The sequence below is a fragment of the Streptomyces mangrovi genome, from assembly GCF_900114215.1.
Taxonomy (GTDB): Bacteria; Actinomycetota; Actinomycetes; order Streptomycetales; family Streptomycetaceae; genus Streptomyces; species Streptomyces barkulensis.
Genome location: NZ_FOSG01000008.1, coordinates 170330 through 220757 on the forward strand (window position 1 = coordinate 170330; position 50428 = coordinate 220757).

The following is a 50428-nucleotide window of genomic DNA, read 5'->3' on the forward strand; positions in this document are numbered from 1 at the left end:
AAACCCGGACAAACTAACCCGATCGGATCAGCCTCAGTCACGCTGAGCCATCCCCAGCCAGCCTCAGACGGTGCTGCTGTTCCCATGGGAACACCCTCGGGAACACCTCCCCAGCAGCCCCACCGGGTGAGTAGGAAAACCCCCAACCGCAGCACTACGCCCCGGCTGATCAGGCCGGGGCGCTAGTGAGGCCGCTCGCGGTTGTCTGAGGGGCCGTGCCGCCGCGAGAGGATGGTGCGTGGGGGGTGGCGCAGCGGCACGGGTACCCCAGATGCCTTGCTGTATGACAACTTTCCCGAGAAAACTTCGAGCACCTACGAGAACGGCCCGACGATCAGGACGTGTGGCCGCAGTTGGGGCACACGAACACGCCGCCCCGCAGGTTCATCATCACGCCGCAGTTCGGGCAGGACAGCCCTACTGGCTGGACGGGCTCGGGCACCGGCCGGCGCAGACAGCCGCGACCTTGATGGTGCCGTCCTTCTCCTCCGTGGCCTCCGCCGTGGTGGGCCCTCCGCATTCCGGGCATCGCCGCTCGACCCGCTCGCGGTCGATCTGCTGCGCGATGCGCCGCAGCGCGCTCTCCGGCATGGGCATGTGTTGCCACCTCCGCACCTCCTGTGTGATCTGAGTCACTTGATGATTGTGCCCGCCCAGTACGGCGTCGTTCACCATGCCGGGCGGGCGCCCACCGCCGACCCTCGACCTGTCCAGGGCTGACCGGCCGGTAGTGGAGTCTCATGCGGGCGTGTCGAGCCGGTACCGGTCATCGACGTACCGGGCCGCCCGCGCCTCGATCCGCGCTATGCACTCCGCACAGCCATACAGCGGCGCGATAGCGGCCGCGGTGTGCACCGGCCCCAGCCACAGCACCGGCACCCCCTCCCGCTCGCAGCCCAACCAGCAGCCGCCGACCGTCCACTGAGCCCCGCTCACCGCGCCACCGCCGCCACCCCGGGCACGCGCCCGGCGCCGTCGGCGACCCGGCACGACCCGACCCGTATCCGCCCGGCCCTCGCCGCGGCGTCGACGTACCGATCGACTGCGGCATGGTGGGCGCGCGGCGGCAGCGGGTCGAGGCCTACCGCGAGCAGGACCCGCCCGAGCGCACCGATCGTGTGAGCCCAGTGCCCGCTGAACGGCAGCCGCAGCGCCGTCTCGCACCCGTCCAGGTGCAGCAGCACCCGGGCCCGGTCATGGACGGTCAGCCGCTCCCCGACGTCCGGCACGCGGGCCGCCGGGGTATCGAGGGCGAGGGCGGCCGCGGTGGCGAGCATCCGCTGCTCGACCGCCTGCGGGTCGCCGTTCCGTGTGGGCGGGTGGGTGAGCAGCAGCACCGAGTAGACGCGGCTGTCGGGGGTGTGGTCGAGCCAGGTGTGCGCCGCCAGCGACGCGAGCAGTCCCGGGGTGAGCACGGACGGGGCGGGGAGGCGGGCCGTCACGGCTGCCTCCCGGGGGCGAGGACCCGCAGCAGCCACCGGCAGTCGAGGGCCAGCAGCAGCACGTGTCGGCGGGCGGACCGCAGGGTGTCGCCGAGCCCGTAGGCGAGTTGCCCAGCTGCGGTGTTGAGGCGGGCGTAGGCGACGGTTCCGGCGCGGGCACGGGCGGGGGGCAGCATCAGGTTGATGTGTCCGCGCAGCAGCGCTTCGAGTTCCGCGAGGTCGCTGTATCGGGTGGTGTGGTCGGCGGCGAGGGCGCGGTCAATGGTGCGCTGGATGGTGTCGGTGTCCAGCGGGCAGGGGCGGCGCGGTAAGGCGCGGCGGGGTGGCTCTTTCATGGCAGCGGCGCTCACGTCGCGTTGTCACCTCTCTACGGCGCGTTGTGTGCTAGCTCACGGTAGAGATTGAGCTAGTTCACCGCAAGAGGTTGAGTGAGCTAGCTCACCGATGGGACGCTATGGCCCATGACCCGCCCCACACTGCCCAGCACCCGCATCGCCGAGCTGTACCGACAGCGCATCAGAGACGGCGAACTCGCCCCCGGCGACCGCCTCCCGACGATCCGTGAACTCGTCGACGAACACGGCGTCGCATCCGCCACCGTCCGCAGCGCCCTGTCGTGGCTACGCGTCGAGGGCTACATCGTCACCACCCAACGCGGCAGCTTCGTCGCCGACACCGCCACGAACACCGCCACCCCACGCGACCGCCTCGACCGCATACAGCGCAGCGGCAGCGTCCTCGCCACCGGCGAGACGAAACAGGTCACCGCCGCCGAACTGATCGTGCCCCCGCTGTACGTCGCCGAGCTGTTCGACGTCGACCCCGGCTCGCAGGTCGTGCGCCGCGAGTACGTCGTCGGCGCCGGCGCGCAGCGGTTGATGCTCGCGGTCGACTGGTACCCCGCCTCGTTCGCGGACTCGGTGCCGGATCTGCTGTCGACCGTGCCGGGGCAGCGGACCGCCACGCACCCGGGCGGCGGGAACGACCTGATGCAGCAGATCGAGCGGACGACCGGCCGCCGGGTGCTGTACGGGCGGGACAGCATGCACGCCCGGGTCGCTGACCACCGTGAGGCGGGGCATCTGGGGGTGCCGGTCGGCGCGTCGATCCTCGCGGGCGCGCACGAGTGGTCGGACGATGAGGGCGTGATCTGTTATGGCGAGTGGTGCCTGCCGCAGCGGATCACGATCGGGTACGAGTATCGCGTCTGACCTGCCTGTAGGCATGACGAAAGCGCCCCCGCCCGGCCCGAAGGCCAGACGGGGGCGCACTCACGTTCGAGAGTGAATCAGCGGGCGGCGGGCACCTGAGACGACAGTCCGGGCCGGCCCTCTATCCCAGGGCCGGGCCGGACGCCTACAAGCCCACGTCGTGCAGGTACGGCCGCACCTCATCCGGCACCGGCTCAGGCGGCGCAGGCGGCTCTATCCGCGCCTGCCGCATACACGTCACCAGCGACCGCAGCCAGCCACGCAGATACCGGATCGCCACATCCTGCGCAGCAACCCGCTCCCGCTGCCGCGCAGCCTCCGTTTTCTGCTCCGCGAGCTCGTCCTTCACCTCTTTCAAGCTGGTGCGCAGCTCTCCCACGATGGTGGTGAAGTCGTCGCGGCGCTGCTGCCCGCGGGGCTGTCTGCGGCCGATGACGGCGGTGGCGATGCCGCCCCCGGCGGTGACCACGGCCACCGCCAGGGCCGACAACGCGGTCAGCATTTCAGTGCTCACGCGGTGGCTCCGATCGTGCACGGGGTGGCTCGTCCCAGCCGATAGCCACCAGGCACACGGCTCCGAACGCGCCGAATATCAAGGCAGGCGCCCAGCCGCGCGGATGGTCACCCAGCGGCCACCACGCGGCGAGGTACCCCAGCGCCCACGGGGCGGTCACCGCCCACACCGCCACGAACCCGGGCCAGTCACGCGGCTGCGGCAGCCACGCGCACACCAGCGCGCACACTCCGGCCGTGATCCACGCCCACGCCCACACGTCCAGCGGCAGCCACCGCAGCAGCAGCGTCGGGCCGGACTGTGCGTCGAGCGGCGCAACGAGCTGGCTGTAGCCGTACAAGGCGGCGATCGTTCCCTTGAGGGTGAGGAACGCGCCGCGGCGGCCCAGCGCGCGCATCGGCCGCCGGACCGCCGCGCACGGCATCAGACCGCCCCGGGGCCCGGGGTGACCGTCGACCCGTGCGACGGGCCCGCCTTGACCGTCGTCTCGGTCAGCCCCGGCCCCTCCGGACCGCCGGACGTGGCGACCGCGGTGAGCACCGCCAGGACGGCAGCGAGTCCACCGACCGACAGAGCGCCGCCCCAGTCGACATCGACGATCCCGAGCCCGTCCGCGGACGCGACGCCGAGCGTGCCCTGCGCGAAGGTGCGCACGGCCCGCTCGAACGCGGCCTTCCAGAATGCTCCGGTGAACATGTGGGTTCCCTTCCGTTGTGCGAGCAACTGCTCGCGGGGGTCACTTGGCCGGGATCTTGAGCTTCTGCCCCGGCGACAGCTCGTCGGCGTCCTTGACGCCCGACAGCGTCGCGATCTCCCGGTACCGGCGGCCGTCCCCGAGCCGGTCCGCCGCGATGCTCCAGAGGGTGTCGCCGCGCTTCACCTCGTACGAGGTCGTCGCCGCAGCCGGCGTCTTGAGCTTCTGGCCCGGCTCGATGTGGCTGGGGTCGGCGAGGCTGTTGAGGTCGACGAGGACCGGCACGGTCGTGCCGTGCGCGAGGGCGATCGCCCACAGGGTGTCCCCGCGCTGCACGGTGTACGTGCCCGTCGCCGACTTCGAGTCGCCGCCGGTGTCGGGCTTGATGCCGAGCCGCTTCGCGACCCGCCCCCGCATGCTCGCCATCGTGAAGCCGCGCGGGTCGACCTTGCCGGGCTGCCACTCCAGATGCCCGATCACCGACTTCTCGTTCCAGCGGTGCGCCCGGCAGATCGCCGCGCTCACACGCTCGATCGCGTCGAGCTGCGCCGCCGGCCACGGGTCGCGGCCGTCGCCGAGGTTCTCGCACTCGAAGCCGTAGAAGTGCCGGTTGCCGTCGGTGTTCGCCTCGTTGTCCGCCGGCAGCGACCGCTCGGCGATGACCGCGCGCAGCACGTCGTCGTCACCGGCGCCGGCGTGGTTGGCGCGGCCGTAGCCGACGATGTACACGACGCCGTTCTTCCCGATCACTCCGTGGCACAGCGGCCCGGGCAGGGTCATGTAGCCGCGGCGGCACAGGTCGACGGTCCGCTGCGTGCCGGTGGTGACGGTGTGGTGGATCATCACGCCGTGCACCGGGCCCCAGGGGCCTTTGTGGTTGCGGTTGTGGCGCGGCGGGTTGCCGACGACCTCGACCTTCAGGCCCTCGTCGCGCAACGCGCGGATGAACTTCTCGTAGGACAGTGGATCGGCCATGGGCGAGCCCTCCCTTGGGGCATGAGAAAACGCCCCGGCCCGAGCGGCAGCGGGGCGTGATGGTGTGAGGCCGGGTCAGGGGGTGCCGGCGTCGTACGGGGACAGGACGGGGCTGGTGGATCCGTCGCTGATCTCCCCGGCCGTGCCGGAGTTGAGCATGTCGTTGCCGTAGCGGCGGATGCCGGTGCACGTCGAGGTGATGGACAGGCCGTAGGCGGCCTCGTTGCCGGAGCCCCGCAGGCGGCACCGGTTCCCGGTGATCATGACGCTGGCGGCGCTGCTGCTGATGCGGATGCCGTAGTTCCCGGCCGCCGCGCTGGAGACCGCGCGGATCTCGTTGCCGTCGACCCTGACGTCGCTGCCGCCGACGACGTGCACGCCGTTGTTGCCGGTCTCTGTGATGCTGTTGGAGGCGATGACGATGTCGTCGCCCGCGTCCGCGGAGATCCCGTTGTAGCCGATGGCGTGCAGCCGGTTGTGCGCGACGACCGCCCCGGTCGGGTTGGCCTGGCTGACGCCGCTGCCGCCGGTGAGGTTGGCGATCACGTTGCCGGTGGCGGTGTAGTGGTCGGCGTACTCGGTGCGGATCGCGGACTCGCTGCCGGCCATGCCGTCGATGGTGTTGCCGGTGATGGTGGTGTGCAGGATGTGGCCGGTGTCCTCGCCGTGCAGCCGGATCGCGTCGTCGAACCCGGTGAGGTCCCGGAACGTGTTGCCGACGATGGTGAAGCCGCTGCAATCCTGACTGGCGTTGGTCTGCGTCCCGTCGGGCAACTTGGTGGCCTCCGGGTTGCCGGTGTACGGGACCTGGGCGCGGAACCCGGCGCCGCACCCCGTGATGGTGTTTCCGGAGAACACGCAGTCCTTGTAGCTGTAGGCGGTCATCGCGTACTGCGCGCAGTCCTCGAAATGGTTCCCGATCACGCGGACGTTGGTGTGCCAGCAGGTGATCGTCGCGCTGTGGGAGCCGACACCGCGCGGCCACGAGGTGGTGCCCGCTGTGCCCGACGGCCCGAAGGTGCACCCCTCGATGAGGATGTCGTCGCACACGGTGTGGTCGTAGGGCCCGAAAGCCCCATAGACCGACGCGCTCTTGGCGAGGTCGAGCTGCACGGCCTCGGAGAACTCCCTGCCACCCGGGTCAACGAACCCCAAGAACCGGCAGTTCAGCACCCGTCCGGTCTTGGTGCTGTTCAGCTCGATCGCGTGGAACCCGGGCACGTCCCGCACCTCGATATCCCGGATCGTGACCCGCTCGGCATGCGCCAGCGAGATACACATCCGCGAGGCGGTCAGACCGGGCACGGTGCCCTGCATCTCCCACACGCCGCCCTCGATGAGCAGATCCCCATGGCCGGTGTAGCCGCCGAGGTCCTGCTCGGTGTCGCCGTTGACCATCACCGTGGCATCCGCGCCCCGGATGAACCGCGCGCCCGGCAGCAGCGTCAACCGGGTGCGGCGGCGGATCCGCAGCGGCAGCGTCGCCAGCAGATAGTCCCCGGGCGGCACGATCACCCAGCCGCCGCCCGCCGACCACGCGGCCGTCAGCGCGGCCTGGATCGCCGGAGCATCGTCGGTGACACCGTCGCCGGCCGTGCCGTAGCCGGTGACGTCGATCATGCGAGAGGGGGTGACCGGCTCCCCGCCGACGGTGAGGGCGTCGGCGGCCAGGTCGTCGACGGTCACCCCGCCGGAGAGCGCGGCCCCGCCGGACGCGGTGAGCGTCCCGGTGACCGTCAGCGGCGCGGTGACGGTGCCACCGGCCGACCGCGACAGCGCCCCGGCCGCCGCAGCCGCCGCTTCCTGCGCGAGCTCCCGGGCAGCCTGGTACCAGCGCACCGGCTGCCCGGAGGACCCCGTATAGGAGAAATCGATCGCCGTGACGCCGTCGACGCGGAACTCCCGGATCGCGCCCGGCTGATCGTGCCCGGCCGGATTGGACCGCAGCTCAGCGATCGGCGTGACCCCGTCCAGCTCATACAGGGCAGTGATCTGCTCGCTCGTGCCCGCCCGGTACACCACCACCGGGTAGTCGGGCACCACATCCCCGGTGGAAGTGGTCAGGACATCGGCGGCCGTACCGCCGAAGGTGTACATCGGCATCCGTGCGCCGCCCCTCAGTCGATCCAGTACGAGAAATCGAGGCCCACCCAGGAGCTGCCACTGCCGTCCTGCGAGTACCACATGATCGAGCCCCAGGTGCCGTCGTTGACCTCCCAGCCCTCCCCGAGGACCTCGATACGGCCGACGCCGACAATCGGGTCACCGGAGATGGTCTGCCCGCCCGCGCCGCGGCCGGTGTAGCGCGGCCGGCAGTCCTCCGGCACGTCGCCCAACTTGATGGCCGGGCTGCCGACGATGAGCGCCCCGTCGGTCTTCTCCACTGCCCCGCGCACATGCACCCGATTGCCGATGCGGCGGATCCCGGGCGGCACCGTCCCGGACGACAGGCCGGCCACCAGCGACAGCGGCCGCCAGGCCGGGTCGGGCTCGTAGACCGTGGCCCACGTGTTCGACGTCGCGCTCGTCTTGAGCCACAGTGAGCCGTCCTCGGCGGACACCGCGGTGTGCAGCGGTGCGTCGCCGAAGTCGGCGTCGCGCTGCGCCTGGTCGGCCACATGCTGGATCAGGTGCGGGTCGATACCGCTCGCCAGGGCGGCGAATGCCGCCGGGCCGACTGGTGCGTCACCGCCTGCGGGGACCGGGAGTTGGGCATAGCCGATCTCGGCCACAAGGGGCCTCCTTACGAAAATTCGATCTTGAGAGTGCCGCCGGACACGGCCATGTAGTCGGTAGAGCCACGGGCGTAGATCGCCAGGCCACGGGCGGCACCAGTGGCGAGGGCCGTGCGCCAGGCGGCGGGCAGGGTCGCGGTGCCGGTACCGCCGACCGACAGCCGCAGCAGATCCTCCGGCCCGTCCCCCAGGGACAGCTGCCCCGACGGCGGCGAGGTGTAGGAGTGCAGGTACAGATGCAGCGGCCGTTTCGCGTTCACGCCGGAGCCGCGCCGCCGGGTGAAGCCGACAGTCATCTTCGCGACAGTCTTGCCCGAGCAGGCGTCGGCGATGGCCGTGCCGTAGAACCAGCCGCCGCGGCGGTCGCCGCCGCCGGTCCAATCCCCCTGCATGGGGAAATCCGCGTAGCTGTCCGGCCGGCCGCCCCGCCACGACCCCGAGTCGGTCGGCGAGAGCGACACCGGCCGCGCGACCGCACCAGTCGGCTCATCCGGCGGATCAGTCGGCTCGGTGGCGACCTGCGCGTACAGCTCGGCCTTGCCGTCCGCCGCTTTCCGCACGTACAGGGCCGTGGGCTGCATCCACCCGTCCCCGGACGGTGTGCCGGTGCCCCACGTCATCGCCCGCACCGCCTGCGCGCCCAAGGCGATCTCACGCACCGCGTCCTCATCCAGCGCCCCCGGATCCTCACCGAGCCGCCACATCACCACCGGCCGTGCTCCGGGCCGCACCGCGACCCAGTCGCCGGCCTGGCGGCCGCGGTAGGAGTCGGCGCACGGCACGTCGAGGATGAGCGCCCCGCCCAGGTCGAGGTTCACGGTCCCGGCGTCGGTGACGTCGACGACCTGCGCGCTGACGACTGTGCCGCCGCCGGTGCCGGATGCGGCGCGGGCGAGGTCCTCGCCGAGCTGTCGTGCTGCCCCGCTCATCCTGTGGTCCTCCGGGTCGTCGTCCGTGTCGTGCAGGTCATGGACGCGCCGCCCAGCTCGTACGGGCAGGAGTCGATGATGTGCCGCTGCCACTCGCCGGGCCGTATCTCGACGTCGACGACGTCGCCGGGCTCCAGCCCGGGATGGCACACGCTCGTGAAGCTGAGGCTGCTCTGCACGCCAAGGGAGTCGGCGAGCCGCGCCCGGCCGACCTCGTGAGCCTGCCCCACTGAGGCGATCAGCGGCGAGGTGTACCGCTCGACCCGCAGCCGGACCGGCAGCCCGAGACGCTGCGGCGCGAGCGGGTCCTCGACCGGGTCCGGCCCCGCGTAGGTCAGCGACTGTGGGTCGTCGTCCCACACGAACACCGGCCCCACGGATGGGCTGCCGTCCCCGCCGTCGCCGGAGACGGCCCACAGGTTCACCAGCCCTTCGGCCGACTGCTCCTCCGCCGGTTCACCGACCACCGCCACACCGCGCGGGATACGCCACACCACCGGGTCCGACAGCGTCGGCACCGGCGCCATCGTGAACACCCCCCGAGCGTCCACAAACGCCTCTGCGCCGAGCGCCGCAGCGATCCCCGTCGCCGTGCCCGAACTGTCGGTGCCGGACGACAGGGCCGCCCACCGGTCCTCGTCGCCGACGAACTGCGGGATCGGCGTGCCCGGGTCGGCTCCGTCGCGCCACGACACCGGCACCCCCGGCAGCGCCTCACCCACCAGCACCCCGACGAGGGCCTCAGCGGTGTCCGGCCCGATGGTGCGCGGTGTCGGAAAGCTCGCGGACCGGATGGCGTCCTCCAGCCCGAGCAGCTCCAGCTCGACCCCCAGCCGAGTACGGCGGGTACGGTCGACGACGTACACCCCGGCCGGGATCCACACCGGGTCCATCCGCGGCCCGGCAACGCCCTGCCACAGCCGCACGCGGGTGGCCTCGGTGTTGATGCCGCCCCGGCCCACCGGCACGTCCAACAGCTCGACGGACGCGGTGTACCGGCACTCCGCGGTACGGTCCGGCGTCACCGACCCGCCCCCGACCCTGGCCGACACCCAGGTGCGGCCGCCGTCGTTGGACCACTCCGCCCGCACCGGCCTGCGTGCCGCCCCGTGCAGCGCAGCGACCGCCTGAGCGGACACGCGCTGCATCAGACGACCCCGTTCGTCGACAGCGCAGCCCACGAGCTGTACGCGGCGGCGACCTCGTCCCACGTCGCGAACTGTGCCGCCACGTGGTCCCACGACCACCCCGGCAGCCGCAGCGGCTGCCCGGCGGTGTCCGGCCGCGCGATCGGCTCGATCGTGAACCCGAACTGATAGCCCTCGGATGAGCCGAGCTTGCCCGTCGGAGTCGGGCCGGTGATCTCACCCGGCACGAAAAACCGGTCCGGGGTGAGGTACCCGGGCCGGACCTGCGCCAGCAGCACCCCACTGCGCAGCAGCTCCCGCACCTGTTCGACCCGCTCCGGCGGCACATCGACGACGACCTGCGCCGTCTCCGCACCGTGCTCGTCGTACGCGAGAGCCCGATACGGCGACCCGGCCACGTCGACCGCGTCCTGCCGGGCCGCCGACGTCGGCGACTGCCACGACACGACCATGCACCGCGCCGACAAGCCGGGCTCGTCGAGGCTCTTGAGCCACAGGTCGTCGTCCGCGCCGGCCTCTGGCGCCGGAACCGTCACCGCCAGAGACGACGACGGCCCTTCACTGCCGTCCGCGTACACCGGTACGGCCGTGTACACCACGGCGACACCGAGCGGCGCCTCATGGTCGTACGCCGTCCCCACGCCCTCGACCGCCCACGCCGGGTCCGCGGACCGCACCGGTACCGGCCCGGCCGCCCCCGGGTCGAGGCGAGTGATCCGCACCTGCCGCACGCTGGCGGCGTCGGCGAGTGGGACGCTCGCGGTGTAGTCGACCGCGAGCGTCACCCCCGCCCACGCCTCGTCCACCACCGCGGCTAGCCACCCATCCGGCGACGTGGTGCGCTCCGGCGGCGTCACCTGCGGCGCCGACAGGTCCACGATCATCGGCATCCGCCGTCACCCTCTCCTTGCTCCGGCGCGGCTGCGCTGCCGCACCGCTGACAGTCCGGCGTCGACCCGCTCGTCGACGACCGCCTCGAACTCTCGCTCACCGACACGCAGGATCAGCGTGTCGCCGCGGCGCAGCGCCCCCTCATCGACCGGCGGCCGCTGCCCGCCCACCGGAACCGGAGCACCGCCCCGCGCCAGTGCCTCAGTCGCCACCCGCGGCAGCACCCCGACCATGCCCGTCACCACCGCCGCGCCGAGCTGCTCGGCCTCACGGCGCGCCATCCGCAGCGACGTGCGATGGTCGTAGATCGTCTGCCCGCCACCGAACCGCAGCAGCTCCGGCCCGCGCTCGCCGACCCACGCGACCTCACCGGGCCGCGGCCGGCCGCCGCTCGCGTAGCCCTTCGGGGCGGCGTTGGCGTTGGCCTGCTGGACGCGGGTGATGTTGCCGTAGCGGGCGACGATGTACCGGATCGCCGCGGCTACGTTGCTGACCGGGTCGAGGATGCCCCGTGCCCGCAGCGAGTTCGGCACGTACGCGGACCACGTCGGCGGGATCGTCTGCGCCAACCCCTGCGACGGCACGCCGTTCTTGGCGTTGATGTCCCAGTTGTTGATCGCCCGCGGGTTCCAGCCCGACTCGCGCGTGATCAACGTGTTGAGGCCGGCGAGCCACTGCGCCAGCACACCCGGCGGCGGCACCCCGGCCGCGGCGAGCGCCTGCATCAGGATCGCCCGCCGACGCCCCGACGGGATGCTCCCGCCGATCGCGCCGTCACCGCCGCCGGTGTCCCGGAACCAGTCCATCACCATCGTCTTGATGCCGCCGACCGCCATGCGCGGGACCTGCGCGATCGCCTTGCCCCACTTCCCGCCACCGATCGTCTTGAGCGGCTCCAGCACGCTGTTGAAGATGCGCCGCATGGCGGCGGACGGGTCCGACAGGAAGTCCGCAGCGGTCCGGATCCCGCCGAGCACGGCCCCGCCGACCTTCTTCAGAACACCCGTCACACGACCGATCACACCGCCCTCTTCGAGGAGCTGCGTCCCGGCCGCCGCATGCAGAGAGAGCGCCCGCTGCCGGTATCGCGGATCGGTCGGGATCACGTACTCCGGGTACTGCGACCGGCCCTCACCGACGATCGCGGTCGGCCGGTTGTAGATGCCCGGCTCTGTCCCGACCGTGCCACCTCGTTCGAGGAGCTTGACCTTCTTCAGCTTGTGCTCGTCCAGCCCCACCCATCCGGCGATGGAATTCCACGCCTTGAGGAGACCGTCATTCCACACCGTGCCCAGCACGAAATTCACGGGCTTCTTCGTGGCGTCCTTGATGCCGTCCCACGCCTTCTTCACGGCCTTCTTCGCCGTCTCGAAGCTGTCGCCGATGGTGCCGACCGCGCCCTTGAGGCGGTCGAAAATCGGCTTGATGCCCTCACGCCACACCGTGGAAATCTTGCTGCGGATCGTGTCCCACACCGGCCGGATGACCTTGTCGCGCAGCCACCCGAACACCGGCCCAAGCGTGTCCCGCACGAACCCGCTGAGCCGGTCGAAAACGGGCTTGATGACGCTGTTCCACGCAAAGCTGATCGCCGTGCGGATACCCGACCACACGGGCTTGATCACGTTGTTGTACAGCCACTGGAACGCGATCCCCAAGCTCTTGCGGACCACCGCGACCGCGACCTCGAAGATCGGCTGAATAATCCCCCACGCGAAGCTGATCGCCGACCGGATGCCGTTCCACACGGGCTTGATCACCGAGTTGTACAGCCACATGAACGCTGAGCCGACCGCAGAGGCGACCGACCCGACCCACCGGCCGAAGGAGACGACCGCGCCGATCACACCGCTCACGATGTCGATCACGCGGCCGAACTGGTTGAAGATGAAGCTGACGACCGGTCCGGCCAGCCTCAAAAGGATCGGTACCACAAACCCGATGACCTTGCCCGCCAGCATCCCCAGGAACCCGGCAACCTTGCCGATCACCGCGAGGACCGGCTGAGCCTTCTCGAACAACGTCGACAGCTTCTCGCCGATCATCTGCACGCCGGGCACAACCCGCTCACGGATCAGATCCGACAGCGTCCGGAACACCGGCCCCAACCCCGATGCGAGCCCGCTGTAGACCTTGACCGCGGCCGGCCACACGGTGCCCACCAAGATGCTGCCGAGCTTGCTCATCCACCCGAAGGTGGTCTGAGCCGCCGCCCCGAAGTACTTCGACAGGGCCGGGCCCAGGTCCTCGCGGAACAGCTTCCCCAGCCTGCCCAGGGCAGGCAGCAGCGTCGTCCGGGTGACCTCGCCGAGCTTCTGGAACGCCGGACCGAACGCGGAGCGCGCACCGGCCCCGACCTTCTCCAGCGACGACGACAGCGGCGCGAGCGCCCCACTGCCACGTGCCGCACCGAACAGTCGCGACACCGCGCCGGTCGCCGTCTTCCACGCCGGGCCGAACGTGCGGTTCAAGAACCCGGATACACGCGACAGGGCAGGCAGCACGTACCCGCCGACCGCGTTCACGAGCCCCTGCTCAAGCGTCCGCTTGAACGTCTCGATCCGTGTCGAGGCGTTGTCGTGCAGGGTGTCGCCCATCCGGTCCGCTGCCCCACCGACCTTGCCGAGCGCGTCGGTCGCCTTGCTCGGGTCGAGCGCGAACAGCGACTGTTGCAGGTCTTCGGCCTTCGTGCCGAACAGCGCGATCGCGACCTCGGACCTCTTCGCCGGGTCCTCGATGGCCCGGATCTTGTCGAGGACCTTGTCGAGCGCCTTCCCCGCCTCCGGGCCGCCCTTCGCGAACGTCTGCGCCATCTCCGACGCAGACAGCTGGATCGCCTTGAAACCTTCCTTCGTCGTATCCGAGCCGTCCTTCGCGCGGATCGCGAACTCCTTCAGCGCATCCGCGACCGTGTCCGAGTCGCGCGCGCCGGCCTTGAGTCCCTGCGTCAGCAGCCCGAGCGCCTGCGAGCCGGTCAGCCCCAGGTCACGGAACTGAGTCGAATACTCGTTCAGGGTGTCGAGCAGGTCCTCGCTCTTGTCCGCGCCGCTCTGGAACCCGCGCGTGATCAGGTCGAACGCTTCCTTGCCGTCCTTCGCCAGCCCCGTCTTGATGAGCTGACCAGCCGCCCGCGCGGAGCCGCCGACGTCCGCGTCGAACGTCTCCGCCAAGTTCAGGGCGGCTTTCGACAACCCGGCCAGGTCCTTCTTCGGCGCGTTGACCGCGACGACACCGTTCTGCGCGAGCTGCCGCAGACTGTCGTTGACCTGCTCGACGCTCTCGCCGTACCCCTTCGCGTACACGCTGCCCGACACCTTGCCCAGCCGCGCCGACTCCTTCTCGCTGAGCCCGAGCTGCGCGGCGAGCTTGTCGCCCGCCTTCTCCTGCGCCATCGCATCCGTGACGCCCTTGACCAGCAGCGCCCCCGCCAAAGCACCGACCGCGAGCATCCCGCCCTTGACCTTGCCGCGGATCCCACCGACCACGCCCTGCCCCGCCTGGTCACCCGCAGCGGCGCCGGCGTCGGCCATCGGGTCGGCGACGGCGGCCTGCACGCTGCCGGAGTGGCGGGACATCTGCCGGTCGAGTTCGGATGCGAACCGGCGCATCTCGGGGACGATGCTGACGTACCCGACACCGACCTCGACCGGCATCCCTGTCACCCCTTCCCGGGTAGGACTTGCGCGGTGATCCGCTGGTACGCGGTCCGCGCCTGGTCGCGTTTGTGCTCGGCGTCCTCGGCCGTCTCCTCCGGCAGCGGATCGCCCGGCCGCCACCCCCGCTCGGGGTACGGCAATGCTGGCTTGTCCGGGTCGCGGTGCGCGTTTCGGAAGTCGGTGACGAACTGCGCGAGCAGATCGACCACGTTCTCGGCGGCGTAGTCGACGTGCCGCCAGTCGTGCCCGGCCTGCGCCCGCGCCGTCGCCCCGTCGGGCGGCAGGTTCTCGACCATGACCCGCAGCAGCCGCAGGCTGATTCGGCGCTGCCAGAACGCCGCCAGTGGCCCTCCGGGCCCGTAGCCGGGGTAGTGGCGCATCAGGTCCGCCTCGACGGCTTCCGGCTCGTCTCCGAGGACGTCGAGGACGTCGTACGTCACCGTCTCGACGGCGCCCTCACCGCCGCCGTCGGCTACGCCCTGGTAGGGCGGTGCCGGTTGAGGGTGTCCTGCATCTCGGAGCGGGCCGCGACGTACACCAGCATCAGGTCGTTCGCGGTACCGCCGCTCTTGACGAACTCGGTCCACTGGTCGCCGAGCAGAACGCGGGCCTTGCCCTCGTCGCCCTCGGCCGCGTCGATCCGGAGGGCGGTGTCGTCGTCGGTGAACAGCGGGTGCGGGAAGCTGTAGGTCTTCCCGTCGTCGGTCTCCACCTCGACACGGTCACCACCGACCGCGTCGGCGTACGACGCGCGCACCGCAGACAGCTTGTACCGGGCCTTGTTCGGCTTGGACATGATCGGAACTCTCTTCCTCGGGTGAGCAGTGGGTGAGCATTCAAGGCGCGGGGGCGGAGGGGCTCACCCAGAACCACCGCCCCCGCGCCGATCAAGAGGGGACAGGTCAGGCCCCGCCCGGCGTGGTGGTCGTCACCGTCACCGCCGGAGTCGTCCCGCCGGTCAGGCCCGTCCCATCACCGGTCATCTCGGCCACGTCGGTGCCCGCGTACTGGCCGACGAACGTCACCGTGACCGGCGTGCCCGGGTGCGGGCCGCCCGCGCACGTCACGTCGCCGGGGTCGATGTTCGACAGCGCCTCCAGCGCCGACTGCACCGCGGACGCGGTCGCGTCGAACGCGATCGCCCCGGTCGTCTGCGTGTCGAACGTGAGCGTGTAGGTGCCGCCGGTCGGGCTGCCGGTGATGGCGACGCTCTGCACCTCGTTCGACCCCGGCGACAGGGACCGCCAGCCCGGCCCGTCCACCCAGTTCCGGCACGACGTGCCGACCGCGCTGTCCCGGTACGCCGTGAACGTCACCGGCCGCTGCGTCTCCGTGCTGCGCGCCCACTGCTCGTCGTCCTTGCTGGTGAGCCGCGCCCGCGGCAGGAACTTCACGACGTAGATCTCACTGCCGTCGTCGGCGTAGTCCAGACCGATGAACAGCAGCCTGCGGAACGGGTTCTTCGGCGTGCTGGGGCGGTCCCACGACCACGCCGACCCGACCGCGGGCAGCGCGCCCGTGCCCGACAGCGGCAGCCCCTCGTACAGGGCGACTGCGGCCTGGTTGGTCTCCTGCGGCGTGTAGCTCGCCGTCAGCACGTCCGACTCGACGTCCGACCGGGTCGGCTCCACACTCTGCGACGACGTCACGTCCGCCATCGACAGGTCGGACGTGAACGTCAGCCCGTCGTCGGTGGTGTACCCCACGGCGACGTAGCCCGACGGCAGGGCCGCGAGCTCCCCGGTCGTCTCGTTGAACGGGTTCGTGATCGCCTCAGCGGACGCGTCGGCCGCGTACACGGCCTGCACCAGTTGCTTGCGGATCAGCTCGGTGCGGAGATCCGCCATCAGGTCCGGCGGGGTCGGGGTCGTCATGATGCCTCCCATGCAGAAACCCCCGGCCACGTGGCGCGGGGGCGAATACGGTCAAAGGGCCGGGTGAGCCAGGGTCAGGGGGCGAGCGTGCGGCCGCGCAGGGCCACCTCGACCGCGAACAGGTACCGGGGCACGCCGCTCTCGGGGTCCGGCGACAGGTTCGGGCCGCCCATCTCGACCACGTCGTACGCGGCCGCGCCACGCCACCCCGGGATCGCGTGCACCAGCGCCCGCACAACCTGCACGAGATCAGCCGCCGCACCCTCATCCGGCGCCCAGCACGCGATGTCCAGTCGCGGCCGGTCCGTGATCCGGTCCAACTGCGTACCGCCGACCCGCTCGACCCGCACGAACTGCGCTGGCCGGGGCGACGGCACACGCGAGACGACCGGCACCGGATCGCCGCGCTCGGCGAGCTGCTCGCGCAGGTACGCCGCGACGAGCTGCACCGCGTCCGGGAACCCTACGGGGGCGCCCATCAGTCGGCCCCGCGGGCGCCGTCCAGACCACGTAGCAGCGCCCGCCGCGAGACGTCCGGGTCGGCTGTGGAGTAGTCACCGAGCACCGCGCCACGCACACGCCGCTCGCCCGTCTCGATGTCCGTGCGGAACTGCCCGTCGGCCTCCGAAGCGGCGGCCGCGGCCCGCTCCGCCGCTCTGGTCTTCCGCTCGATCAGCGCCCGCGTCTGCGGCGCCGTGAGGAACTCGGCGATCTTCTGACGGTTCGGCCGGAACCGGGACCGGGCCACGGTCATCACCCCTCTACTACTCGCAGCCTGACCTCGTAGTGGTGCAGCTCCTCCGGCGACCACGCCGGACCGGCCGGCCCGGCCACCTCGAACGTGCTGCTGTTCCACTCGACCCGCGACGCCCCAGTCACAGCCAGCGGGTTGCCGTCGACGTCGACCGGGTTGCAGATCAGCGTCCACTCACCGATCTGCGCGTTCCGCTGATCGGTCTCCTCCGCGCTGGTCTGCTGCTGCATCCACGCCCGCGCCGACTGCCGGGACGGGCTCGCCCAGTCCTCGACCTCGTTGCCGTACCGATCGGTGCGCGTCCCCGCAGTGAGGACGTCGACGAGGTGCGGCAGCACCGCCTCGTCGATCACCACACCCACCCGCCCCGGCTGACCGGCGACCACCCGCCGTCGTCGACGAGCCCGATCGTGTACGCCGCGTCCGACCCCGGGTCCTCGACCGGTGTCGGCTGGAGCAGCGCGACCTCGTCGTCGGTCAGGTACAGCCCGCCGTCCTCGCCGAGCGTCTCGGAGTACTGGCCGATCGTCCGCTGTCGGTAGCCGCCCGGGTTCGCCATCACTCGGCGGGTCACCGCGACCGCGACCGTCCGCAGCACGTCCGGGTCGGGCTCGTGGCCGGCCGGGATGTGGCGGCGCATCAGCGCGGACGCGTCCGCGAGGTACGCCTCGACCTGCGCCCGCTTCGCGCCGGTGAGCGTGACGGCGGCGCGCGCCTCGTAGTCATCGACCGTCGCGTACGCCGCCACCCGCCTACTCCTCCCGCTCGGGCTCGATCACGCCGTTCCGTTCGAGCAGCGCGATCACGTCGTCGCGGCTCATCTCGTCGTCGGTGTCGTAGCCGTTGGCCTCGGCGAACCGCCGCCACGCCTCGACACCGCTCCCGCGGCCCGAACGGGGCGGCGCCTCGACGGTGCTGGGGGCGCCGGGGTCGGTGAACCCGACCGGGCCCGGGCCGCCGCCGTCACCGTCGCTGTCGTCCGCGCTGGTGCCCTCCCACGCGTGGTCGCCGATCCGCTTCGCGACCTCCGCCGGGACCTCGCTGTCGGGCCCGTACGCGGTGCCGTCGACGTGCACGTACGACCGCAGCCTCCGCGCCATCAGACCACCACCGCCTTGAACGTGAGGTTCGGCTCGCGGACGACCGGCATCCCGACCGCCGCCGCGTGCGTCCACAGCCTGACCGGGTTCTTCGTCTTCCACGTCGCCGCGACCACACCGGCACGCCCGTCAACGCCGGCGTACTCCGGCTCCAGCGACTCCGCCGTCGTCCCGAGCAGGAACCCGCCCAGGTCCGTCGGCGCGGCCGCGTCCGTCGGCCCCGGGTCCGGCACGAACACCAGCGCATCGACCGGCATGATCCGCGTCGGCGTCCCGTCCACGCTCACCCGCGCGTCGTTCAGCTCGATCGCCGGCAGGTCGAGGGACTCCAGCACCGTGTTCAGCTGCTCGACGCTCACCATCGGCGACGACCCCGACGGCGCCAGCGGATACACCTGCCGCACCACCTGGTCGCACTGCCGCAGATGCGACAGCACCGTGCGCGGCATCAGCATCCGCGCCGGCGGCCGCCCGTTGGTGTCGATGTAGGTCTGCACCCACGATTCGAGGTCGTCCAGCGGGACCGCGTTCGCGTGGTCCGACCACAGCACCGCCGCGGTGACGGAGTGCGCCGGATCCCGCCCGAAGTCCACCGGCGCGAGGGTCACGCCGTTCTCGTTGATCGTGAACTGCGCGTTCGCCAGCGCCTCACCCTTACCGACCTCGAACCTCGCGGCGATGTTCGTCGCCAGCCGGTACGCGTCCTGCGCGATCGCCCGCCGCACCGGGTCGGCGTCGTCGAGGCTCCGGATCCGCAGCCGGTCGTACTCGTTCAGCGGGATCGCCTCGCTGATCGGCGGCAGCTCACCCATCACCTGCGACACGCCCTCACGGCGCCCGATCCGCGACTCCGCATCCCACGACCGGTACACGGACGCCTCGGCGAGCCCGCCGGTGCCGCCCTTGGTGTACTGGAACGTGATGTCGTCGATCACGACGTTCGGCAGCCACCTGCCCAGCGTGAACGCGTTGACCTGCTGCTCGGCGAGCGCCCGACGGGTGACCGCGGTCAGCTCTTCGGGCTCGATGTACTCGGTGTCCAGCACCCATGCCATCTACGCCACCCCCTCTCAGATGAACCGGATCGAACCGGCGACGTCGGCCTGACCGGCGGCGTCCACCGCCACCGGCAGACGGCTGCTGCGGACCTTGCCGTGCGTGAGCATCGCCCCCGCCACGTCGACCGTGTTGTCGGTCGGCGCCGCGACGGCGGCGTACAGGAACCCGACGAGGGTCTCCGTGCCGTCCGTCGCGGCGCCGTTGTACAGCCCGTACTTGCCCGTCGCGGTGATCCTCCCGAGCGGCAGACCGCTCTTGAAATAGCCGTCCGGGTAGTGCGTGGCGGCGGTGAACGTCGAGGTGTCGAGGGTGACCGACTCGGTCGCCTGCGTGCCGTGCTCACTGCCCAGCCACGACTGATCGTCAGCCCCGAACGTCTCAGTCCTGAGACGGAGGTCCATTGCTCTCTCCTATGGTCGTCACGAACCCGCGGTGGTCTTCGGCTTCCGGCCGTACAGTTCCTCGAACAGCTCGTCGCCGCTGACTGCACCGCGCTTGCTCTTGCTGCGGCCGGACCCGTTCCGGGCCCCCTGATAGCCGCTCCCACGACGCCGGCGGCGCGTGTCGCGCCCGTCCTGGTCGTCGTCCTCGTCGTCCGTGTCGGACCTCGCCGGGGCGAGCTTGTCGACGAGCTTGGCGATCGCCTCGTCGTCGGCTTCGCCGTCCTCGTCGACGTACTTCTTCAGGTTGATGTCCTCGACGACTTCCTTCGGGTCCGGGATCCGGCCCTTGGCAGCCGCCAGGAACGCACTGCGGGCGACCCGCACGCCGGCCTTCACGCGTTCCTCCGCACGCGCAGCGGCGACCGCCTCGTCGATACGCTTCTCGACCTCGCTCATGCCCTCACGCTTGAGCTTCGCGAGCTCCTTCGCAGCGGCAGCGTTGGCCTTGGCGCGCTGCTCGTGCTTCCGCGCCTGCGCCTTCCACTTCTCGGCCTCCGCCTTGTGGTCCGGCTCGTCGTCGTCCTTCCCCTTGTCGGGGTCCACGTCGTCCGGGTCGTCCTCCGGGTCGCCCTCGTCGGGGTCGTCCTCCGGATCGCCGTCGTCACGGCCGTCCCCGCCCCGGACAGGCCAGATCGGGTACAGCTCGCCCGGGTCCTCCCCGGGCCGTGCCTTCCGCCAGCCGACAGCCGTGATCCCGGTGAGCGCGTGGCGGGGCAGAGTGCGTGTGGACATGGTCGTATCTCCCGTGTCGGGTCAAGGGTGAGCAAGGGTGTGCGCCGTGTCGGCGCAGATGGTCTACGAGCCGGGCACGTCCCGCGGCCCGGTGTGCTCGTGACGACGGACGGCCAGCAGCGGCCCGTACTCGCCGTGCTCGCGCGTGACGATGACGTCCCGGTAGTCCGGCGCCCGCCCCCCACGGTCGGACGCCCCGGTACCCGCCGCGATCGCCGCGTGTGCCTCTTCGAGCAGCCGCTCGTCGATGATCTGCCCCGGGTCACGGTCGCCCGGAATCGGCTCGGGCCGACAGTGGCAGCCCGGATGGATCGGCATCAGGTTCTCAACCCGGTACCGCTGCGTACTGGCGATCACGCACAGCCCGCAGTTCTTCCCGCCGCCCAACCGCCGACGGAAGAACCGCGCGCGCCCGCTGCGGGTCATCGTCTCCCGCGCCGCGTGCGTCCGCGCGAGCTGGAGATCCGTCTCGGTGATCGACAGCAACCGCGTACGGCCCTCGCTCCGCGACTCCGCGAACGATTTCCCCTGCGACAACGCCGTCCAGGTCGTGACGAACGGCCGCCGGTACACCTCCTCCGGCGGCGTCCCGCGCAGCGCCTCGTCGAGCTGCACACCCACCGGCGCCGCCGCCCCACCGAGCATGTCCGCGATCATCGCCGACAGGTACGCGTCCGTGACCGCACCCATCTGCTGCTGCGCGCCGAGCACCACCGGCAGCACTCGCTCGATGAACGCGGCCGCGTCCGCGTCCCGGTAGGACCCGAGCGAATCGAACGCCGCCAGCACGAACGAGATGACCCGGTCCCGCAGCGACGTCGTCAGCGCGTCGTACCGTTCGGTGAGCGCCGCCTGCAACGCCGGATCAGGCATCGACCACACCCCCGCCATCCGGCTCGGGCTGGTTGCCCGCCGTCGGCGCCGGGTTCGCCGGCAGCAGCGACGCCGCGAGCAGCTGCTGCGCGGCCGCACCCGAGTTGATCCGCCGCACCCGCTCCGGCGTCTCGTCGAGGTCCTCCGCGATGATGTCCAGCGGATACCCGATGCTCTTGAGCTTCGTCGCCGCGTCCGCCCGCACCGCCGGGCTGAGGTACTCCGGCCGCGCCCACCGCACCGTCGCCTCGGTGTAGTCCTCCTCGACCCCGGCCTGCGCCGCCGCCAGCGTCATCACGTCCTCCAGCGCCTCCCCGAACGCGGCGATGTGCTCCCTGCACTTCGCCACGTGCATCAGGTCCAGCGCGGCGACCGTGTCCGCGCTGATGTTGATCAGGTCACCGGCGTAGTAGTACGCCGGGGTCTGGCTGATGATCAGCATGTCGCGGACATCTGACGCGTGCTCGGCGAGGAACGGCCGGAGGTCCGTCGCGTCGAGCTGCCCGAACATCGCGTCCGTGCCCTCGGACACCCACACGCTGTTCGGGCCCGGAACGAACGGCTGCTCAACCGTGGTCAGCCCCGTCGTCGGGTCGATCTTCCGCTTGAACTCGTGCCCTTTCACCCACTTCTGCCGGAACCCGCTGTACCGGCTGGCGGCCATGCGGTTGAGCACGCCCATGTTCACCCGGTCCTGGATGTCCATGGCGACGGCGAACTCAGGCTCCGGGTCCTCCCCAAGATCCGGCATCCGCGCGAACTCCACCAACGGCAGCATCCCGAGATCGTGCTCGACACCGTCATCCAGCGGCACCCACGAATCCGGTCCCCACGGCAACCGCGCCGGACTGCACCGCTCCCGCGTCCGGTACGCGAACCGCATGTCGTCGTACAGCACGACCGCGTACCCGAACCCGTCGACGTCGCTGTGCATCGCCTTGAGCCCGACGTACGCCTCATCAGTCGCCGGATCCCGCTCGACGATGCACTCTCGCGGATGCTCGGCGGTGATCAGCGGCGACGGACGGCCGTTGTCCTCGACCCGGGTCGGGTGCTCACCGACGAGCATGTACCCGGCCGCCTGCGTCATCGCCACCCGCCACACGGCCTTCTGCCGCGAGTCCAGCCGGTTCAGCTGCCACCACCGCGACGCGTTCTCATCCGGCTCGCCGTCCCGCCCGGTCACCCCCAGCGCCCGCAACCGGTGCACCGTCGAGTTCGCGATCACACCGCAGAAGTTCGTGCGCGCTTTCCGCTGAAAGTCGATGAACGCTTGCTCAGCCCGCTTCGGCAGCTCCGGCAGCGGCGGCCGGCCCCGGTAGTACCGCCACCACTCGTCGAGTACGCTCGCGCGCTTCCGCAGCCTGCGGCCCAGCCGCAGCAGCGCGAAGTCGGGGTTGTCGAGCTCCGGTGTCTCGTCGAGCACGGCTTGCCCCTCCTGGTCAGAACGTTCCGCCGAACATCTCCGGCTTCTCGGATGCGATGCCCTTCGCGATGGCGTCGAGGCGGCACTGCCACGCCAGCACCGCGGCGCTCGCCGCGTCGATCTTGTCGGCGCTGTCCGGATGCGCCTTCGCGATCTGGATCCCCGACCGGGTCTTCCGCCGGCGGGCGTTGAGCAGGTGCCGCACCAGCGCCGACGACCCGTCGTGCGTCAGCTCGCCCTCGGTCAATGCGGTGTGGAACTTCTCCAGCGCCCGCACGATCAGGTTCGACCGGCCACCGGTCATCCACCACTCGATCGGATGGTTCCGCGTCGCCTGCACCTTCAGGCGCGGCCCATACGCCGCCTCCCAGTCCGCGACGTGGCTCTCCCACTTCGCGGGGTCGGCGTACATACCGACGACGTCGTACGTCTCGAACGCCTCATGCACCGCGGCGAGCACCTCGACGACCGGCACCCGCCACTCGACCGGCTGCCCGTCCGGCCCGATCTCCGGCCGGGCCGGCGACTCCCACACGCCGATCGTGAACACGTGCCCGTCCGACAGGCGGCAGCCGATCAGCGCCGTCGCGTCCGTCACCCCACGGGCCCGCTTCCGCGACCCGTCGAACCCGAGCACGATCCGCTCGCCCGGCTGCACCTGCCGGTTCAGGTCCGACGCGGCGCGCACCTCCGGCGCCGACAGCCACGCATCGCTGGCGTGGGTGATCTGGTTGAGCAGGTCCGCCCGCAGATCCTGCGGCTCGTTCGACGTGTCCCAGAACTCGGACGTCAGCCGCTCGATCGGCGACCACCCCGGCGGACACGGCGGATCGTGCAGCACACACCCGTCAGGATGGTCCGAGCTGTCGCCGTACGCCCACCGCAGCCCAGCCACGAGCGACCGCTCGTCGCTCATGTCCGTCTCCGGCGGCGCCTCCCGGTGATCCACCAGAATCCCGCGCGCCCGCGACCGGCCGTCGAGGATCGCCTGATAGTCCGCCGCGGACTGCTCAGCGACGCTGCCCTCGCCCGGAGTGAACGCGTTCGGCGTCTCGATCACCGACCCGCCCAGCTTCGCGGCATTGAACCGCATCACCCGCGCCAGCCGCTTCCCGCCGTTGGACTCCCGCCACTCCTCCGTCTGATCCATCGACGCGAAACACGCCGGGTCGCCCTTCGCCGACGTCGCACTCGACGTGATCGGGCTGATCTGCCCCCGCGGCAGATAGATCACCGTGTCCAGCACATCGAGCCCATAGTCAGCCGCCAGCGACCCGCCCCGCGCCATCTCCAGCAGCGGCAACCACGTGTTGTCGGTCTGATCCTCGGTCACCGCCGCGATACGCACCAGCGGCGTCCGCAGCGAGTGCCACGGCCGGCCGACCGGCTCGCCGTCCGCGTCGAACCCGTCGGCGACGACGTCGGCGCAGGCCTCCGCGAGCGCGATCGCCCCGACGAACGGGCTCTTGCCCCAGCCTCGCGGGCGGCTGAGTAGCGCGCGGTGGATGACGCGCTTCCCGGTGACCGGGTGTACCTCGTAGAACCGGCACAGGAACTCGGCCTGCTCGCGGGTCGGCACGAACGGCTCGCCGTCGTCCCGGCCGGGCTGCGCGAGGTTCTGCATCATCCAGTCGAGGACGTACCACCCCAGCGTTGGGCGCTCGCCCTCGTACTCAGGGCCGCGCCACGGCATGACCGCCCCCCGCTACGAGCCCTTGCCCTGGCCGGACTTCCCGCCCGGCATCATCCGCAGCTGCCCGTACCGCTCACGCGCCGACGGCCCACCCGAACGGCCCCGACCCTGATCCGCGTCGTCCGCCTCAGCGAACACCATCCGCAGCCGCGCCCGCGCCGACGGCGTCGCCCCGAACTCCGCCACCCGCAGCCGCAGCTCACCCGCGAGCGACAGGTTGCCCTGCCAGTACCGTGCATGGATCAGCGCCGTGTCGAGCAGGTACTGCCAGTCCGACGAACCGAAGTGCTCCGCCTGCGGGCTGTCGATCCACATCCGCCACCACTCGCGCGTACGCGCCGGCCACACGAACTCGCGCAGCTCGCCGTCGACCTCGACCTCGAAGTCGGGGAGCTCCGGCGGCTCGGCCCGCTCCCACCTGAGCACGGTCTGCGGAACGCTGTCCTTGTTGCGCCGGGCCCGCTTGCTCGGGTCCTTCGGCGCTGGCCCCATGCCTGCCATCGTGTGTACCTCCCGTGTCGGGGTGCGCCGCAGCCACCCCGTGCCGGGGAGCACTACAGCAGAACGTCGATCAACTCGGACAGATCACCGAGCCTGCGGGGCGTGTCGCCCCACGTCTCACCAGTCACCGCGATGAACCGCCCCGTCCCATACACCTCGATCGAGGTGCCATCCCGAGCGATCCGCCGACCGTGCCGCAGCGGGCCCCGGCCCCAGACGTGCAGCCCGCGCCCGCTCACACTGCGCTCGACCCAGCAGCCCGGCGCCGAGTCAAGGATGAGCGCGGCCCACGGCAGCACCTCGCCCTCGTCGTCGAGGCAGTGGTCGAGGTCGATGCACACGATCCCGTCGCCGTTCAGCACGAACCCCAGCCCGGTCCCGACCGTCGACGCCGCCGCCTCCCGGTACCGGGACCACGTCGACGGGTCCGTGCTCGACGCCGTCTCACCGCCGACCGTCAGCGGAACCTTCCGCGCCGTGCGCCGCACCCACCGCGGCCGGCTGGTCAGCTCAGTGGGGATCGTCCGGCGGGCGCGGTGCGCCGCGACCCGGCAGCGGCCCGAGCAGAAGCGGGCGTTGTGCGCGTGCCGGGCGGCGAGGTGTTCGCCGCAGTGCTCGCAGCGTCGGGTGTTCATGCCCCCATCATACCGCGTGTTGTAACGGCAAAACACGATCTGAGCTGCATGTTCGTGGTTCGTTGATTGGGGTGCGACGGACTGAGAGGCGCTCTGCGGAGCCCAACCGCCGCGCCATCAAATCAGCCCACCGCACCCCTGCCCGCCCCACCACGGGCCGCCCACATGCCCCCACAGGGCCGATTTCCCCAGACCCGTACAGACCGACAGCCCCAGCACCTCCCGGAGTCCCGACGGGGAGGGGAGGGGAGGCATAGGCCAGGGGGTAGGGTTCAGAATCTTCGAGTGGTCAACGGCCGGTCGCCCTTGACCGAGTTGCACAGCCGGTGCGCTGTCTTCACATTCGCCATCGAGTGCTTGCCGCCGGCCGCGAGTGCTACGACGTGGTCGATCGTCGGCGACAGCGGGTGCGGTGCGGCGGCGTCTCGGTCGACAGGCTTGCCGCAGATGTGGCACGTCCAGTTGTCCCGCTCGTAGACCTTGGCTCGGAACACAGGCTCGACGAAGGCGTTGTGCTGGATCGCTCTGCGTCGTTCTCTCTGGCTGCCTTTGCTGCATCGGCGTGAGCAGTACGCGCCGGGAACTCCAGTAATGAGGAGCACGAACCGTGTCCCGCAACGTTGGCACGGGCCTTCCACCCATCGCTGTCCCCGTGTCCCGTGTGCAGCTCGTTGCATCTTCAGCTCAGCGAGGTATCGCCGCCGTGATCTCTTCGGCTTCCGAGTGACGGTCGCCTGCGCCGCCCGGTCCTGTGCAGCGCACCGGGGGGTGCAGAAGCGGGTGGGGTGGTCCTTCCGGGTGGGGTAGGGGGTGCCACAGAACTGGCAGGGGCGTGTCTCTCGGCGGGTGGCGTGGTAGCGGCGCTGTGCTTCCTTGGCGGCCTGGCTGCTCTTGTACGCCTTGTGTCTGCCGTCGGCTTGCCGGGCTTTGCTGTAGGCGCGGCGGGCGCAGAGGTCCTGGCAGTACTTCGCTGTGGGGGCGCGTCCGGTGATGGGCTCGCCGCAGTGTGCGCAGGCGCGTGCCTGCGCAGTACCCTTGGGCACTGTCGATCTCCTACTTAGATCGGCCGGCCCCGGGAGTGTTGGTAGCACTCGCCGGGGCGTTTTCTGTTGTGGGGTCAGCCTATCGGCCGCCCGGTCTGGTCACAGCAGTCCGGGATGCTTCTCGGCCGGTCGTCGTTCGCGTACGGCCCATCGCGCGGTGTTGCCCTGGCGGCTGGTCTTGGCCGCGTGGCAGTCGGCGCAGAGGGCTTGGAGGTTCTCGGGCCTGTGGTCGTTGCGGTCGCCGATGTGGTCGACCTGGTTGGCCGGTCGTCCGCATGGCTTGCTGTCGATGCCGCGGCAGCTGTAGCGGTCGCGTTCGAGGACGTACGGCCGGATCTGTGTCTTCCAGTTGGGCGGGAGTTCGTGGCGGCGTCGGCTGCCTTTCCATCCGCCGCTCATTCCCAGTCTCCGTTGTCGTGGTCGAGCGGGTCGCGTGTGGGTTCGGCGCGTTCGTGGTTGCTGTCGAGGACGGTGCCGTCGAGCTGGGGGCTGAATCCGAAGGGTTGGCTGGTGTGCTGCGGGAGGGCGGCGAGGATGCGGAGGGCGGTGTGGGTGGCGTGGTCGAGGGGGGTGGGGGCGTCGTGCCTGGGGGGTGTGTCGGTTGGGGAGGGGGTGTTGCTCGGGTGGGGGGTGCGTATGTCGATGTGGTGGGGTCCGGTGGTGATGCGGAGCCGGGTCGTGGGGGGTGGCTCGTCGGCTGGCTGCTCGGGGTCGGCGGCGCGGTGGTGTCGGGTGGCGAGGGTGGCGGCCGCGCCGGCGAGTGCGGCGAGGGCGGCGGCGGTTCGGGGGTGCATGGTCAGACGCGGGCCGGCCATGCCCAGGTGCCGGGTTCGTCGGTGGTGCCGTGGTGTCGGGAGGGGGCCCACAGGTCGTCGGTGCCGTCGAGCCACACGCGGAGGTTCACGGAGTTGTCGTCCCAGACGCGGACGATGACGGCGGGGTAGGTGTCGCCTTCGGTGACGGGGTTGCCGACGGCGCGGTCGGGGTGGGTGTCGCGGCGGCGCTTGATGAGGTCGACGTCGTCGCGGGTGAGGGCGTAGTGCACGGTGCGGCCGATGGCGGGGCGCATTGTGGTCTCCCTCGTTGGTGGGGTGGTTGGTCCGCTCGGCACGGGTGTGCAGCCAGCACCCCGCGCTTGTGTCGGTGTCCGCGCCGAGCGGGGTGTGTGGGATGGCGAACGCCCCCGGGGCCTGTGGCCGCGCCGGGGGCGTTCGTTGGGGGGTTTGTGGCCCGGTCTGCTGTCTGGGCAGGGGGCGTCTGTGTGGCCATCTTGGGACAGCTGGGGGTGATCGTCAAGTCGTGGTGGGGGGTCGAGAGAGAGATCGCGGGTGTGCCTACTACCGGTAGTTCTCTCTCTACCTCCACCACTACGTCTCTTGGATTGGAGTGGAACACGCGCGCGCGAGTCCCCGGGGAGTCCCCTGGGGACAGAACGCTGTGACCTGCGGTGATGGGGTCTAGTCTGTCGGAGATTCGTCGCGTTTTCGTCGTCGATTCGCTCGCGTTTTTGCTTCAAAACGCGCGCGAAAAGTTCGCGGATTGTCTGCGGATCGCCCTCGCTGGGGTCCTCACAGGCTGCCGTACTGGCCGGTAGAAACCCGCTCAAAGATTTACCGAACCGTGACCTGATGGAGTGCCAGAAACGCGGCCACGGACCGCCGGAACACCATCCGGCGCCCCTGTCAACCGCCCTTGCAGTACCTGCAAACACGCCCGAGCACGACAACGGCCCCCGACCATGCCGGGGGCCGTGCGCGGCGGGGCGTTTCGTGCGCTTACGGGCACAGAGTGGCGCGCAACGCCTCGTTGATGCGGCGCGCCTCGTCTTCGCTGACCTCGTGCTCGGAGGTGCTGAACCGCTGTTGCGCCGTCCACACGGGCCGCTCGCTGCGGATGCCCGAGCACTGGTTCCGCGCGTTGTCGACCGCGTCGTCGGGGTCGGCGACGAGAGCGGGGTGTATCTCCCGCAGCGCGTCGAGCAGCTGCTCGCGGTCGGCGCCGGTCGGCTTCGGGGGCAGTCCGCCCGGCCGCGGGGTGCTGGCGGGCGGTGTGCTGGGCTCGGTGGTGGGGGTGGCCGGCGGTTCGCTGGGCTCTGGCGGGGCCGTGGTGGCGCTGGTGGTGGGTGCGGCGGTGTCCGGTTCGGTGTCTTCGCCTTCGCCGAGTACGAGGCCGAGGAACAGGCCGAGGGCGACGAGGGCGATGAATCCGCCGACGATGACGCCGGCGGCGATGGTGAGTGCTTTCTTCATGGTGCCTTCCGGTGGGTGAGCGTTGTGCTGATGGTGGCTCAGGTACCCGGGTGGCGTGGGGGTGTTGCGGGTCTGTGACCGGGCGGGTACGGCTGCGGCCCCCGCCGGGGGTGGCGGGGGCCGCAGTAGGGCGGGGTCGGTTACTCGTTGCGCCCCAGGTTCCCCAGGTCGGGATGGTGGCGGAACATGAGGATGGCCTGCGTGTCGAGAAGGGCGCGCGAGAAGCGAGTCGTATCGGCGGTGATCTCGACCTCGACGGGCGGCAGTTCGACGGCCTTGAAGCCGTGCGCGTGCTCGCAGTCCGCGTCCTGGCACGCGTGGTCGTTGCCCGCGGGCCAGTAGATCAGTGGGGTCTTGTGCACTGGGCAGCGGCATCGGTCGGTGCAGCGGTGCGGGTGCGGCTTCACGGGCGCCACTCGGGCCGGCGGTCCGGGTGATCGGCGTAGGGCAGGACGAGCAGGCGGAGCACGTCACGGTGCATCTCGTCCCACCCCATGAGCGCCGCGTGGTTCTGGACGCGGGCGAGGATGCCGCGCTTGGCCTTGACCTCACGCAGTACGCGGGCCGGGTCGTGGCGGGCGGCGTGTTCAAGGCACGGCAGCGGCCGGTCCGCGCCGGGCTCCTGGGAGAACGCAGGGTCGTCGGACACGATCGCACCCCACATGCCGCCCATCACGTCAGCGGGGCGAGGGAGCTGGGGGCGGAGCGCGACGAGCAGCTCGTCGACGTCGTCCGAGCGGTGGGCTTCCCACTCGTCACCGTCGGGTGAGGGTGCCCAGTTGCCCTGTTCGCCGATTACGGTATTGCCGCTGGCGGCTCGGGCGGCTCGTTCGTCTTCGTCGAGCCGGGCGTTCAGGAACGCGATCAGGTCGTTCATGCGCTCAGTCCTTGCTCAGCCGGTCGGCGCGCACGTCGACCTCGACGGTCACGGTCCGCAGCTTCCCGCCGAACGTGACGGTCGCGGCGACCGGCTCATGCCCGGCCGCGCCGGTACGCATGGCGTCCTGGACGAACGCGGCGAGTTCGTCGAGCGTCATGTGCTTGCCGCCCGCCGTGTGCTTGATCTCCTTGGCCATGGGTTCATCCTCTCGCGAAAGCGCCCCGCCCGGGAGTGGTCCGGGGCGGGGCGCATCATCGTGTGGCGGTGTGCGGCGGGGGGTGCCGCATCGTGCGGCTACCGACTGCTGCGCCCCTTCGGGGTGCCGGGCACCGGCTTCTTCTTCGGCGACGACAGCCAGCCGCCGCGCGACGGCACGTAGTCGGTCGCGGCCTGCTCGCGGTCGGCGTCGCTCATGCGGTCGCGCAGCTCGCGCATCGGGATCGTCTTACGGAATGCCATGATGGCGCTCCTGTCTCGTGAAGGCGGGATAGGGGACCGGGGCGGCCGGACGGCTTGGCGGCAGGTCGGCCGCCCCGGGGTCAGTCGTCGTACTGCTCGGCGCCGACCGGCGCGAGACGCGGCAGCGGGGCGCCCTCGCTGTAGGGCCAGATCTCGCAGCGCCGCGGCCCGTCGTAGTAGCTGTGCTCGATCCGGTTGCGGATGAGGAGCTGCTCGGCGAGGACCCGCGGCCCCTGGCCGCATGGGTCGGTCTCGACGCCGCGGCTCATCACGCGGCGGTCGCCCTCCCGGTCGGGGTCGGTTTCGGGTCGGGTGATCAGGTAGGCGTAGCGCCTCATAGGGCTCTCCTCTGGGGTCATGGCTTCTTCAGCGCGGTGTGCCGGCTGGCGGTCTCTGCGGGTTCGCGGATGATGGTCATCCCCTCTCCGCGCTCGACCACCAACCCGTTGTTGTCGTTGTTGTTGTTGGCCTGACCTGCGGCAACAACGCCGCCAGGGGCCGGGCCGGTGGGGGAGGGAAAGGGCGGGAAGTCGGGCCGGGCGACGCCGGCCGCGGTGCTGCGGCCCCGCATCCGCACTCCGTCGCGGGTGGGGATGCGGTGCTTCTCGCAGGCCTCGCGGACCCGCGCGGTCGTCGTCCCCAGGCGCTCGGCGAGGGGCACGAACTGCGCGTGCGGGGCCCCGACTTCGTGCAGGGCGGCGACGAGCCGGTCCCGGTCGAGCACCGGCGGCCCGGCGGGCTCGGCGCCCTGGCCGTCGACGGGCTCGACCTTCGGCTTCTGCTCGTCCTCGTCGACGGGCGGCCGCCAGTCCTCGTGCCCGACCCGGTACGCGGCCACCACCCACACCACGGCGGCCGGCCACATCAGCCACGACAGGGAGTCGACCCGGTCGGCGAGCGCCGGTGCCGCCGCGGCGAGGACCTTGCGGGCGAGTCCGGCGGCGAGCAGCAGCAGCCCGACGCGCAGGGCCCAGTCGACGAATCCGGATGCGGCGCCGACCCATCTGCGGATGCTGCCCCATGCGGCGCTGGCGTGTGCGGCTCCCCTGCGGCTGATGCGGCGGGCGAGTAGCAGGGTGAGGCGGCCGGTGCCGCGGTGTATGCGGCGTGCGGCCTCGCGGCACCACTCGATGGTGGTCGGTGTCTCGGTGCTCACAGCGGGCTGCTGTTCACGAGGCTGCCGATCGCCCACGCGCCGAGCTCGTTGACGCCGGGGACGACGGTGTTGCCGATGAGGGCGAACACGCCGGTGCCGATGGCGAGGAGGGTGCCGCACCACACGCCGCGCCAGAACCGGCCCTTGATGGCCTTCGCGAAGGTCTTCCGCAGGAGGAACAGGGCGATCACGAGGGCGGTGAGGACGATCGCGCCGTACCCGTCGATCGCGGGGGCGGAGGCCTGCGCGACGGCGGTCGCCTGCGCGCCGGTCGTCCAGTCCATGATGAGTCCGCCGATCCCGTTGCCGCCCCATCGCAGGAACCCGGCGGCGGTGCCGAGCAGTCCGGCGGGGCAGGCGACCATGAGGGTTCCGACGGCGATCCCGAACCACATCGGCACGAGTTCCTTCGGGTCCTTGGCCTTGCCGCCGGGGGCGCCTCCCCCGGCCGCCGCAGTACCGCCGCTGCCGCGGAACCAGCGGACGTGTTCGGTGATGAGGAGTCCGAGGCCGATGGCGAGTCCGGCCGTGGTGAGCGTGTTGGTGGTCAGCTCGGTGGGGATGGCGGCGAGGTGGTTCACGGCTGGACTCCGGTGAGGACGTAGACGACGGTGACGACGGGCAGGGTGAGGACGGTCGCGGTGAGCGCGGCGCACAGGGCGATGCGGGCGGCCGCGGCACGAACCTTCGGGGCCCACAGGCGGGGGTTCGCGCCCGCGGCGGCGGCCCGGTGGACGTTGTCGGCGAACGCGGCGATCGCGAGAGGTACGAGGGCGATGACCCACGCTCCGGCGATGCCGGCCTCGTCGCGGACGGTTTCGAGGACCCACGCCCACGGGCCCGCGAGGGGGAGGGACGCGAGCAGGCAGGCGGCGTTGTAGCCGGGCCGCAGGCCTTCGTACCAGCGGGGTGCGGGCTCGGGGTCGGGGTCGGTGGTGAGGGTGAGGTGCAGGTCGACGTGCACGTCCGGCAGCGGCGCCGGAGCGGGGGGCGGTCCGGCCGCCCACCACGGCGGCGGGGGCGGCGCGGCGGGCGGTGCCGGGGGCGACGGGGGCCTGCGGCGCGGTGGGGGCGGCGGCGCGGCCGCGGGGGCGGGCAGCGGGTCACCGTCGGGGGTGATGTACCGCGGGGCGGGCGGGTTCTTCACGACGGAGTCCTTACGAGATCAGGGACAGGACGTAGGCGGCGATCAGCAGCCCGACGGCGACGGCGCGCAGCAGGTGCCAGGTCCAGCGGCGGGCGAGCTGGGGGGCGAACACGACGATCGCGAGGACGGTCGCGGCGGCCAGGGCGACGAGGGCGAGGCGCACGTCGGGTCTCCGGTCCGGGCGGGGGTGGTCGGGGGGCATCAGGCGTAGCCGCCGGTTCCGGGCTCGGGGTCGGCGAGGGGCGGCTGCTCGATCAGGCGGGGTTCGGGCCGCTCGACGACCGGGCGCTTGGGCTTGGGCCGGCCGTCGACGCTGCGGACGTATCCGGCGGTGATCTGCACGCCGCGGCGGGTGAGGGCGTCGGCGATCTGCGTCGAGTTCCAGTCGGGGGCAACGTGCCTGACCCGGCGGACCATCTCGGCTTTCGAGGTGGCGCCGACGAGCTCGGCGTCGATGATGCGGGAGAGCTGCACCGGGTCCTCGACTGCTGCGGCGGGTGCGGCGCTGTGCGCGGCGGCGGGCGGCGCGGCCGGGGGCGGCGGCACGGTGTGACCTGTGGGAATCAGCTCCGCACCGGGTGCCGCATCATGCTGCGCCTCGTGTGCGGCGGGCACGGGAGCGAGCTGCGGCACCGGCCGCTGCTGACCGGCGGCCGGCAGGCCGTACGCGGCCCGGGTCATGGCGATCTTGTGCTGCGTGCGCAGCAGCTCCGTCTCGACGTCGGCGAGTCCGCGCTGCGCCTGCATCCGGGCCCGCTCGGCGTCGTACCACTGCTGCGTGAGCGGGTCCAGCGGCGTCGCGTGTTGCGTGAGGACCATCCACCACACCCCCTTGACGACAGCGGACGCGGCGGCGCTGATGATGCCGACGGCGAGGTCGTCGGAGAGGTGCCCGTCGGTGATGATCGCGGCCATGGCGAGGGCGAGGAACACCCACCCGGCGATCATGGGGCGACGGGCACGCTTCGGGTCGTGGCGGGCGTCCCACTCCAGGGCCATACAGATGATCCACGCGATGTCGAACACGCCGGCGGCGGTGTAGGCGGCCCATTCGGGGGCGCGGCGGTCGAGGAGTCCGCCGATTTTGACGGTTGACCAGACGACGGCGGCGGCGAGCATGAGGGCGCAGACGGCGGTGACGATGTTGCGGATGGTGTGGTCGAGGTCGCGGGGCATCTTCGGCGCCTCGACCTCGACCATGTGCGTGATGCCGTTGATCGAGTACGGGACGCGGGTGGTGCCGGGGCGGTGTCGGTTCTTCACGGTGTGCTCCGGTGCGGTGTGGTGGCCGGGCCCGCGGTGGGGTGCGGGCCCGGCCGGTCGCGGGGTGGGTCAGGCGGTGGGGCGGGGGATGGCGCGGCAGCGCTCGGCGTGGGACTGCGCCCAGCGGGTGACGGTGATCCCGGGTCCGGTCTCCAGCGGGCGCCCGCCCCAGGGGGCTTCGGTGTCGCCTCGCTCGGTGGTCTCCGCGCGGCAGCCCTCGCCGGTGCAGCGTGCGGTGACCGTGATCGTGACCATGAGCTTCGTCGCGGCCCATGCCTTGCCCTGGTGGACGGGGATGCCGGGGGCCTCCTCGTCGGTGTAGGTCAGGTCGACGGTGGCGCCGGCGACGGTGAGGTAGCGGGCGATGACGCCCTCCGGCCAGACGGCGGCGGGGGCGGTGACGGTCGTGGTGGTCATGGGTGGTTGGTGTCCTCTCGGGGTTGGGGTGGCCGGGCCCGCGTCACAGGCGAGCCCGGCCGGACAAGGGGCGGTCAGTCGTCGTCGCCGTACGGGCCGAACAGGGCGCGGTCGAGGTCGGACTCGTTGGCGGTGGGCCCGTCGAGCGGCGGGGTCTGGGGCTGGGGGTCGCTCACTTCGCTTCTCCGCTTCCGTTGCAGGTGCCGCAGGGGTGCCAGGTGTCGATGCGGGCACCGCTGGCGGTCCAGGTGGTCTCCACGTGGCCCTGGGCGCCGTGGCAGCGGGGGCACGGGGCCGGCGTCTGGGCGGTCACTGGTCCTCCCCGTCGAGCACGTCGAGGAGCGAGGCGATGGCGACTTCCAGGCGGCCGAGCATCCGGGCGACGGCCCTCTCGTCTCCCATGTCGAGCTGCTGGGAGGCGGCCAGGGTGGCGCGGGCGCGGGCGATGGTGGCGGCCTGGCGGTCGGCGGGCTGTTCGGCCATCGGTCACAGTCCCTTCGCGGCGTCGGCGAGGATCAGCGCGTACTCGCCGCGGGTGACGGTTCGCCCGTCGAGGCGGGGCATGTGGGCGAGGAGCTGCCGCTCCTGGGCGGGGTTGTCGGCGAGGTTGTGGGCGAGGGCCAGGCGGGCGCCGTCGTCGAACGGCCGGGTGGGCTGGTGGTTGGTGAGGTCCTCGGCGGCGAGGATGAGCTGGTGGTGCAGCAAGTCCGTGTTGGGGGCGGCGAGGGGGATACCCTGCGTCATGGTCAGCTCCTGGTCGGTTCAGGTGTCTGGCTGGCCCCCGCTCCGCCGCCGGCAAGCTCGCGGAGTGGGGGCCGTTCTGCGTCGGCAGCGCGGGCTGCCTTCCGTCACTGTATGGCATGCCATACAGTCAAGGGAAGTGGCCCGCCCAAAGAAGGGGACCGGGTGTGATTGAGGAGGTGCAAAGGGTGGCCGAAGCGGTGCAGGCCGTACGCGCGATCGAGAACCCCACGCGGCGGGCTCAAGCGATCAGCGAGCTGCTGAAGCAGCAGGCGGAGCAGGGCCCCCTGCTGCGCGAGGAGCGGAGCCGGATCGTGCACGCGATGCGGGATGAGGGAACGTCGCTGCGGAAAATCGCGGCGGCGATCGGGGTGTCGCTGGGGACGGTGCAGGACATCCTGCGGGGGCATTCGGGGCCGTGGGGGAATCGGCAGAAGCCGCCGTCGGCCGACGACGAGTAGCCGCAGGCATGCTGGAGGCCCCCACCCAACCGGGTGGGGGCCTCCAGCATGCCTGACGTCAGATCACCGGCCGTACCACGGCGACGTCTCGCAGCGCCGGTTGACGCAGACCGGCTCTTCGTCGGTGTCGGACTTCTTCGCCAGGGACCAACAGTGACAGGCGGAACAGGTGTTCTTCTGCATGGTCCGGCCGTCTCGGATGAGGAAGTCGCGGATGCTGATGTTCTGGTGGCTCATCGGCTCATGGTGCGCCTACCGCTGCGTGTACGGAAGGCCCCCGCCCGATGTAGGCCGGGGACCTCCCACGCGTCAGCGATCAGGCGACCCGCTTCTCCGCGCGCTGCCGCCGCTTCCGGTCCCGCTCCCGACGCCGCCGCTCCGCCTCGTCCAACGCCCGCCGCAACGCGGCCAGCTCGTGCGGCGCCGCCCACCTGCGGCACCCGTCCCGCACCGGCACCGGCGCCCCGCAATCCCACCCGTTCCGGCAGGTCACCACGGGTGCATCACTGCCGCCGCACGCCATGCGCAGCTCCCCGCCGCACCACGGGCACGGCCGGTCCTCCGGCATGGTCACGGTGCGCCGGTCGGCGCCTATGGTCCGCTCGATGCGCTCCCGGGCGCCGCGCGCCACACGGGCGATGCGGCGGCGCTGCGCCTCATCCAGCGGCGCGAACGGCCCGGCCTCGCCGTGCAGGCGGGCGCGGAGCCACTCGGCGGCCCGCACCGCGGTGCGCTCGCCCCGGCCGCCGGCGTTGGTGTACCGCCACCGCCGGGAGTCGGCGGCGTCCTGCTCGGCGAGCGTGTCGAGGTGGTCGAGGACGTCGTCGCCGACCGGTGCGGTCCGGGGTGGGGCGAGGGGGGAGCGCTGGATCTCGGCGGCGATCTCGTCGGCGAGGTGGCACAGGGCGGCCTCGATGGCGCGGGAGGCGTCGACGATGTGGAGTCGTACCGGGGCGGGGGTTTCGGCGAGGGTGGGGTGCTCGCGGTCGGCGGGCTGCTGCTCGCTGTGGTGCTGCTCGATGGTGCGCAGGTATCCGGCGCGGTCGGTGTCGGCGGGGGGCCACACGGCGGGGGTGGTGGTGTCGACGAGCGCGCGGAGGTGGGGCCAGTGGCGGACGATCGCGGCGAGGTCGTGGGCGGCGGCGGTGGTGGTGGGGTTGTGCATGGTGGGTGCTCCTGTGGTGCTGGTGTGGGCGTATGGTGATCAGCACCGCATGTGGGGGCGCCCCGGGCTGGCCGGCCGGAGGGGGCGCCCCTTCGTCGTGCTACAGCGCGGCGATGACCGCTGCTGCTGCGCTGTCGGTGGCGTGCCCTTGCTCGGCGGCCCACTCGGCGACGTCGAGCGGCCACCGCTTGTCGAAGTAGTCGATGACGACCTCGTTGCCGTCCTGGCGGACGGTGTTGCTCGGGCCTGCGCCGAAGTAGGCGTCGTGCTCGTCGACGACGGCGGCGGCGGACTCGGGGCTGAGGCAGGCGAGTCGGGTGGTGTGGTTCATCGGGGCCTCTCTCATCGGTTGGCCGCGCGCTTCGCGGCCCAGTCGGGATCGAACTGCGGCGCCGCCGCACGACGCGGCCCGGAACGGCGCCGCTCACGCACCTCGCGCCACTGCCGCAGCGTCCGCCGCGGCCGCACAGCGAGGATCACCGCGCACTCGACGGCGAACACCACCTGCGCAGCCCACCACCACACGCCGCGGCGCCCGGTGCGGCCTGCCTGGTACACCTGCTCCCACGCCCAGTCGTCGAGTCGGCTGAGCGGCCGGGTGCGGCCGGCGGCGTATCCGGTGAGGAACAGGGCGGCGCCGATGGCGACAGCGAGCGGGGTCACTTGATCACCTTCAGCGCGGTCTTGGGGATGCCCTGTTCGATGAGCAGGTCCCGCAGTTGCTCGGCGTGCTCAAGGTCGTCGCAGGCGACGTCCACGATGTCTCCGGGGATGGTGGCCTGGACGACGGTGAACCGGGAGGCGGGACCGCGGGCGCGATACAGCGCCCACCAGTTCGCCGTGTCGCGGGGGGTGTAGATGAGGGCAACCACCTCGTTCACGCGGAGGGCGGTCACTGCTGCGCCCCGCTCTCGGAGCTGCGGGGCATGTGGCTGGCGATGTGCCGTATCGCCCGCGCCTCGACCGTGTCCCACACCCGCGTCAGATCCGCGAACACCCGGCGCCGCTCACTCATCACCGCGTGGTGCCCCTCGACGGCCGCGGCCAGCGTGGCGGGCTCGGGCGCGGCGAGCTGCTGCTCGATGCGGGTGACGTCGTGCCGGTCGAGGATCGCGTCGAGGTGGTCGTATCGGGGTGCGGCGTGCTGCGCCTGTGCGCGGCGCCATGCGCGGACCGCTTCGAGCGCGGCCTCGGCCCGGACGGCGTGGTCGCGTTCCTCGGCGAGGGACTGGTGCACGGCGGTCAGCTCGTCGTCGGCCGGGGCGGGCCCGGTGCGGGGAGTGATGTGCAGCCGGTCGAGCAGGTACCGGGCGCGTGTGCGGTACGCCTCGTGGATGTGCTCGGGGTGGATCGGCCACTTGTCGGCGGGGAGGCCCCACGCGTCGCACTCGGCCTCGTAGATCAGGCGGGCGAGGGCGTCGACGTCCGTCCTCTCGGCGCGGTGCTGCTCACTGTTCCGGTGCCACGCCTTCGAGTCGCCGCAGTGGGCGCACAGGCCGGGCGCGCGGGGCTCGTCGGGCACGAATCCGGTGCACGGGCGCTGGTCGTTGCCCTCAGCCGGGGCGGGCGCCAGCTCGACCTTGCAGCATCCACAGTCGGGCGGGCACGGGCACTCACCGTCGTAGCCGTCGGGGTGGGCGCAGGCGGCCGGGGCCGCAGGGATCTGAGTGCAGCCGCCGCACATGCCGCCGATGGTCTGAGCGTGCGGGTGTTGGGCGCAGGAGTCGGTCATCGGTTCCTCACAGTGGTACGGGCAGGCGGGGTGTAGTCGTCCAGCGGCGGCAGCGACACCACCGGCCGCAACGGATCGACCTCGAACGGCGGCCGCGTCGCGGGCCGGGCGTACCCGGCCAGCGGGCACGGCTCGGGCTGCGGCCCGTACAGCGCCTCGATCAGCTCTTCGTCGTCCTCGAACTCGGCCAGGTCGACGAGCGCGAGCTGCCCCGCACCCTCGACGGCGGCACGACGGGTCGCAGCCGCGGTCTGCCGGTGGTGGTCACGGTCGTAGTGCAGGTGGCAGCCCTGGCACATGGCGCGCAGGTTCGTGTCGCGGCAGTCCTCCGGCGTGTGGTTGAGGTGCGCGACGGTGAGCACGACCATGCTGCCGGTGCCGTACGCCTCCCGCCCGTGACGGTTCGGGCAGCGTCCTCGGTGGGTGCCGCGCCGGCACTCGCCGTGGCATTCGCAGCGGCCCTGCGCGCGGCCGAAGCGGATACGGCGGCTGATCTGCGGCCAGTCGGCGGGGTAGCGGTCGCGGTTCTCGGGGCGTATGGGCATCAGCGGCTCCTCCGCTTCCGGGCGGCGCGGGCCAGGGCGCGGCGGGTAGCGCGGTTCGGCCGCGGGGGCTCGGAGTCGTTGTCGGGCAGCGCGGTCTCCCCGTCGACGAGCTGCTCGCCGGTCCATTCGACGGTGCTGTTCCAGGTGACGCCCGGGCGCGGGGTGTGCTCGCCGCGCGGGGCGGACGACGGGCCGCTCACCGCCGCGCCCCCTGCCGGGACTCGGCCTCGTCACGGCCGGTCAGGATCGCGACGAGCCGGTCACGGTCGACCGTGTCATCGAGACGCCGGACGTAATCGACCGCGCGCTGCACCCGATCGTCGGACCCGCGCAGCCACGGGGCGAGGGCGTCCACCACCACGACCGCGCGCTGCGCATCCCGGGACCGGCCACACTGGCACGGCCCACGACGCTCGCAGGACGGGCACGGCACCGGCTTGCCGAGCGCGTGCTCGACGACCCGCAGCAGCCGCAGCTCGTCGGGCCCGGCCGTGGCCGGTTCCTCGACCGGGGCGTCGGTGGCGGGCGGTTCGGGGCTGGTGAGGACGTCGGCGATGCGGGTGAGTTGCTGGCCGATGGTGGTCAGGGGGTCGGTCATCGTCCGGTCCTTTCTGGCGTGCTGATCTTGCGGGAGCCGGTCAGCGGATGGGCGCGGTGCAGCTCGGCCTCAAGTGCGGCGCGGTGCGCGGCCGCGCGCGGGTCCGGCCGACCGCGCACCGGCCGCTTGCGACGGGTGGGACGGCGGCCGCCGAACGTCCCGTCCGGGATCGTCTCGGCGAGCAGCCGGTCGACGGACACCCTCACCGGACCGCCCCCGACTCCTGCACGGCGGCCGGCCGCTCCCGGTTGCGGCGCCGCAACTCCGCCAGCGCCGCCCGGAACTCCGCCGTCGGCTCCGACCGCGGCGCCGGAGTCGGGGCCGACGCCGGGGGCAACGCAGGCTGCTGCTCGCCGTGGATGACCGCGCGGCGCCGCGCGGCGAGCGTCTGCCGCCACCCGATGTCCGGCAGGTCGTCGTTCACGTGCAGCTCGACGTGCCGCGAGATCCGGTCCCGGACCGTGGTGCGCCAGCGGGCGGCGATGTCCTTCGGCATGATCGGCCATGCGGACTCGGCGTAGTGCTCGCCGATCGCCTGCACCGCGAAGTCGTACGGCACGTCCCGCAGCGCGGTCGCCCACAACTCGACCTGCACCGCCTGCTCTGTCTCGTCGGTGCGCACCGCCCGGTCGTCGGCGAGGCTGACGACGCCGAGCAGCCTGATCGTCTCTGTCCTGTCCACCGGTTCAGACCTCCCGGGTCGTCTGGTCGAGCAGCCGGGCGAGCCCTTCGCGCTGCTGCTGTCCTCGTGTCTGCTGCTGGCGGGCGCCGGGGAACGGCACGATCTCCCCACCGGGTTCGGGCCGTTCGCGTTCGGCCCACGTCTGCCACTGGCCTCCGAACCCGGCGGCGCGGGTGCCCTTGTCGCGCATGTGGCGGACGAATTTCCTCGTGACCGCGTCGAGCTGCTCGCTCGTCAACGGCGGGCGGCCGGCGTCTGCGCGGGCGGCCTGCGCGACGGCGACGTCGTCGGGGGATGGCTGCCATCCGGCCGGGATCTGCTGCGGCTCAGGCTCGGGCTCGGGTGCTGGCGGGCGGGGTGGCGCCGGGGGCTCCTCCCGGCGGGGCGGGTCCTCGCCGCGGGCGTCCTGGTCGTCGAGGCGGGGCTGCTGCGGACGCCGCGGCCCGCCGCGCTGCCGCCGCTTCTTCTCGACCTCTTTCGCCCGGCGCTCCTCCACCTGCACCCGCGACGGGTTCCGGCTGTCGGCGTAGTCGTGCATGTAGTAGTCACCCTCGCGGGGCTGCGGGCAGCGGGGGCAGGTGTGGCCGTGCTCGTGCCACAACCCGACCTTGACCAACTTCGCCGCCTGAGCCGCCGAGCCGTACATCTTCACGACCTCGCACGGCACGTGCCCGTCGGTGAGGTGCTGCGCCACGTAGGACCCGACGCGCGTCCACAGCCCGAACGCGGCGTTCCCGGCGCGCATGACCTTCGGGTGGCTGTGCGCCCCGTCGTCGACGAGGAAGTACGGCATCGGTGTCTCCGATCAGAGGGTGAGCTGACCGTCAGGGACGGCCGGTGGCTTACGGGTGGTGCGGGGCCGCTCGGGCGGGGCGGCGGGGGCGGTGCACTGGTGGTCGATCACGTGCGGGTGCGGGCACGGCCCGCCGGTCCGGTGGCAGTCCGCCCACCGCAGATCCGGCCCGTCCGCCGTGGTGCGCAGGCACCAGTCGAGACGGTTCGGCTCCCGCAGCCGATACGCGGCAGCCGGGGCCAACGGCTCGACGTCCGCCGTCACATCAAGGGCGGCACGACGGCCGACGAGCTGCCGCAGCACCGGCCGACGGCAGCGGGGGCAGCGCACACGCTGCGCCCCGCTACCAGCGGCGGGCGGACGCGGTGTCATCCGCGCTGCTCGACCCGCACCCCGCCGCGACGGCTGCGGCGCTGCTGCTGCTCTTGGTGCGCCTCGAACTCGCCCTCGGTCGGGTGGTGCGCGAGCAGCTCGGCGACCGCCCGCTCGGCGTCATGGCTGCCGGGCCCGAGCTCGTCGAGGGTGTCCTGCATGCGGCGACGCCGCATCATCGCCCGCTGCACCTCGCGCAGCTGCTGGATCTGCTCGGCGTCGGTGGCGACCTCCGCGAGCGTCACCCGGAGCTTCACCTGCGGCGCCTTGTCCTCGCCTGCGGCGTGCCCGGTGTAGCTCGTCGACGCAAGCTCGACGACCGCGACGACCCGGCTCCCGGGGGCCTCGAACAGCCCGCGGCGCAGCTCGTCGGGTATGGCCTGGTGGAGCATCGCGGCCTCGGGGTCGAGCTTGACCTCGACGTCGGCGTCTTTGTCGAGCTTCGGCATGGTGTGGGTCCTTCCTGGCGGGCGGGTAGAGAGGGGTGGTGCGCCCGGGGCCGGGGGGCGTCGATGGCCGGCCCCGCCCCGGGGCGTTCAGGCGACGTGGTTGTCGAACACTTCCGCCGGCGTCGGCACGACCGGCGCGGCGGCCGGGCGGCGGTCGAGGTCGCTGATCCACGCCGCGCACACCGCAGCGACCTGAACCAGCTCAGCGCGCAGCGCGGCCGGATCCGTTTCGGCGAGCGCCTCGTACACCTCTTCCAGCAGCACCAGCGCCCACAGCGGCCCGTCCGGGCTGATCGCGTCGCGCTGGCACCGCTCCCGCGCGGCGCGGGCCTTGGCGATGTAGCCGGGGGTGCCGGTGCCGTCGGGGTGCCGCTGGTCACCCCAGCGAGCGAGCTGGAGCTGCCGTTCGGCGTCGACGGCGGCGGCGAACGTCTGCATGCCGCGGGTGGCGAACAGGGAGGGATACATCAGTCGGTGTCCTCTCGGGTGGTGGGTGCGGGGATCAGGTCGAGGGCGTCGCCGATGGACTCGGCGAGACGGCGGCGCTTCGCGGCCAGGGTCGGGGCGTGCTTCTCGCACGCGTCGGCGGCATCGAGCAGGCTGTCGACGACTTCGGAGAGGTCATCAGCGCTGGGCAGGCGCAGGGTGACGGCCATCGGTTCAGGTCCTTCGGGTGGGGTGGCGGCGGCGCCAGTCGCGTAGGGCAGCCGCCGCCCGGACTTCGGGGAGCGGGCAGTCGTCCCGCATGTGGCGTTCGGCGCGGATCACGAGCGACTGCACGGCGACCTCGCCCTCGGCGGACTCGGCGAACTGCCCGCATCGGCAGTCGGCGTCCGCGACCGGAAGGGTCTTCGGGCTGTCGAGGCGGACGCGGATCCCGAATCCGTGGTCGGGGTCGCAGATCGTCGGCGTGATCCGGCCGCTCACGACAGCACTGCCTTCACCCGCTCGCCGATCCAGCGGGCCGCGTTCACCGACACCGCGTTCCCGGCCTGAAGGATCCGCTCCTCCTGGTTGCCGTGAACGACGTACTCCGCCGGGAACCGCTGCGCCTGCATCAACTCCTGCGTGGTGAACATGCGGATCGTGCAGTCGTCCACCACCGGGGCCGGCCTCACGAGCGAGTGGTGCGGCTTCGTCGCCAGCGTGGTGATCGGCTCAGCCGTGGTCCGCACCGCAGCCTTCCGCCCGTTGGGCACCACCAGCGCGTGATGACGGCCCTGCGCGGACAGCGCCGGAACGGGGGCGGTCGTCGCCACCGCGGTGCCGTTACGGCGGAGCATCGCGATGTGCGGGGCATACCCGTACTTCGCCAAGCCCTGAGCGATCCGGGCCCGCGTCGCCTCGGCGTACGGGGTGAACTTCTTCCGGTTCGGCTTCCCGTCTCCGACCCGCTGCCCAGGCAGATCCCAGTCGATGATCGAGGCGACCGGCCGCGTGACCGGCTCCAGGATCAGATGACCGCACTCCCGGTTCGGGCACCGGTAGTCGTACTGCACCCCCCACTTCCCGATCCGGCGGCGACGCTGGTTGCGCCACACCTGCCGCGCCCGCACCGGCCCACACTCCGGGCACACCGCCGCCGGCCGCGGCTCCAGGTCCGGCAGCGGGATGCCCTTGCGGGTGAACACCACATACAGCCGGTCCCGGTACTGCGGAGCGAGAAGGTTCTCGTCGTCACCGAGATGCGCGGAGGACGCACACACGATCTGGTGCTGGTAGCCCAGGATGCCCATGCCGGACAGCCACCAGTCGAACAGCTCCCAGTCGGTAGCGAACTCGATGACGTTCTCGCACAGCACCGCGTCGTACCGGTGGACCTCGGTGGCGGCGATGATGTCCAGCGCGGTCGCGCGGGTCCGCTCGAACGTCTCCGCCTTCGCGATGCCGTCCTCGCCGGTGCCGTCCAGGTCGAGGGCGGCCTGCCCGCGGGTGCGGCGGCGTCCGCCGGACGGGCTGATCTCGGTACAGATCGGGGAGCCCCACAGGACGCGGGTGCGGGGCAGTCGCCGCTTGTCGAGGGCGTTGATGTCCTCGATCCAGTGCTCGGCACCGGGGTGGTTGGCCTCGTGGGTGCGGATGCTGACCGGGTCGTGGTTCGCTGCGAGACGGAGGGTGTACCCGGCCTCGACGAGCCCGGTCGAGGACCCGCCGGCGCCGCAGAACAGGTCGGTGAAGGTGATGTCACCGTCGTGTCGGAACGCGCTCATGCCGCTACCTCCGTTTTCCGCGCCCGTCGGTGGGCGTCTTGGCGTTCGTCGGCCGTCGCGCCGCCCCACACCCCGTGAAAGGTCCGGTAGCCGGGGCTGCTCTCCACCCGGTCGATGTACTCCCGGCACTCGGCCACCACCGGGCAGCGGGCGCAGATCGCCAGCGCCCGGGAGGTGCCGTTGTTGGGGCCGCCGGTCTCGGGGAAGAACAGATCGGTGTCGGCACCGAGGCACGCGGCGCGGTCGCGCCATGCTTCGTTGACGACCATCACGCCACCTCCGCCAGCGTCGGCCAGTCGACTTTGCGGAGCCGCTCGCGCTGCCCGGCCGGGAGGTCGAACAGCGGGTGGCCGTAGTGGTCGAGCCCAGCGACCCGCAGCCACCACGCGTCGCACATGTCCCCGCCCTCACCCCGCGCGTTGAGGTCGCCCGGGAACTTCACCCCGGCGGCGAGGTACGCGGCATCGGCCATCTCCCGCTTGTCAGCCCGGCCGTTGTCGCAGGCGTACGACTTGAGCGTCGCCGGGACCACCAGCGCGTACGGGATACGGTCATCGGCGAGCGCGGCCCGCACGACACCGTGGACCATGGCCGTGATCCCCGCGCCCATCGCGTGCTTCGGCAGGTCCTCGATCACCGCCACGTCCGGCCGCTCCTGCCCGAGTTCGTAGGCGATGCGGTCGCGGATGACGCACAGTCGGGCGTCGCCGTCCTTCTGCCGGGTCCGGATCCGGAACGTCGACCCGTCCGGCAGACACACCCCGGTCGAGGTGAGGGACAGGTCCAGCCCGAGCACCCGCAGCCCGACCGGGACCGCCGGGGCGTCGTCGAGCGGGACGCCGGCGGGCAGCAGCCCAGGGATCGTCGCGGTCACTGGGCACCGCCCTTCGCGTCGCGGCGGGCTTGCCACTCCTCTTCGGTGAGGTAGCCCGTCCGGCCGTGACGCTGCTTGGTCTTGCGCTCGGCCTGGTAGGCGCGCTCCGCGTCCCGGCACTCCTCACACAGTGGCTCGCGGCGGTAGTAGTGCTGCCGGGCGCCGCGGTAGGTGCCGTGAGCGATCGGCTTGCGCTTGCTGCCGCCTCGATTCTTCGGCGGGGTGAGGCCGATGGCCTCCATCAACTCGTCGAGCTGGGCGTCGGTCAGCTCAGCCACGGCGACCACCCCGCCCCGGGAACAGCCGAACCGCCCACACGACCGCCGGGACCGCGACGGTCGCCACCGCACCCCCGTACAGGGCCAGCGCGCTCACCGACGCTCACCCCGCATCGGACCCCACATCATGTGCACCTGATCCAGCGGGCACGTCCCCAGCGCGTCGTTCGACTGCATCAGCGGCACCCCACTGGCCTGGTCGTACAGCCCGGCCCACCACCACTCGGACCCGCCGCTGTCGACCCACGTCAGCGCGAGGTCCCACGGGTCGCCGTTGTGGTCGCGCCACACCGGCGCCGACGCCTCGACGACGGGCGGGTGCGCGGCCAGCGGCGCGCTGTCGGCCGGGTGCTGCGGGCGGCAGCACGCGTGCCCGGCCTGCTCGACCCGGTCGGCCAGGTCCCGCAGCATCTGCGCCTGCACCGCCGGGCACGGCGACGTCGAGGTGACCTGCGGCCGGCCGTGCCGGTCGATGGTGGCGACGAGCGGGTACTCGCGCAGGTCGAGCACGCGGATCTGCGGCTCACAGTGGTTGTGCATCATCAGCGGTCCCCCCACGGGATCAGCGGCCACGAACGGTCGACGACGGCGTTCGGGTCCTTCTTGCGGAAGTGCTTTTCGAGCCCGGCCGCCTGCTCAGCGGCCCACATGACCTGTCGGGCGTGCAGCTCGGCGAGCGTGAGGTCACGCAGCCGGTAGAACCGCGGCCGGCGGGCGGTACGGATCGGCTCGGGCCAGTCGCTCGGGCGGGTGTGCGCGAGCGTCCCGATCCGGTGCACGACCCGGGCGGCGACGACCGCGTCGTACGACGCGCCGTGCGCTCCGTCCTCGTCCCACGGCAGGCCGTACACCCCGGCGAGGGTGACGAGCTGCCGGGCACCCTGCTTCTCCGACACGCGACTGCGGTAGGGCAGGCAGTAGGTGTCCAGCACGCGGGAGTCGATGCAGTGCAGCGGCGCACCGTCCAGCCGCGCGTCGAGCGGGGCGAGGCCGTAGCGGCGCAGCTCCCGGTCGAGGATCGTCAGGTCATAGGGCACGTTGTGCCCCACCACGGCGGCCCCGGCGCGGGCGTATCCGGCGAGTACATCGGCGATGTAGTCGACCGCGCCCGGGGCGGGTTCGCCCTTCGTGCGGGCCTCTTCGGTGGTGATGCCGTGCACGTCGGTCGCTTCGGCGGGGATCTCGACGCCGGGGTTCACGAACCAGTCGTGCGGCTCGACCGGCTCGCCACCGCCGAGCCCGTACACCGCGGCGGTGACGATGCGGTCCGCCTCGACGTCGACGCCGGTCGTCTCGGTGTCGAACGCCGCCAGCCTGCCCAGATGCCAGGTCATCAGCAGCCCTCCCGATCCGACAGGGCCCGGTCCAGGACACCGGCCGCCGGGTCCTCCCACACCGCACGGGAGCTGACCGGCGGATGCCCATCGGCCAGCCGCTCGACCACCGTCGCCAGGACGGCCGGGTCGGCGAGGTGCGCCACCAGCAGCGGCCCGAACCGGTCGCCAGTGGTGTGCGGCGCGGTATGCAGCCACCCGCGAGCCGACTCCCACCGCAGCCGGACCGTGTCCCACTGGAACTCGGCGAACAGGTCCGCGGGGTGCCGCTCGTCGCCGAGCACGACGCTGGCGGTCACCACGTCGGGCACGTGCCCAGCGGCGGTGAGCGCGGCGTGCACGGCGTCGACGTAGGGCAGGTGCGGGAACACGGGGCTCATGACCGGGCCCCCGATCCGGGCTGCGCCACGGCCGGCCACGCGGTCGGCGGCTCGCTGCCGTCGTCGACGACCTCGACGTCGTACACGCCCTCGTCATCCGGCCCGACCGCGTTGTCGTCGTCGACCTCACCCGTCCGCGGGTCGATCCCGTTCGTGATGTCCTCGGCGATCTGCATCAGCGCGCGGGACAGCTCGTCGTCGCCCTTCGGGTCGACGTGCCCGGCCGCCCGCGCCCGCCGCCACACCTCGCGGACCTCGTCGGCCGTGCGGCACGCGCGGGCCTCGTCGGCGTAGTCCGGCACCGCCGCCTGCCCGGCCTCGATCGCCGGACGCTCCAGCGTCGACGGGTCCAGCGCCGCCGCCGTGCTGATCGGACCGCTCAAGGCGTGCCGCAGCTTCGGCAGCGACGGCACCACCATCACGACGGGGAACTGCTTCGTCTTCCCGTCCCGCACAGCGGTGCGCTGCTCGATCCACATCCGCACCGGCATCATCGACCGGCCCCCGGACGCTTCGAGGACCAGGTCGAGGCCACCCGCCATCGCGTCGGCGGCGTAGTAGCTCTTGGACTCCAGCCGCCACACCCCCAGGTCCGGCAGGTCCGGCAGCATCACGCTGATCCGCGACGTCGGCCGGCACACCTGCGTCGGCGGCCGCAGGTGCCAGTCGTCGCCGTACTGCGCGCGGCACAGGCACGGCTTGCGGGTCTTCTGTTCGATCTCGCCGTCGCAGCGGCGGGCGCAGCCGCCGCCGGACCACATCTCGTACGACTGCGACAGGGGGTCGCCGGTGGGCAGGATCGCCCGCAGCTCGGTCGCTTCGGTGATGACGCGGTACTGCGCGATGCTCGTGTTCTGCGGTGTCCACTCCTCGACCCGGCCGCCGTACAGCTCGGCCGCCGCGGCGACGTAGTCCCGGCTGTGCGACGACAGCACGAACGTCTTGGACTTGACCGGGATGGGCCGCTTGTTCGGGTCCGAGTTCGGGCGGCTGTACCCGGTGCGGATCCGCCCGAGTTCGGCGGCCTGCCGCTTCATGGTCATGATTCGCGAGCCCATCTCAGGCTGCCTTTCGATCAGAGGCACCCGGCGCCCACGGCGGAACCACAGCCGTGAACGCGCGCGGCGCGTTGTGCAGATAGCGGGCGGTACGAACCGCCGCGAGGAACGCCCGGTACTGCTCCGGCCCACTGGGGACCTCGATGAACCGGTGGCTGCGGGGCCGCAGGTTCAGCAGCGCCGTACGGTGCACCCGCGGCGCGGGCTCGGACGTGTCGTCCGGCAACAGCCACTCCGGCGCGTGCCGCAGCGCGGCGAGCTGGAGCGGCTGCTCGTCGTACACCGTCCCGGCGGGCTTCTTCGCGGACGTCTTGTAGTCGACGAGCCACAGCTGACGGCGCCCGTAGCGGCCGGTGGGCAGCCACACCCACAGGTCGCCGGTGCCGGCGTAGCCCCGCTGCCGGTTGAGCACGGTCGTCTCGACGGCCTCGACGTCGGCCGTGAGGTCGATGCGCCACAGCCGGAACCAGCGGGCGAGCTGCCGGGCGTAGGGCTCGACTTCGGGGTCGGCCGGGTAGGGGACGCCGAGCACGGTTGCTTGTGCCCGGTTGTGGACGCGGGTGCCGAGGCTCTTCGCTCGTTCGCCGACCCGGGCCGGGGCGCCGACCAACTCGCGGCGCAGCGCGGTCGGTTCGGTGCGGGCTCGGCGGGCGGTGGCGATGGGTTCGGCGAGGATCTGGTCGGCGGCGACGCCGGCGGCCCAGGGGATGAGTGCGGGCTTGTGGATCGAGTCGAGGGCGTTGGTGACGCTGATGAGGTCGGGGCCCCCGGCGGGGTCGCGGTAGTAGCGACCCCGCTCGGTGGCGACGGCCCATTTCGGGTCGGTCATTCGTCGGCCGCCTCGTCGTAGGCGGTGGCGACGGTCAGCGGGGTGACGACGTAGCCGGTCGGCTTCGTCGCGTCGGGGATGCGCCAGCGGACCAGCTCGGCGACGCCGTCCTCGTCGACTTCCCACGCCATAGGCGAGATGGGGTCGTCGCGGAGTTCGTGGGCCTCGCAGTGCTCGTAGGCGGCCTGACGGGTGGTGTAGAGACCCATGACGATCGAGTCGTGCGAGGCGCGGTACACGGTCAGCTCAGCGTCCCGGGTGGACTCGCCCCGCGACGGGGTGTCCTTCCCGGCCTCGGCGTCCTCGCGCTTCCACTGCTCCTCGCGCTCACGGAGACGGCACTGGACGTCGAAGGCACCCTCGTAGTCCTTGGTCTCCGTGCACGTGGCGATCAGCTCGGCGTAGGACTGGCGGATCTCGTTGCGCTTCGCCTCGATGGCGGGGCGCTCCAGTTCGGCGACCCGCGCCCGCAGACGCTCCTCCTCCGCACGGTCCCGGTCCGCGAGCGCCCGCGCGGTGGCGTCGGAGATGCCGCCGATCTGCTGGACCAGCTCGGCCCGCTCGGCCCGCAGCCGCTCCACCTCGGCCAGCAACTCCGGCACCGCCGACCGCGCCACCGCAACGAACGCCGCGTCGGCCTGCGCCCGCCGGGCGGCATACTCGGCGTCGCAGTGGTCGTCACCCGGCACCCGGTACGTCTCGGAGTCCACGGTGGTGACGGTCACCCCAACGCGGTCACTGCCGATTAGCCAGGACGACCCGGACGGCAGCACCTCCCACGATCCGGGCGTCGCAGCGGCGGCCAGCGCGGCGTACTCGGCCAGACGCTCCACCGACAGCGGCTCCCGGACGCTCACGCGGGCGGCACGCCGCGCCAACAACCGCTCCTTGATCTGCTCATCGGTCGGCCGCTCCCACTTGTGCCAGCCGACCGGGGCCTTCCACTGCTGGAAGTGAGGGCGCTTCTCGATGCCGCACCAGCGGCAGCCGAACGGGGTAGGCAGAGCGCTCACGCGGCCTCACCACCCGACACACGCCGCACCACCGGCGACGACTGCCGCGCCTCATGCACCGCCAACAACCGCTCCGCCAGCCGCCGCACCTGCCCGCCGTACAGCGGCAACCGCGTCGACACATGCGCCGTCAGGTCCGCGACGAGCTGCTCGAACCGCAGATCCGCCGGCACCTGCACCGCGTGCGGGTCAGACCCCTGCGCGTCGACGAGCTCGTCGAACCGCTCCCCGAACTCGTCACCGAGCAGCAGCTCGACGACGTCCTGCACGATCGTCTGCGCGAACGGCTCGACGTCGAGGGTCACGCCGGCCGGGATCGACTCGACGTACACCCGGTGCGGTCCGGACAGCAGCACCGTCTTCTCGTCACGGTCAGACATGGGTGATCGCTCCCTTCGCGGACACAGCCGCCGACGGGCCGCGCAACACAGTCGGGTCGGCGAGCAGCCCGGCGTCGTTCAGCGCGAACGCCGCGTCGAGGGCGGGGTCGGTGTTCTCGGTCGGCCGGGTGATGCCGTGCACGAACGCGCGGGCGATCACACGGGCGGCCCGCTCGATACCGGGGGTCACGGTGCGGCTCATGCGAGCACCGCCCCGCTGTGCACGTCCGCGAGGACGTCCTCACCCTCGACCGCGACCGCGTGCACCACGATCGGCACCGCGCCCCCCGGGCGGTCCGGCGTGGCCGTGCGCAGCGTCACCAGCACCGCGCCGTCGTCGACGGGCCCGGTGTGCGCCCGGCCACCGAGCGCGAACATCCACCGCGACAAGTCGCAGACGTCGGCGACGGTGACGTGCACCGCGTCCGGCCGCGCCTTGACCGCGAGAGCGGGCAGGTTCAGGTAGTCGCGGGTCACCTCGACGGCGACCGCGTTGGTACGGGCCGACGCACCGGCCGGCGGGGAGTGGGTAGGCTGAACGCTCACGGCGTTGGCCTCGCTTCCTGTAGTGGGTGAAGTAGGGGCGCAGCGCCCCCGGGGTCGTCGGGTCGCATCCGACGGCCCCTCGGCATGTC

82 protein-coding genes (1 of these 82 only partly in view) are annotated in these 50428 nt (G+C 72.0%); 2 read left to right on the plus strand and 80 right to left on the minus strand.

The window, feature by feature from the left end:
• Positions 1-417: 417 nt before the first annotated feature.
• The 4 genes from BM237_RS13710 to BM237_RS13725 all read right to left on the minus strand — a co-directional run bounded on the left by BM237_RS13710 (position 418) and on the right by BM237_RS13725 (position 1777).
• Positions 418-636 (minus strand): hypothetical protein, encoded by a 219-nt coding sequence (locus tag BM237_RS13710; protein ID WP_139238100.1) that lies wholly within the window; start codon positions 634-636, stop codon positions 418-420.
• Positions 637-738: 102 nt separating this feature from the next.
• Entirely contained in the window at positions 739-936 is a 198-nt protein-coding gene (locus BM237_RS13715; RefSeq protein WP_093849881.1) for a hypothetical protein, read from the minus strand.
• Positions 933-1442: a hypothetical protein gene (locus BM237_RS13720; RefSeq protein WP_093849882.1), complete on the minus strand. Its 510-nt coding sequence runs from the start codon at positions 1440-1442 to the stop codon at positions 933-935. The genes BM237_RS13715 and BM237_RS13720 overlap by 4 nt, the downstream gene beginning before the upstream one ends.
• Positions 1439-1777, minus strand: coding sequence for a DUF6415 family natural product biosynthesis protein (locus BM237_RS13725; RefSeq protein ID WP_093849883.1), 339 nt, complete (start codon positions 1775-1777; stop codon positions 1439-1441). Before BM237_RS13725 ends, BM237_RS13720 begins: the two co-directional genes overlap by 4 nt.
• Positions 1778-1903: 126 nt before the next feature.
• Here BM237_RS13725 and BM237_RS13730 point away from each other — a divergent pair, with 126 nt between their 5' ends.
• The gene (locus tag BM237_RS13730; protein ID WP_093849884.1) at positions 1904-2653 is read left to right on the plus strand and encodes a GntR family transcriptional regulator; all 750 of its coding nucleotides are present in this window, start codon (positions 1904-1906) and stop codon (positions 2651-2653) included.
• 145 nt (positions 2654-2798) lie between these two features.
• Here the strand turns inward: BM237_RS13730 and BM237_RS13735 are convergent, their stop codons facing one another.
• The 45 genes from BM237_RS13735 to BM237_RS13940 form a co-directional block, all read right to left on the minus strand.
• Entirely contained in the window at positions 2799-3167 is a 369-nt protein-coding gene (locus BM237_RS13735) for a hypothetical protein (RefSeq protein WP_139238101.1), read from the minus strand.
• Positions 3157-3591 (minus strand): hypothetical protein, encoded by a 435-nt coding sequence (locus BM237_RS13740; protein ID WP_093849886.1) that lies wholly within the window; start codon positions 3589-3591, stop codon positions 3157-3159. The genes BM237_RS13735 and BM237_RS13740 overlap by 11 nt, the downstream gene beginning before the upstream one ends.
• Positions 3591-3863, minus strand: coding sequence for a holin (locus BM237_RS13745; protein WP_093849887.1), 273 nt, complete (start codon positions 3861-3863; stop codon positions 3591-3593). The genes BM237_RS13740 and BM237_RS13745 overlap by 1 nt, the downstream gene beginning before the upstream one ends.
• Before the next feature lie 40 nt (positions 3864-3903).
• The gene (locus BM237_RS13750) at positions 3904-4836 is read right to left on the minus strand and encodes a LysM peptidoglycan-binding domain-containing protein (RefSeq protein WP_093849888.1); all 933 of its coding nucleotides are present in this window, start codon (positions 4834-4836) and stop codon (positions 3904-3906) included.
• 75 nt (positions 4837-4911) lie between these two features.
• The gene (locus tag BM237_RS13755; protein WP_093849889.1) at positions 4912-6939 is read right to left on the minus strand and encodes a right-handed parallel beta-helix repeat-containing protein; all 2028 of its coding nucleotides are present in this window, start codon (positions 6937-6939) and stop codon (positions 4912-4914) included.
• Positions 6940-6953: 14 nt separating this feature from the next.
• The gene (locus BM237_RS13760) at positions 6954-7568 is read right to left on the minus strand and encodes a hypothetical protein (protein WP_093849890.1); all 615 of its coding nucleotides are present in this window, start codon (positions 7566-7568) and stop codon (positions 6954-6956) included.
• Positions 7569-7579: 11 nt separating this feature from the next.
• The gene (locus BM237_RS13765) at positions 7580-8500 is read right to left on the minus strand and encodes a hypothetical protein (protein ID WP_093849891.1); all 921 of its coding nucleotides are present in this window, start codon (positions 8498-8500) and stop codon (positions 7580-7582) included.
• Complete coding sequence (locus BM237_RS13770) at positions 8497-9648, minus strand: phage tail protein (RefSeq protein ID WP_093849892.1); 1152 nt, start codon at positions 9646-9648, stop codon at positions 8497-8499. The genes BM237_RS13765 and BM237_RS13770 overlap by 4 nt, the downstream gene beginning before the upstream one ends.
• Complete coding sequence (locus BM237_RS13775) at positions 9648-10538, minus strand: hypothetical protein (protein ID WP_093849893.1); 891 nt, start codon at positions 10536-10538, stop codon at positions 9648-9650. The genes BM237_RS13770 and BM237_RS13775 overlap by 1 nt, the downstream gene beginning before the upstream one ends.
• 6 nt (positions 10539-10544) lie before the next feature.
• Positions 10545-14192, minus strand: a complete 3648-nt coding sequence (locus BM237_RS13780) for a phage tail tape measure protein (protein ID WP_093849894.1) — start codon at positions 14190-14192, stop codon at positions 10545-10547.
• 5 nt (positions 14193-14197) lie between these two features.
• A complete protein-coding gene (locus tag BM237_RS13785) occupies positions 14198-14635 on the minus strand; it encodes a hypothetical protein (RefSeq protein WP_245793608.1) in 438 nt (145 codons plus the stop codon).
• Between the two features lie 32 nt (positions 14636-14667).
• Positions 14668-14991, minus strand: coding sequence for a hypothetical protein (locus tag BM237_RS13790; RefSeq protein ID WP_093849895.1), 324 nt, complete (start codon positions 14989-14991; stop codon positions 14668-14670).
• Between the two features lie 106 nt (positions 14992-15097).
• Positions 15098-16069 carry a phage tail tube protein gene (locus BM237_RS13795; protein WP_245793609.1) on the minus strand — a complete coding sequence of 324 codons (972 nt, stop codon included), beginning with the start codon at positions 16067-16069 and terminating at the stop codon, positions 15098-15100.
• Positions 16070-16143: 74 nt separating this feature from the next.
• Positions 16144-16548, minus strand: a complete 405-nt coding sequence (locus tag BM237_RS13800; protein WP_093849896.1) for a phage tail termination protein — start codon at positions 16546-16548, stop codon at positions 16144-16146.
• A complete protein-coding gene (locus tag BM237_RS13805) occupies positions 16548-16823 on the minus strand; it encodes a hypothetical protein (protein ID WP_093849897.1) in 276 nt (91 codons plus the stop codon). Before BM237_RS13805 ends, BM237_RS13800 begins: the two co-directional genes overlap by 1 nt.
• Complete coding sequence (locus tag BM237_RS13810; protein ID WP_093850031.1) at positions 16823-17176, minus strand: hypothetical protein; 354 nt, start codon at positions 17174-17176, stop codon at positions 16823-16825. Before BM237_RS13810 ends, BM237_RS13805 begins: the two co-directional genes overlap by 1 nt.
• Positions 17173-17571 (minus strand): hypothetical protein, encoded by a 399-nt coding sequence (locus BM237_RS13815; RefSeq protein ID WP_093849898.1) that lies wholly within the window; start codon positions 17569-17571, stop codon positions 17173-17175. Before BM237_RS13815 ends, BM237_RS13810 begins: the two co-directional genes overlap by 4 nt.
• A 4-nt stretch (positions 17572-17575) precedes the next feature.
• Positions 17576-17923 (minus strand): hypothetical protein, encoded by a 348-nt coding sequence (locus BM237_RS13820; RefSeq protein WP_093849899.1) that lies wholly within the window; start codon positions 17921-17923, stop codon positions 17576-17578.
• A complete protein-coding gene (locus BM237_RS13825; RefSeq protein WP_093849900.1) occupies positions 17923-18978 on the minus strand; it encodes a major capsid protein in 1056 nt (351 codons plus the stop codon). The genes BM237_RS13820 and BM237_RS13825 overlap by 1 nt, the downstream gene beginning before the upstream one ends.
• 15 nt (positions 18979-18993) lie before the next feature.
• A complete protein-coding gene (locus BM237_RS13830; protein WP_093849901.1) occupies positions 18994-19383 on the minus strand; it encodes a head decoration protein in 390 nt (129 codons plus the stop codon).
• A gap of 18 nt (positions 19384-19401) precedes the next feature.
• Entirely contained in the window at positions 19402-20157 is a 756-nt protein-coding gene (locus tag BM237_RS13835) for a hypothetical protein (RefSeq protein WP_093849902.1), read from the minus strand.
• A gap of 63 nt (positions 20158-20220) precedes the next feature.
• Complete coding sequence (locus BM237_RS13840) at positions 20221-21048, minus strand: hypothetical protein (protein ID WP_245793610.1); 828 nt, start codon at positions 21046-21048, stop codon at positions 20221-20223.
• Complete coding sequence (locus tag BM237_RS13845) at positions 21023-22456, minus strand: phage portal protein (RefSeq protein WP_093849903.1); 1434 nt, start codon at positions 22454-22456, stop codon at positions 21023-21025. Before BM237_RS13845 ends, BM237_RS13840 begins: the two co-directional genes overlap by 26 nt.
• Before the next feature lie 16 nt (positions 22457-22472).
• Entirely contained in the window at positions 22473-24083 is a 1611-nt protein-coding gene (locus tag BM237_RS13850; RefSeq protein ID WP_245793611.1) for a terminase, read from the minus strand.
• A 78-nt stretch (positions 24084-24161) separates the two neighbouring features.
• The gene (locus BM237_RS13855; protein WP_217655860.1) at positions 24162-24641 is read right to left on the minus strand and encodes a phage terminase small subunit; all 480 of its coding nucleotides are present in this window, start codon (positions 24639-24641) and stop codon (positions 24162-24164) included.
• Positions 24642-24703: 62 nt separating this feature from the next.
• The gene (locus BM237_RS13860) at positions 24704-25285 is read right to left on the minus strand and encodes a bifunctional DNA primase/polymerase (RefSeq protein ID WP_093849906.1); all 582 of its coding nucleotides are present in this window, start codon (positions 25283-25285) and stop codon (positions 24704-24706) included.
• A gap of 272 nt (positions 25286-25557) precedes the next feature.
• Positions 25558-25779 carry an HNH endonuclease gene (locus BM237_RS29310; protein ID WP_175540999.1) on the minus strand — a complete coding sequence of 74 codons (222 nt, stop codon included), beginning with the start codon at positions 25777-25779 and terminating at the stop codon, positions 25558-25560.
• A gap of 648 nt (positions 25780-26427) precedes the next feature.
• Entirely contained in the window at positions 26428-26727 is a 300-nt protein-coding gene (locus tag BM237_RS13870) for an HNH endonuclease (RefSeq protein ID WP_093849908.1), read from the minus strand.
• Positions 26724-27122 (minus strand): hypothetical protein, encoded by a 399-nt coding sequence (locus tag BM237_RS13875; RefSeq protein ID WP_139238102.1) that lies wholly within the window; start codon positions 27120-27122, stop codon positions 26724-26726. The genes BM237_RS13870 and BM237_RS13875 overlap by 4 nt, the downstream gene beginning before the upstream one ends.
• A gap of 2 nt (positions 27123-27124) precedes the next feature.
• Positions 27125-27397 carry a hypothetical protein gene (locus BM237_RS13880; RefSeq protein WP_093849910.1) on the minus strand — a complete coding sequence of 91 codons (273 nt, stop codon included), beginning with the start codon at positions 27395-27397 and terminating at the stop codon, positions 27125-27127.
• A gap of 706 nt (positions 27398-28103) precedes the next feature.
• Positions 28104-28577 (minus strand): hypothetical protein, encoded by a 474-nt coding sequence (locus BM237_RS13885; RefSeq protein ID WP_093849911.1) that lies wholly within the window; start codon positions 28575-28577, stop codon positions 28104-28106.
• Positions 28578-28717: 140 nt separating this feature from the next.
• On the minus strand, positions 28718-28939 hold the full coding sequence (locus BM237_RS13890; RefSeq protein ID WP_093849912.1) for a hypothetical protein: 222 nt from the start codon (positions 28937-28939) through the stop codon (positions 28718-28720).
• Positions 28940-28980: 41 nt separating this feature from the next.
• Positions 28981-29454, minus strand: coding sequence for a DUF6221 family protein (locus tag BM237_RS13895; protein WP_093849913.1), 474 nt, complete (start codon positions 29452-29454; stop codon positions 28981-28983).
• A 4-nt stretch (positions 29455-29458) separates the two neighbouring features.
• Positions 29459-29653 (minus strand): hypothetical protein, encoded by a 195-nt coding sequence (locus BM237_RS13900; protein WP_093849914.1) that lies wholly within the window; start codon positions 29651-29653, stop codon positions 29459-29461.
• Positions 29654-29751: 98 nt separating this feature from the next.
• Positions 29752-29916, minus strand: coding sequence for a hypothetical protein (locus tag BM237_RS29315; protein WP_175541000.1), 165 nt, complete (start codon positions 29914-29916; stop codon positions 29752-29754).
• An 80-nt stretch (positions 29917-29996) separates the two neighbouring features.
• Positions 29997-30254: a hypothetical protein gene (locus BM237_RS13905; RefSeq protein WP_093849915.1), complete on the minus strand. Its 258-nt coding sequence runs from the start codon at positions 30252-30254 to the stop codon at positions 29997-29999.
• Between the two features lie 17 nt (positions 30255-30271).
• A complete protein-coding gene (locus tag BM237_RS13910; RefSeq protein WP_093849916.1) occupies positions 30272-31072 on the minus strand; it encodes a hypothetical protein in 801 nt (266 codons plus the stop codon).
• A complete protein-coding gene (locus BM237_RS13915) occupies positions 31069-31653 on the minus strand; it encodes a hypothetical protein (protein ID WP_093849917.1) in 585 nt (194 codons plus the stop codon). Before BM237_RS13915 ends, BM237_RS13910 begins: the two co-directional genes overlap by 4 nt.
• Positions 31650-32219 (minus strand): hypothetical protein, encoded by a 570-nt coding sequence (locus tag BM237_RS30315; protein WP_093849918.1) that lies wholly within the window; start codon positions 32217-32219, stop codon positions 31650-31652. The genes BM237_RS13915 and BM237_RS30315 overlap by 4 nt, the downstream gene beginning before the upstream one ends.
• A 10-nt stretch (positions 32220-32229) precedes the next feature.
• The gene (locus tag BM237_RS13925; protein ID WP_093849919.1) at positions 32230-32421 is read right to left on the minus strand and encodes a hypothetical protein; all 192 of its coding nucleotides are present in this window, start codon (positions 32419-32421) and stop codon (positions 32230-32232) included.
• Complete coding sequence (locus BM237_RS13930) at positions 32421-33482, minus strand: hypothetical protein (protein WP_093849920.1); 1062 nt, start codon at positions 33480-33482, stop codon at positions 32421-32423. The genes BM237_RS13925 and BM237_RS13930 overlap by 1 nt, the downstream gene beginning before the upstream one ends.
• Before the next feature lie 69 nt (positions 33483-33551).
• Positions 33552-33899 carry a hypothetical protein gene (locus tag BM237_RS13935; RefSeq protein ID WP_093849921.1) on the minus strand — a complete coding sequence of 116 codons (348 nt, stop codon included), beginning with the start codon at positions 33897-33899 and terminating at the stop codon, positions 33552-33554.
• Positions 33900-34071: 172 nt separating this feature from the next.
• Positions 34072-34212 carry a hypothetical protein gene (locus BM237_RS29320; protein WP_175541001.1) on the minus strand — a complete coding sequence of 47 codons (141 nt, stop codon included), beginning with the start codon at positions 34210-34212 and terminating at the stop codon, positions 34072-34074.
• Complete coding sequence (locus tag BM237_RS29325; protein WP_175541002.1) at positions 34209-34382, minus strand: hypothetical protein; 174 nt, start codon at positions 34380-34382, stop codon at positions 34209-34211. Before BM237_RS29325 ends, BM237_RS29320 begins: the two co-directional genes overlap by 4 nt.
• Before the next feature lie 3 nt (positions 34383-34385).
• The gene (locus tag BM237_RS13940; RefSeq protein ID WP_093849922.1) at positions 34386-34643 is read right to left on the minus strand and encodes a hypothetical protein; all 258 of its coding nucleotides are present in this window, start codon (positions 34641-34643) and stop codon (positions 34386-34388) included.
• A gap of 164 nt (positions 34644-34807) precedes the next feature.
• Between BM237_RS13940 and BM237_RS13945 the strand changes: the two genes are divergently transcribed.
• Positions 34808-35101, plus strand: coding sequence for a helix-turn-helix domain-containing protein (locus BM237_RS13945; RefSeq protein WP_093849923.1), 294 nt, complete (start codon positions 34808-34810; stop codon positions 35099-35101).
• A gap of 63 nt (positions 35102-35164) precedes the next feature.
• On the opposite strand, the gene BM237_RS29330 is transcribed toward BM237_RS13945, so the two are convergent.
• The 31 genes from BM237_RS29330 to BM237_RS14095 form a co-directional block, all read right to left on the minus strand.
• Positions 35165-35338, minus strand: coding sequence for a hypothetical protein (locus BM237_RS29330; RefSeq protein ID WP_175541004.1), 174 nt, complete (start codon positions 35336-35338; stop codon positions 35165-35167).
• 79 nt (positions 35339-35417) lie between these two features.
• The gene (locus BM237_RS13950) at positions 35418-36266 is read right to left on the minus strand and encodes a hypothetical protein (protein WP_093849924.1); all 849 of its coding nucleotides are present in this window, start codon (positions 36264-36266) and stop codon (positions 35418-35420) included.
• 100 nt (positions 36267-36366) lie between these two features.
• Positions 36367-36597 (minus strand): hypothetical protein, encoded by a 231-nt coding sequence (locus BM237_RS13955; RefSeq protein ID WP_093849925.1) that lies wholly within the window; start codon positions 36595-36597, stop codon positions 36367-36369.
• Between the two features lie 11 nt (positions 36598-36608).
• Entirely contained in the window at positions 36609-36929 is a 321-nt protein-coding gene (locus BM237_RS13960; RefSeq protein WP_093849926.1) for a hypothetical protein, read from the minus strand.
• Entirely contained in the window at positions 36926-37147 is a 222-nt protein-coding gene (locus tag BM237_RS13965) for a hypothetical protein (RefSeq protein ID WP_139238103.1), read from the minus strand. The genes BM237_RS13960 and BM237_RS13965 overlap by 4 nt, the downstream gene beginning before the upstream one ends.
• Before the next feature lie 11 nt (positions 37148-37158).
• The gene (locus BM237_RS29930) at positions 37159-37998 is read right to left on the minus strand and encodes a hypothetical protein (protein WP_245793612.1); all 840 of its coding nucleotides are present in this window, start codon (positions 37996-37998) and stop codon (positions 37159-37161) included.
• Positions 37995-38543, minus strand: a complete 549-nt coding sequence (locus BM237_RS29935) for a hypothetical protein (protein WP_245793613.1) — start codon at positions 38541-38543, stop codon at positions 37995-37997. Before BM237_RS29935 ends, BM237_RS29930 begins: the two co-directional genes overlap by 4 nt.
• A complete protein-coding gene (locus BM237_RS13980) occupies positions 38543-38743 on the minus strand; it encodes a hypothetical protein (protein WP_093849928.1) in 201 nt (66 codons plus the stop codon). Before BM237_RS13980 ends, BM237_RS29935 begins: the two co-directional genes overlap by 1 nt.
• Positions 38740-39141, minus strand: coding sequence for a hypothetical protein (locus tag BM237_RS13985; protein WP_093849929.1), 402 nt, complete (start codon positions 39139-39141; stop codon positions 38740-38742). The genes BM237_RS13980 and BM237_RS13985 overlap by 4 nt, the downstream gene beginning before the upstream one ends.
• Positions 39138-39347, minus strand: a complete 210-nt coding sequence (locus BM237_RS13990) for a hypothetical protein (protein ID WP_139238104.1) — start codon at positions 39345-39347, stop codon at positions 39138-39140. The genes BM237_RS13985 and BM237_RS13990 overlap by 4 nt, the downstream gene beginning before the upstream one ends.
• Complete coding sequence (locus tag BM237_RS13995) at positions 39344-39823, minus strand: hypothetical protein (protein WP_093849931.1); 480 nt, start codon at positions 39821-39823, stop codon at positions 39344-39346. The genes BM237_RS13990 and BM237_RS13995 overlap by 4 nt, the downstream gene beginning before the upstream one ends.
• 4 nt (positions 39824-39827) lie before the next feature.
• On the minus strand, positions 39828-40616 hold the full coding sequence (locus BM237_RS14000; RefSeq protein ID WP_093849932.1) for a hypothetical protein: 789 nt from the start codon (positions 40614-40616) through the stop codon (positions 39828-39830).
• 12 nt (positions 40617-40628) lie between these two features.
• Positions 40629-40919 carry a hypothetical protein gene (locus tag BM237_RS14005; RefSeq protein ID WP_245793614.1) on the minus strand — a complete coding sequence of 97 codons (291 nt, stop codon included), beginning with the start codon at positions 40917-40919 and terminating at the stop codon, positions 40629-40631.
• Between the two features lie 65 nt (positions 40920-40984).
• On the minus strand, positions 40985-41437 hold the full coding sequence (locus BM237_RS14010; RefSeq protein ID WP_093849934.1) for a hypothetical protein: 453 nt from the start codon (positions 41435-41437) through the stop codon (positions 40985-40987).
• An 87-nt stretch (positions 41438-41524) separates the two neighbouring features.
• Positions 41525-41905, minus strand: coding sequence for a hypothetical protein (locus BM237_RS14015; protein ID WP_093849935.1), 381 nt, complete (start codon positions 41903-41905; stop codon positions 41525-41527).
• Entirely contained in the window at positions 41905-42093 is a 189-nt protein-coding gene (locus BM237_RS14020; RefSeq protein WP_093849936.1) for a hypothetical protein, read from the minus strand. Before BM237_RS14020 ends, BM237_RS14015 begins: the two co-directional genes overlap by 1 nt.
• A 4-nt stretch (positions 42094-42097) precedes the next feature.
• Entirely contained in the window at positions 42098-42364 is a 267-nt protein-coding gene (locus BM237_RS14025; protein WP_093849937.1) for a hypothetical protein, read from the minus strand.
• On the minus strand, positions 42361-43647 hold the full coding sequence (locus BM237_RS14030; protein WP_093849938.1) for a DNA cytosine methyltransferase: 1287 nt from the start codon (positions 43645-43647) through the stop codon (positions 42361-42363). Before BM237_RS14030 ends, BM237_RS14025 begins: the two co-directional genes overlap by 4 nt.
• A complete protein-coding gene (locus BM237_RS14035; protein WP_093849939.1) occupies positions 43644-43916 on the minus strand; it encodes a WhiB family transcriptional regulator in 273 nt (90 codons plus the stop codon). The genes BM237_RS14030 and BM237_RS14035 overlap by 4 nt, the downstream gene beginning before the upstream one ends.
• A complete protein-coding gene (locus BM237_RS14040; protein ID WP_245793615.1) occupies positions 43916-44521 on the minus strand; it encodes a RuvC family protein in 606 nt (201 codons plus the stop codon). The genes BM237_RS14035 and BM237_RS14040 overlap by 1 nt, the downstream gene beginning before the upstream one ends.
• The gene (locus BM237_RS14045) at positions 44518-44799 is read right to left on the minus strand and encodes a hypothetical protein (RefSeq protein WP_093849941.1); all 282 of its coding nucleotides are present in this window, start codon (positions 44797-44799) and stop codon (positions 44518-44520) included. The genes BM237_RS14040 and BM237_RS14045 overlap by 4 nt, the downstream gene beginning before the upstream one ends.
• 93 nt (positions 44800-44892) lie before the next feature.
• On the minus strand, positions 44893-45342 hold the full coding sequence (locus BM237_RS14050) for a phiSA1p31-related protein (protein ID WP_093849942.1): 450 nt from the start codon (positions 45340-45342) through the stop codon (positions 44893-44895).
• Positions 45342-46133 carry an exonuclease domain-containing protein gene (locus BM237_RS14055; RefSeq protein WP_093849943.1) on the minus strand — a complete coding sequence of 264 codons (792 nt, stop codon included), beginning with the start codon at positions 46131-46133 and terminating at the stop codon, positions 45342-45344. Before BM237_RS14055 ends, BM237_RS14050 begins: the two co-directional genes overlap by 1 nt.
• Entirely contained in the window at positions 46133-46513 is a 381-nt protein-coding gene (locus BM237_RS14060; RefSeq protein WP_139238105.1) for a hypothetical protein, read from the minus strand. The genes BM237_RS14055 and BM237_RS14060 overlap by 1 nt, the downstream gene beginning before the upstream one ends.
• Positions 46510-47556, minus strand: a complete 1047-nt coding sequence (locus BM237_RS14065; protein WP_245793616.1) for a recombination directionality factor — start codon at positions 47554-47556, stop codon at positions 46510-46512. Before BM237_RS14065 ends, BM237_RS14060 begins: the two co-directional genes overlap by 4 nt.
• 16 nt (positions 47557-47572) lie before the next feature.
• Positions 47573-48400, minus strand: a complete 828-nt coding sequence (locus BM237_RS14070; RefSeq protein ID WP_093849945.1) for a hypothetical protein — start codon at positions 48398-48400, stop codon at positions 47573-47575.
• Positions 48397-49413, minus strand: a complete 1017-nt coding sequence (locus BM237_RS14075; RefSeq protein WP_093849946.1) for a hypothetical protein — start codon at positions 49411-49413, stop codon at positions 48397-48399. The genes BM237_RS14070 and BM237_RS14075 overlap by 4 nt, the downstream gene beginning before the upstream one ends.
• On the minus strand, positions 49410-49793 hold the full coding sequence (locus BM237_RS14080; RefSeq protein ID WP_093849947.1) for a hypothetical protein: 384 nt from the start codon (positions 49791-49793) through the stop codon (positions 49410-49412). The genes BM237_RS14075 and BM237_RS14080 overlap by 4 nt, the downstream gene beginning before the upstream one ends.
• Positions 49786-49995, minus strand: coding sequence for a hypothetical protein (locus tag BM237_RS14085; protein ID WP_093849948.1), 210 nt, complete (start codon positions 49993-49995; stop codon positions 49786-49788). Before BM237_RS14085 ends, BM237_RS14080 begins: the two co-directional genes overlap by 8 nt.
• Positions 49992-50339, minus strand: a complete 348-nt coding sequence (locus tag BM237_RS14090; protein ID WP_093849949.1) for a hypothetical protein — start codon at positions 50337-50339, stop codon at positions 49992-49994. Before BM237_RS14090 ends, BM237_RS14085 begins: the two co-directional genes overlap by 4 nt.
• A gap of 87 nt (positions 50340-50426) precedes the next feature.
• Positions 50427-50428 carry a 2-nt sliver of a hypothetical protein gene (locus BM237_RS14095; protein ID WP_093849950.1) on the minus strand. Its footprint extends 277 nt past the window's final position, so only 2 of the gene's 279 nt are visible here; its start codon lies beyond the right edge, outside the window — the gene reads right to left on this strand; its stop codon straddles the right edge of the window (only 2 of its three bases are visible, at positions 50427-50428).

Excerpts from the sequence above, each read along its gene's own strand:
- BM237_RS13955 (WP_093849925.1), bottom strand. The coding sequence starts at position 36,597 with ATGAACCACACCACCCGACTCGCCTGCCTCAGCCCCGAGTCCGCCGCC.
- BM237_RS14030 (WP_093849938.1), bottom strand. The coding sequence starts at position 43,647 with ATGAGCGCGTTCCGACACGACGGTGACATCACCTTCACCGACCTGTTC.
- BM237_RS13905 (WP_093849915.1), bottom strand. The coding sequence starts at position 30,254 with ATGAGGCGCTACGCCTACCTGATCACCCGACCCGAAACCGACCCCGAC.
- BM237_RS13925 (WP_093849919.1), bottom strand. The coding sequence starts at position 32,421 with ATGCCCCCCGACCACCCCCGCCCGGACCGGAGACCCGACGTGCGCCTC.
- BM237_RS14065 (WP_245793616.1), bottom strand. The coding sequence starts at position 47,556 with ATGACCATGAAGCGGCAGGCCGCCGAACTCGGGCGGATCCGCACCGGG.
- BM237_RS14000 (WP_093849932.1), bottom strand. The coding sequence starts at position 40,616 with ATGCCGTACTTCCTCGTCGACGACGGGGCGCACAGCCACCCGAAGGTC.
- BM237_RS14055 (WP_093849943.1), bottom strand. The coding sequence starts at position 46,133 with ATGACCTGGCATCTGGGCAGGCTGGCGGCGTTCGACACCGAGACGACC.
- BM237_RS14035 (WP_093849939.1), bottom strand. The coding sequence starts at position 43,916 with ATGGTCGTCAACGAAGCATGGCGCGACCGCGCCGCGTGCCTCGGTGCC.
- BM237_RS13835 (WP_093849902.1), bottom strand. The coding sequence starts at position 20,157 with ATGTCCACACGCACTCTGCCCCGCCACGCGCTCACCGGGATCACGGCT.
- BM237_RS14070 (WP_093849945.1), bottom strand. The coding sequence starts at position 48,400 with ATGACCGACCCGAAATGGGCCGTCGCCACCGAGCGGGGTCGCTACTAC.
- BM237_RS13745 (WP_093849887.1), bottom strand. The coding sequence starts at position 3,863 with ATGTTCACCGGAGCATTCTGGAAGGCCGCGTTCGAGCGGGCCGTGCGC.
- BM237_RS13755 (WP_093849889.1), bottom strand. The coding sequence starts at position 6,939 with ATGCCGATGTACACCTTCGGCGGTACGGCCGCCGATGTCCTGACCACT.
- BM237_RS13875 (WP_139238102.1), bottom strand. The coding sequence starts at position 27,122 with ATGCACCCCCGAACCGCCGCCGCCCTCGCCGCACTCGCCGGCGCGGCC.
- BM237_RS13850 (WP_245793611.1), bottom strand. The coding sequence starts at position 24,083 with ATGATGCAGAACCTCGCGCAGCCCGGCCGGGACGACGGCGAGCCGTTC.
- BM237_RS14085 (WP_093849948.1), bottom strand. The coding sequence starts at position 49,995 with ATGAGCCGCACCGTGACCCCCGGTATCGAGCGGGCCGCCCGTGTGATC.
- BM237_RS13900 (WP_093849914.1), bottom strand. The coding sequence starts at position 29,653 with ATGGCCAAGGAGATCAAGCACACGGCGGGCGGCAAGCACATGACGCTC.
- BM237_RS14015 (WP_093849935.1), bottom strand. The coding sequence starts at position 41,905 with ATGTATCCCTCCCTGTTCGCCACCCGCGGCATGCAGACGTTCGCCGCC.
- BM237_RS13855 (WP_217655860.1), bottom strand. The coding sequence starts at position 24,641 with ATGGGGCCAGCGCCGAAGGACCCGAGCAAGCGGGCCCGGCGCAACAAG.
- BM237_RS29325 (WP_175541002.1), bottom strand. The coding sequence starts at position 34,382 with ATGGCCGAACAGCCCGCCGACCGCCAGGCCGCCACCATCGCCCGCGCC.
- BM237_RS13725 (WP_093849883.1), bottom strand. The coding sequence starts at position 1,777 with ATGAAAGAGCCACCCCGCCGCGCCTTACCGCGCCGCCCCTGCCCGCTG.
- BM237_RS13840 (WP_245793610.1), bottom strand. The coding sequence starts at position 21,048 with ATGGCGGGGGTGTGGTCGATGCCTGATCCGGCGTTGCAGGCGGCGCTC.
- BM237_RS29315 (WP_175541000.1), bottom strand. The coding sequence starts at position 29,916 with ATGGCATTCCGTAAGACGATCCCGATGCGCGAGCTGCGCGACCGCATG.
- BM237_RS14020 (WP_093849936.1), bottom strand. The coding sequence starts at position 42,093 with ATGGCCGTCACCCTGCGCCTGCCCAGCGCTGATGACCTCTCCGAAGTC.
- BM237_RS13805 (WP_093849897.1), bottom strand. The coding sequence starts at position 16,823 with ATGACCGTGGCCCGGTCCCGGTTCCGGCCGAACCGTCAGAAGATCGCC.
- BM237_RS13895 (WP_093849913.1), bottom strand. The coding sequence starts at position 29,454 with ATGAACGACCTGATCGCGTTCCTGAACGCCCGGCTCGACGAAGACGAA.
- BM237_RS29930 (WP_245793612.1), bottom strand. The coding sequence starts at position 37,998 with ATGACCGACTCCTGCGCCCAACACCCGCACGCTCAGACCATCGGCGGC.
- BM237_RS13780 (WP_093849894.1), bottom strand. The coding sequence starts at position 14,192 with ATGCCGGTCGAGGTCGGTGTCGGGTACGTCAGCATCGTCCCCGAGATG.
- BM237_RS13750 (WP_093849888.1), bottom strand. The coding sequence starts at position 4,836 with ATGGCCGATCCACTGTCCTACGAGAAGTTCATCCGCGCGTTGCGCGAC.
- BM237_RS13860 (WP_093849906.1), bottom strand. The coding sequence starts at position 25,285 with ATGAACACCCGACGCTGCGAGCACTGCGGCGAACACCTCGCCGCCCGG.
- BM237_RS13950 (WP_093849924.1), bottom strand. The coding sequence starts at position 36,266 with ATGCACAACCCCACCACCACCGCCGCCGCCCACGACCTCGCCGCGATC.
- BM237_RS13740 (WP_093849886.1), bottom strand. The coding sequence starts at position 3,591 with ATGCCGTGCGCGGCGGTCCGGCGGCCGATGCGCGCGCTGGGCCGCCGC.
- BM237_RS13790 (WP_093849895.1), bottom strand. The coding sequence starts at position 14,991 with ATGTCCAAGCCGAACAAGGCCCGGTACAAGCTGTCTGCGGTGCGCGCG.
- BM237_RS13730 (WP_093849884.1), top strand. The coding sequence starts at position 1,904 with ATGACCCGCCCCACACTGCCCAGCACCCGCATCGCCGAGCTGTACCGA.
- BM237_RS13800 (WP_093849896.1), bottom strand. The coding sequence starts at position 16,548 with ATGGGCGCCCCCGTAGGGTTCCCGGACGCGGTGCAGCTCGTCGCGGCG.
- BM237_RS13830 (WP_093849901.1), bottom strand. The coding sequence starts at position 19,383 with ATGGACCTCCGTCTCAGGACTGAGACGTTCGGGGCTGACGATCAGTCG.
- BM237_RS13880 (WP_093849910.1), bottom strand. The coding sequence starts at position 27,397 with ATGCGCCCCGCCATCGGCCGCACCGTGCACTACGCCCTCACCCGCGAC.
- BM237_RS29330 (WP_175541004.1), bottom strand. The coding sequence starts at position 35,338 with ATGAGCCACCAGAACATCAGCATCCGCGACTTCCTCATCCGAGACGGC.
- BM237_RS13765 (WP_093849891.1), bottom strand. The coding sequence starts at position 8,500 with ATGAGCGGGGCAGCACGACAGCTCGGCGAGGACCTCGCCCGCGCCGCA.
- BM237_RS14080 (WP_093849947.1), bottom strand. The coding sequence starts at position 49,793 with ATGTCTGACCGTGACGAGAAGACGGTGCTGCTGTCCGGACCGCACCGG.
- BM237_RS13885 (WP_093849911.1), bottom strand. The coding sequence starts at position 28,577 with ATGAAGAAAGCACTCACCATCGCCGCCGGCGTCATCGTCGGCGGATTC.
- BM237_RS13870 (WP_093849908.1), bottom strand. The coding sequence starts at position 26,727 with ATGAGCGGCGGATGGAAAGGCAGCCGACGCCGCCACGAACTCCCGCCC.
- BM237_RS13770 (WP_093849892.1), bottom strand. The coding sequence starts at position 9,648 with ATGCAGCGCGTGTCCGCTCAGGCGGTCGCTGCGCTGCACGGGGCGGCA.
- BM237_RS13795 (WP_245793609.1), bottom strand. The coding sequence starts at position 16,069 with ATGACGACCCCGACCCCGCCGGACCTGATGGCGGATCTCCGCACCGAG.
- BM237_RS14050 (WP_093849942.1), bottom strand. The coding sequence starts at position 45,342 with ATGATGCACAACCACTGTGAGCCGCAGATCCGCGTGCTCGACCTGCGC.
- BM237_RS14010 (WP_093849934.1), bottom strand. The coding sequence starts at position 41,437 with ATGCCGAAGCTCGACAAAGACGCCGACGTCGAGGTCAAGCTCGACCCC.
- BM237_RS13775 (WP_093849893.1), bottom strand. The coding sequence starts at position 10,538 with ATGCCGATGATCGTGGACCTGTCGGCGCCGCAGGTGACGCCGCCGGAG.
- BM237_RS13825 (WP_093849900.1), bottom strand. The coding sequence starts at position 18,978 with ATGGCATGGGTGCTGGACACCGAGTACATCGAGCCCGAAGAGCTGACC.
- BM237_RS13820 (WP_093849899.1), bottom strand. The coding sequence starts at position 17,923 with ATGGCGCGGAGGCTGCGGTCGTACGTGCACGTCGACGGCACCGCGTAC.
- BM237_RS13935 (WP_093849921.1), bottom strand. The coding sequence starts at position 33,899 with ATGACCACCACGACCGTCACCGCCCCCGCCGCCGTCTGGCCGGAGGGC.
- BM237_RS14060 (WP_139238105.1), bottom strand. The coding sequence starts at position 46,513 with ATGAGCCCCGTGTTCCCGCACCTGCCCTACGTCGACGCCGTGCACGCC.
- BM237_RS13985 (WP_093849929.1), bottom strand. The coding sequence starts at position 39,141 with ATGACCGACCCCCTGACCACCATCGGCCAGCAACTCACCCGCATCGCC.
- BM237_RS29935 (WP_245793613.1), bottom strand. The coding sequence starts at position 38,543 with ATGCCCATACGCCCCGAGAACCGCGACCGCTACCCCGCCGACTGGCCG.
- BM237_RS13940 (WP_093849922.1), bottom strand. The coding sequence starts at position 34,643 with ATGACGCAGGGTATCCCCCTCGCCGCCCCCAACACGGACTTGCTGCAC.